Source organism: Glycomyces halotolerans, from assembly GCF_054779575.1.
In genome coordinates this window covers 109,051-164,943 of the sequence record NZ_BAAGXZ010000005.1, presented here as the reverse complement: position 1 = coordinate 164,943, position 55,893 = coordinate 109,051, and the positions used below count along the sequence as shown (strand labels likewise).

Here is a 55,893-nt window from a genome sequence, read left to right as displayed (position 1 = left end):
CAGAACGGGCACGTCACAGCTGCACCAACACCGAAACCAGGGTGTGTTGTTCCCCACTCCTCCGGGGAATGGGGACGAGTTTGGCGTTCACGCTCGCAAGGATACGTGTCCTAGCTGACAGATACCTGTGTGCCAGGGCACAATTCTCCGAAGATCGCCCCGGATCGCGGGACCCTGTGCAGGCCCGGGAGCCGATAAGATCAACACGCCCGGACACCCCAAATGCAAGAAGGCTCCCGCCGTGCACGCCGCCGACGCCCCCGCGATGCCCCCGGCTCAACGCCCGCCGACTCACGGCTGGCGCGAGGTCCGCTGGAATCGGTGGTGCTGGCTCTGGTCCGCCGTGCCCTCCGGTCTGCTGGGACTGCTCGCCGCTGTCGAACAGGACATCAACGACACGAGCGAACTGACATGGGCGGTGCTGGGCCTGAGGCTCGCGATCGCGGCGGTCCTCGGCGCCGTACCGGGATTGCTCGTCTACGCCAGTCCGTACTTCGAATACCACACCAGCGCCGGCCTCATCGAGGCTCGGAGCCGGTGGGGACGCAAGCACACCTACCCGCGGCCCGGCTACGAACTGCTCGAGTTCTCGGCCGTTCACGGCGAGATCCATGAAGTCGGCACCGGCGGACGGCGGCACAAGCTGTGGATCTCGGGGAAACAAGCGCGGCGTGAGGACTGGCGGCAGTTCGTCGAATGCATCCACCCCGACGCGGGCCCGCCGGTGGCCGTCCGCTCCTCGGCGGTCCGCTCGGCCTCGGAATGACCAGGGCCCCGCCGGTGTCCCGGCGGGGCCCTGGTTCGTTCGTTTCCGTGTCAGGCGGTGACGAGGCCGGCCCTCTGGAATTCCTTGACGGTGGTGTAACCGGTCTTGGCCATGGCCCGGCGCAGACCGCCGAAGAGGTTCTGGCTGCCGTCCGAGCTGGTCGACGGCCCGTACAGGATCGCCTCCAGGTCGGGGACCTCGATGTCGCCGGAGTCGCCCGGGCGGAAGCGGCCGCGCGGCAGCTTCGGGTGCGAGGCCGCCGAGTGCCACCACGCGCCGGCCGCCGGTGACTCGGCCGCGTCGGCCAGGATCGAGCCGAGCATGACCGCGTCCGCCCCGCACGCGATGGCCTTGGCGATCGCACCCGAGCCGGTGACCTCCCCGTCGGCGATCAGGTGCACGTAGCGTCCGCCGGTCTCGTCGAGGTAGTCGCGCCTGGCGGCGGCGGCCTCCACCACGGCCGAGGCCATCGGCACGTCGATGCCGAGCACCGAGTCGGTGGTCGACCAGTCGTCGGAGCCGACCCCGACGATGACACCGGCCGCGCCGGTGCGCATCAAGTGCATCGCGGTCTTGTAGTTCGTGGCGCCGCCGACCACCACGGGCACGTCCAGGTCGGCGATGAACTGCTTCAGGTTGAGGACGTCGCCGTTGCTGGAGACGTGCTCAGCCGAGACGATCGTGCCCTGGATGACCAGCAGGTCCACCCCGGCCTCCACGGCCAGGGGCGCCAGCTCGGAGGTGTGCTGCGGGCTCACCCGCACCGCCGTGGTCACCCCGCCGGCCCGGATCTCGGCGATCCGCTCGGCGATCAGTTCGGGCTTGACCGGCTCGGCGTAGATCTCCTGGAGCCGCTCGATCGCGGTCTCCGCCGGCGTGTCGGCCAGTTCCTTGAGCAGCGACGTCGGGTCGACGTAGCGGCACCACAGCCCTTCGGCGTTGAGCACCCCGAGGCCGCCGAGGCGGCCCATCTCGATCACCGAGGCCGGGCTCATCGTCGCGTCCGACGGGTGGGCCATCGCCGGGATCTCGAACCGGTAGGCGTCCAACTGCCACTCGGTGGAGACATCGTCGATGTCCCGGGTTCGCCGGCTCGGCACGAGCGCCACTTCGGACAGACGCCAGCCTCGCGCCACGATCTTGCCGGGGCCGATCTCGACCAGTTCCCGCACAGGTCCTCCTCCTACCGAGTTCCCACTACCGAGTGTGGTAGTTGGGCGCTTCCACAGTCATCTGGATGTCGTGCGGGTGGCTTTCCTTCAGACCCGCAGCGGTGATCCGGACCAGACGCCCGCGCTCATGCATCGCATCGATCGTACCGGCTCCGGTGTAGCCCATCGCGATGCGCAAGCCACCGACGAGCTGGTAGACCACCTGTGCGAGAGTGCCGCGGTACGGCACCTGACCCTCGACGCCCTCAGGCACGAGCTTGTCGTTGGTGTCGACCTCGTCCTGGAAGTAGCGGTCCTTCGAGAAGGACTTCGCCTGCCCGCGGGTCTGCATCGCGCCCAGCGAACCCATGCCGCGGTAGGACTTGAACTGCTTGCCGTTCATGTAGATCAGCTCGCCGGGGCTCTCGGCGCAGCCGGCGAACAGCTGACCCATCATCACCGTCGAGGCGCCCGAGACGATCGCCTTGGCGATGTCGCCGGAGTACTGGATGCCGCCGTCGGCGATGACCGGGACGCCCCGCTCGCGCGCGACGCGCACGGTGTCCATGATCGCCGAGACCTGCGGCGCGCCCACGCCCGCGACGACGCGGGTCGTGCAGATCGCGCCGGGCCCGACCCCGACCTTGACGCCGTCGACACCGGCGTCGATGAGCGCGGCCGCGGCCTCGGCGGTGACGATGTTGCCGCCGACGACGTCGACCCGGTCGCCGAAGTCCTTGGCGATGGTCGCGATCATGTCGACCACCCCGCGCGAATGCCCGTGCGAGGAGTCGACGACCAGCAGGTCGACCCCGGCCTCCACCAGCTGCCCGGCGCGGGCGTACTGCTCCTCGCCGACGCCGATCGCCGCGCCCACGCGCAGCCGCCCCGAGTCGTCCTTGGTGGAGTCGGGGAACTCCTCGCGCTTGGCGAAGTCCTTGACGGTGATCAGGCCCCGCAGGCGCCCGGTCTCGTCGACGATCGGCAGCTTCTCGATCTTGTTGCGCTTGAGCAGTTCCAAAGCCTCGTCACTGGAGACGCCCTCGGGGGCCGTCACCAGGTTCCGGGAGGTCATCACCTGCGAGACCGGCACCGACAGGTCGGACTCGAAGCGCATGTCGCGGTTGGTGACGATCCCGACCAGCTGGCCGCCCTCGTCGACCACCGGCAGGCCCGAGATGCGGTAGCGCCCGCAGAGCTTGTCGACCTGCTCGAGCGTGTCCGACGGCGAGCACGTGACCGGGTCGGCGACCATGCCCGACTCGCTGCGCTTGACGAGGTCGACCTGCTGGGCCTGGTTCTCGGCCGACATGTTGCGGTGCAGGATCCCCAGGCCGCCGAGGCGCGCCATCGCGATGGCCATGCGGGCCTCGGTGACGGTGTCCATCGCCCCGGTCAGCAGCGGCACCGACACCCGGATGTTGCGCGAGACGTACGAGGACGTGTCCACCTCGGCCGGAACCACGTCGGATTCGCCCGGCAGCAGCAGCACGTCGTCATAGGTCAGGCCGAGCGGAATCGCGCCCGCCGCGCCCATCGGCACCGTCGTGCCTCCGACACGGCTCCCGGACGCGCCTTCGGCCCCTGAAATCCCAAAATCCCCTGAGAACGCCATGGAGCAATGGTAGTGCCGCCGCCGGCACGGGCCCGAGCCGCACACGGCGCTCAGCGGTGTGATTCGCCGCAGATCCACTCGCGCGCCGCTACCGGGTGGTGCCGCGACTGGCGAGCGATACCCTGGAGGCGTGCATGAGGAGCCTCGCGACCCGTTCGCCGACGATCCCGAACACACGGACGCGTCCATGCTGTTCGAGCCCGAGCTCGACGACGCGGACCGCGCCGACCTGCTGGAGGACCTCCACGAACTCGAGATGTTCGAGAAGGTCCTGCAGCCGCTCGGCTACCGCGGCGTCGTCGTCGACTGCGCCGACTGCGACGAACCGCACTACTTCACCTGGGGCCTGCTGATGTCGAACCTGCGCGGCCTGCTCAAGGACAACAGCGCCCAAGTCCACGAACCGGCCTACGACCCCGACCCGGCCCAGTACGTCACCTGGGACTACGCCCGCGGATTCTCCGACTGCTGGATCCGCCACCACGGCGGCGGCAACTAGGGCGCGGCGCTGGAACGTGAGTCCGGCTGCCGGAACCGCCCCGAAGACGCTACGGTGGGCCGGTGACCGATCCGTTCGTCCCTTGGATCCCCGTACGCGAACCGGACTTCCGTCTGACCGGTCCGCTGGCCGGCCTGCGCCTGGCCGTCAAGGACCTGTTCGACGTCGCCGGCGAGCCGACCGGCGCGGGCAACCCGCGCTGGCTCGACACCCACGAGACCCCGGAGGCCGACGCCGCCGCCGTGGACCGCCTGCGCCGCGGCGGCGCCAGTCTGGTCGGCAAGACCATCACCGACGAGCTCGCGTGGAGCCTCAACGGCTCCAACACCCACTACGGCACCCCCGACAACCCCGCCGCGCCCGGACGCCTCCCCGGAGGCTCCTCGTCCGGCACGGCCTCGGCCGTGGCGCTCGGAGCGGCCGACATCGGGCTCGGCACCGACACCGGCGGCTCGATCCGCCTCCCGGCCTCCTACTGCGGCCTGCACGGACTGCGGCCCAGCCACGGCCGCGTCCCCATGGACGGCGCCGTACCGCTCTCGCCGTCGTTCGACACCGCCGGCGTCCTCACCCGCGACGCGGCCACGCTCCGCAAAGCCGCCGAGGCGCTCCTCGGCGAAGCGAACGACCCCCTCCCCGAGCCGATCACGAAACTCCTCGTCCCCCAGGAGATCTGGGACCAGGCGCAACCCGAAGTCCGCGAGACGCTCCTGAGGTGGATCGAACGGACCGGACTCGAGACCGACCGAACGCCGCTGTTCGACGACCCGGCCGAACTCGACCGGGCCCGCCAGACCTACTCCACCCTCATGGGCTACGAAGCCTGGCAGACCCACGGCGCCTGGATCGAGGCGAACGAGCCCGAATTCGGGCCGGGCGTGGCCGCACGCTTCGCGGCGGCCGCCGAGATCACCGCCGAGGACGCCGACTCGGCGGCCGAACGGCGCGAGCGCATCGCATCGCACCTGACCGGACGGCTCGGCGACGGCTCCGCGCTGGCGATCCCGGCCGCGCCGGGCCCGGCTCCCGAACCCGACGCCAGGATCGACCGCGAAGCCATCGTGCGTCTGACGTGTCTGGCCGGCCTCACCCGCGCTCCTGCCATGGCCCTGCCTGCGGGCGATGTCGCGGGACTGCCGGTCGGTCTGCAGCTCGTCGCCGCCCCCGGGCGCGACGAGGCCCTCTTGTCGCTAGCAGACCAGGCCTGAACGGAACGCCTCGGCGACGGCGTGCGCGCGGTCGCGGGCCCCGAGCTTGCGGAACATCCTCCTCGCGTGGGTCTTGACGGTGTCCTCGGACACGAACAGGTCGCGCCCGATCTCGGCGTTCGACTTGCCCTCGCTCATCCCCCGCAGCACCTGCAGCTCCCGCTCGGTGAGCTTCATGCCCTGCAGCTGCGAACGCTGGCGCGGCAGCGCCTCGCCGCCGGTGCGCACCAGCGTCGGCGAGGCGAACATGATCGCCTGCGCCAGCGCGACCAGCAGGTCGTCGGAGCTGTTGGACGGGGTGCGGATGACGCCTCGGGCGCCGGCGGCGACGACCATGGCCGCCGTGCGGGGGTCGGCCGCGCCCGACAGGAGGACGCCGGTCCTGGGCGAGCGGGTGCGGACGAGCTTGGTGAACTTGACGGGGTCCGGCGCGGCGAGTCCGACATCGACCAGCACCACGTCCACCTGGCGCCGCCCCAGCTCGACGAAGAGCTCCGCTGAGCCCTCCACCGCCTTGACCGCCTGCGCCAGACCCATCCGGGTCGCGCAGGCTGCGATCTTCTGACCCGCTTGAGGGGTCTTAACACAGACCAGTACGGTTCTCACTTTGTTCTACCTTTCAGTGCGGCAGGCCGACGGTGTGTCTCTCGGATGGAGAACGCAGGGGCCGGGCCGCCATGACGCGACTGACGCGAGATTTTTCGAATGAATTTCCGCGGTATCCGAGACGAGGTGCGAGCACATGCGCTTCGGGCTCGGGTGCGCGCCGGTCGCACCGCCCGATGAAAGACTGGAGGGCATGGCACAGAGAAGAGGCGGACGGTACCGCAGGCCCGATTCCCGCGCGATTGATGATCATCGTTCATATCCACCTCGCCATGACCTGTCTAACGAACTAACGGCCCTCGAGGGTGCGAGTTACGGCCGATATAAATCGTTGCGGGGCGAATGGCGGACAACGGAGTCGACGCTCACGATCGTCAAAGTCCAATCAGACCCGTTCGCGCCGCCCAGCCGCATCGAGCTCGCATTCGACCCCGAACAGGCCGACCTGCTCGAGCCCTGGACGTCCACGCCCGGCCGCCGAGCGGCCATGGCCGCGCTCCTCGCCAAGCGCTTCCGCAAGGCCTGCCGCACCCGCGACCTCCGCATCGACGCCGGCGGCCAGGAGATCCTGCGCCGCTCCTCATGCGAAGTCGACCCGGACGGATCGGTGGTGTTCCGACTCGGCGCCCAGCTGCCGGGACGCGGACGGCGCATCGACGGGCGAGCCGCGGCCCGGCTGCTCTGCGAAGCGCTCCCCGACGCGGCCGACTCCGCGCTGGCGGTCGGCGACGACGAGGCCGAACGCTGGGTGCGCCACGCCGACGACGCGGCGGCGCTGCGCGAGGCGGTGGCCGAGCGGGGCCTGGTCGCGTTCGTGGCCGACGGTTCGATGCTCGCGCGCCGCTCCGGGGTCGACGACCGGCCCCTCGAAGGCGGCGTGAGGTTCACCGCCCCCGAATCGATGGCGGTGACCATCGAGCTGCCCCACGCCGGAACGGTGCGCGGCATGGGCGTCGGACCGGGGGTGACCTTGATCGTCGGCGGCGGCTTCCACGGCAAGTCGACGCTGCTGCGCGCCCTGGAGGCCGCGGTGTGGGACCACGTGCCCGGCGACGGGCGCGAGTTCGTCGTCGCCGACCCCTCGGCGGTGAAGATCCGCGCCGAGGACGGTCGCGCGGTCACCGGCGTCGACGTCCGCGCCTTCGTCGACCACCTGCCCTCCGGTGAGGACACCGCGCATTTCACGACCGCGAACGCCTCGGGCTCGACCTCCCAGGCCGCCTCGATCGTGGAGGCGATCGAGGCGGGCTCGCGCCTGCTGCTCATCGACGAGGACACCGCGGCCACGAACCTCATGATCCGCGACGCGCGCATGCAGGAACTGGTCGCCAAGGACCGGGAGCCGCTGACACCGCTGGTCGACCTGATCCGCTCGATGGCCGACGACCACGGCGTGAGCACCGTGCTGGTCATGGGCGGCTCGGGCGACTACATGGACGTGGCCGACCGCGTGGTCATGATGGACGCCTACCGGCCCGAGGACGTCACCGAGCGCGCCGAGGCGCTGGCGTCCCGGCCGACCGGGCGCGTGGCCGAGGCCGACGCCTTCGGCCGGCCGCGCCCGCGCGTGGTCGACCCGAGGTCGGTCTCCTCCGAGGCCAAGGGCAAGCAGAAGATCAAGGCCGGCGGCACCGACGCGCTCCGATTCGGCGAGTCGGACGTGGACGTGCGAGCGGTCGAGCAGATCACCGACGCGTCGATGACCACCGGCATCGGCCTGGCCCTGGAGGCGGCCGTGCGTCGAGGATGGATCGACGGGACGGCCACAGTGTCCGAAGCACTCGACCGGCTCGAGACGGCCCTGGACGACGGCGGCGTCGCGGCGCTGCTGAAGATCAGAAATGCGGACCTGGCCATTCCGCGGCGCTTCGAAGTGGCCGCCGCGCTCAATCGCATGCGAGCGTTGCGGGTGCGCCAATCCGACGCGGAATGACGAATACGGAACATGCCCGCACCATATCGGTGCGGGCATGAAAAGTGCCTTCGCGGCTCCGATCCCCAAAGGCCGCGAAGGCACTTGAACTCTATCGGGTTCCCGACAGTCACGCGAGTAAGTGTCGGGATGTTGACACTTCGAAGTCCGGGGACGACAGAGGGCCGCCGACGGCATCGGCGGCCCTCATATCGCTCGTTCCAGCTCGAGCCCCGGTCAGAAGCCCGGACCGTGCTGGTGGGAGTGACCGTGGCCGTGACTGTGGCCGTGGCCGTGCTCCTCTTCGTCCTCGGGCTTGTCGACGATCGTCACCTCGGTCGTCAGCAGCATGCCGACGATCGAACCGGCGTTCAGCAGCGCGTTGCGCGTGACCTTCACCGGGTCGATGATGCCGGCCTTCACGAGGTCCTCGTACTCGCCGGTGACCGCGTTCCAGCCCTCGCGGGAGCTGGACTTGGCGGCGACGGCGTCGACGATGACGTCCCCGCGGGCGCCGGAGTTGACCGCGATGCGGTACAGCGGCTCGGTGAGGGCCGCCTCGACGATCCGGATGCCCACGCGGGCCTCGGCGTCCTCGAGTTCGACCTTCTCCAGCGCCGAGAGCGCGTGGACCAGGGCCGCGCCGCCGCCGGCGACGATGCCCTCCTCGACCGCGGCGCGGGTCGCCGACACGGCGTCCTCGATGCGGTGCTTGCGCTCCTTGAGCTCCACCTCGGTGGCGGCGCCGACCTGGATGACCGCCACACCGCCCGAGAGCTTAGCGAGACGCTCCTCGAGCTTCTCGCGGTCCCAGGAGGAGTCGGTCTGCTCGATCTGGGCCTTGATCTGCTTGACGCGGGCCTCGACGTCGTCCTTGGCGCCGGCGCCGTCCACGATCGTGGTCGAGTCCTTGTCGATCGTGACGCGGCGGGCCGAGCCCAGGTGCGACAGGTCCGCGGACTTGATGTCCAGGCCGATCTCCGAGGAGATCACCTCGGCGCCGGTGAGCGACGCGATGTCGCCCAGGATGGCCTTGCGGCGGTCGCCGAAGGCCGGGGCCTTGACCGCGCAGACCTTCAGGGTCCCGCGCAGGGCGTTGACCGACAGCGTGGCCAGAGCCTGGCCGTCGACGTCCTCGGCGATGATCAAGAGCGGCTTGGAGGACTCGATGACCTTCTCCAGCACCGGCAGCAGGTCCTCCACCGAGGAGATCTTGCCGTTGGTGATGAGGATGTACGGGTCCTCGAAGACCGTCTGGCGGGCCTCCTGGTCGGTGATGAAGTTCGGCGAGATGTAGCCCTTGTCGAACTGCATGCCCTCGGTGACCTCGAGAAGGGTCTCCAGACTGGAGCCGTCCTCGATGGAGATGACGCCCTCGGCGCCGACCACGTCCATGGCCTTCGCGATGAGCTCGCCGATCTCCGGGTCCTGCGCCGAGATCGACGCGACCTGCGCGATGTTCTCGTGGTCGGAGATGTCGATGGCCTGGTTCAGCAGCTCGTCCGAGACCGCCTGCGTGGCCGCCTCGATGCCCCTGCGGATCGCGACCGGGTTGGCCCCGGCGGCGATCGCCTTGATGCCGGCCCGGCTCATCTTCTGAGCCAGGACCGTGGCGGTGGTGGTGCCGTCGCCGGCGACGTCGTTGGTCTTGGTGGCGACCTCCTTGACCAGCTGCGCGCCCAGATTGGCGTACGGGTCCTTGAGCTCGATCTCCTTGGCGATGGTGACGCCGTCGTTGGTGATGATCGGCGCTCCGAAGGAGCGGTCGAGGACCACGTTGCGGCCCTTCGGGCCGAGCGTGACCTTGACGGTGTCGGCGAGTTCGTCGATGCCGCGCAGCAGCTCGCCGCGGGCCTCCTCGGCGAAGTTGAGAATCTTCGGCATGGTTAACCTTCCTTGTCGAGCGGAGAACACGAAAGGGCCCCCCACGGCGACGCTTGTGGACCGCGGACCGGCCCGGTCGAGAGGGGCCCTGGCGTCGCTACTGCTCGACGACGGCGAGGACGTCGCGGGACGAGAGAACGAGGTACTCTTCGCCGGCGTACTTGACCTCGGTGCCGCCGTACTTCGAGTAGATGACCACGTCACCGACATTGACGTCGACGGGGATGCGGTTGCCCTTGTCGTCGAAGTTGCCGGGACCGACGGCCAGGACGGTGCCCTCCTGCGGCTTCTCCTTGGCGGTGTCCGGGATGACGATGCCGGAGGCGGTGGTGGTCTCGGCCTCGTTGGCCTGGACTACGATGCGGTCGCCGAGCGGCCTGATAGCAGCCTTGCTCACTTGGTCTTCTCCTCATAGCTCGTTGCGGTGAACCGCCACGACAGCGCGGGTCTCGTCGTCGCGGGTGCCGAGGCACCGGCCCGTGGCTCCTGGCACTCTCAAGGCGAGAGTGCCAGGTTGATTCTAAACCTTAGCAGTCTCGATCTGCGAGTGCTAAGACAGAGGTTAGTTCGCGCTGGTGAGGACGTCCACGCGGGGTCCGCGCCCATGGCGAACCTCGCACACCCCCGGCCGCAGGGCCCGTAAGGGATCATTGCCTTCGTGGATACCAGCCAGCTCGCGGCGCTGCAAGCCGACCCGGACCTGCAACGACGCGCCGCCCAGGCGCGAGACGACCACGGACCCCGCGCGGCGTTGGCACTGCGCCGCACCGGCGCCGACCCGAGCCTGGCCGCCGCCGCGCTCACATTGGCCGAACTGCGGGCCCGAGCCGAGGCGAAGTTCGGCGACCGGGCCGAGCGGCTCTACCTCACCAGAGCGGGGCTCGAGCAGGCCACCAGGTGGCCCGTGGCCGCCCGCCGTGCCGCCAGGTTCGCCGCGCGCACCGGCGAGGTCGCCGACCTGTGCTGCGGCCTGGGCGCCGACGCTCTCGCGTTCGCCGAAGCGGGGCTGCGCGTCGAGGCCGTCGACCGCGACGAGACGACCGCGGCGCTGGCGCGCGCCAACGCCGAAGCGTTCGGCGCGGACGTGACGGTCCGAGTCGACGACGCGCTGCGCTCACCGCTGCGGGAGGCGGTGTTCGCCGACCCGGCGCGACGCTCACGCGGCAGGCGGGCCTTCGATCCGGCCGACTACTCGCCGCCGCTGGAGGCGCTGCTGGAGCGCCTCGCGGGCGTCCGCTTCGCGGCCGTCAAACTCGGGCCGGGCATCGACCACGCGTGGCTGGACGGCAGGGACGCCGAAGCGGAGTGGGTGTCGGTGGACCGGGACGTGGTGGAGGCGTGCCTGTGGCTGGGCGAGGCCGCCGAGGCCCCGCGCCGGGCGAGCGTGAGGGTCGGCGGGGCCTGGCACGAGCTGACCGGCACCGGCCGGCGGCGCGCCGAGAGCGGGCCGCTGGGGACGTACCTCTACGAACCGGACGGCGCGGTGATCAGGGCGGGCCTGGTGGCCGAGCTGGCGGAGCGGCTGGAGGCCCACACGGGCCACGAGGACATCGCCTACCTCTACAGCGACCGGCTCGCCGCCACGCCGCTGGCGAGGGTCTGGAAGATCGAGGAGGTCTGGCCCCTGAACGCCAAGAAGCTGCGAGCGCTCTTGGCCGAGCGCGGCATCGGCCGTCTGACGATCAAACAGAGAGGCACCGGCATCGACCCGGCCGAGCTCCGCAAACGACTGAAACTCAAGGGGCCGAACGAGGCGACGCTGGTCGCGACCCGCCTCCAGGGCGGCCACGCCGCCCTCCTCTGCTCCGAAGTCGAGGCGGTGTGAGTCTTCGTTCCGGGCCGCCCTTCCAGGCTCCCTTCGCAGTTCGGATAATTCCACGGGCCGAAAGCAAGGCTCGTTCGGAACGCTCAGTGTCGCCTTTCCGACACCGTCACGGGAGGCGGGCGGTGAGGTCCACTTCGATGAGCTGATCGGGGTAGCCGAGCGCGGCCACGCCCACGACGGTGCTCGCGGCCTTGAACGCCGGGGCCAGCTCGGTCGCTTCGGCGAGGCGGTGCCAGGCCCGGCCGACGGTCCTGCTGTCGGCGCCGACCACGTAGACCACCGAGCGGACCACGTCTTCGGGCCGCGCGCCGACCGAGGCCAGCGCGGCGACGCAGTTGGCCGCGACCTGGTCGATCTGCCGGTCCAGGTCGCCTATCCCCACCACGCGTTCGTCGGCGTCGAGCGGGCACTGCCCGGCGAGGAAGGCGAGCCGCCCCGGCTCGACCACCGTCACGTGCTCGTATCCGGCGGTGGGGTGCAATGCGCGTTCGCTCATGGGCGGAGGCTATAGGAGGCCCGGCTGCCGGGCCAGCGGATATCCCGGCCTCACTCGGGCCAGGCGGCGATCAGGTCCTCCGGACCGAAGCGGGCGTCCAGGCCGTCGCAGTCGAAGCCGCTTCGGGACGCCGCGATCAGCGGGACCGGCTGGCCGGTCACCGCGGCGCGTTGGTTCTGCAGGGCCGTCAGGTCGCGGCGGTCGAACCGGTCGTGGTCGAGCCACTTGATCGAGCCGAGGAAGAGCAGTTCTTTCGCCACCGGGGCGTGGTCGGCGCCGACGATGTCGATCTCGACGGCGTTGCTGCGGGTCCAGTAGCCGCCGACGTGCCTGGCCGCCGGGACCTGCTCGACCGGCAGCAGCCGGGCCAGCGATTCGCGGACCAGCGGCTCCATCGCCCTGCCGCGCCAGCTCGTCCATGACTTGCGGATCCGCTCAAGCGTGAGATCGCCGCGGCCGCGCTCGATCTCGTCCATGTGCGGCTCAACCAGGGCCAGCCAGAAACGCAAGTACGGGTCGGCGATGGAGTATCGGCGATCCTTCGAGGGTTTCAGGGAGATCGGAAGATTCGACTCCACGATCCCCTTCTCGATCAGGACCTTCAAAGCTCGATCCAAAGTCGGGTGTCGTACTCCACCGGCCGCACGAGCGATATTGCTGAAACTGCGTTCTCCGCTGCCGATCGCCCGCATCACTTCGCCTGCCATCGCGGTCGTCGGAAATTCGGCGGCGAGGACCCGCTCGGCCGACACCAGCAGCGCGGAGATCGGATCGGACAGTGATCGTCCGAGAAAGTCCCACAGCCCGGTACGAGGTTCCCATTCGGCGCAGATCAGCGGCACTCCACCCGTGACGAGCGCGACGTCGAAGGCCTCCGCGGGCTCGAGCTCGAGCATCCGCCCGACCTCAGCGGGATTGAGCGGTCCCAACACCATCTCGGTGCCGCGCTGAAAGAACGGGCGCTCGTAACTGTTGAGCGCCTTCATCATCGACAAGTCGGAGCCGATGAGGAGCAGCAGTACCGGTTTCCGGCACAGATGGCGGTCCCAGTCGCGCTGCAGGACGCCTTCGAAATCCGGCACCCGTTCCATCAGATAGGGAACTTCGTCGAGTACGACCACGCTCGGAACATCGTCCGGGAGGCTGTCTGCGAGCAGCCGGAAAGCGTAGCCCCAATCGGAGGGAGAGTGGTCTAGATACTCCTGACGGTCGGGAAGGTCCGACCAGGCCACGGCGTCCGTGAAGGCCGCCAGCTCCCGCTCGGAGGAGCGCTTTCCGGCCGCGAAGTACACCGAAGGCACCCCCGCCTGATGAGCGAACTGCTCTACCAGGCTCGACTTCCCCAGCCGTCGTCGTCCGCGCAGCATGATGCATCGGCCTGGCTTCCAACCGCCCATCCCGGCCCGAACCGATGCAAGAGCTTTGCTCAGAGTGTCGAGCTCACGCTTCCGGCCGATGAACTTCCGCATCCGTGCACCTCTCGACAGTAACAAGCATGTTACTATCAATATTGATAGTAACAACAGTGATACTAACATTCTTGATAGTACTTTCAGCGATACTGCCGAGAGGCGAAGCTACCGGGGGTGGCTCAGCTTGTAGCGCAGGTTCGCGTCCTTCTCCGCGACCATGCGTTCGAGGTCGACCTGGTAGTTCGACATCCGCTCCCGCAGCGCCGGATCGGACGCGGCGAGGATCCTCACCGCTAGCAGGCCGGCGTTGCGGGCGCCGCCGATCGAGACCGTGGCCACCGGGACCCCGGCGGGCATCTGCACGATCGAGAGCAGCGAGTCCATGCCGTCGAGGTGCTTGAGCGGCACCGGCACACCGATGACCGGCAGCGGCGTCCCTGCGGCGACCATGCCCGGCAGGTGGGCGGCGCCTCCGGCGCCGGCGATGATGACCTGCAGGCCTCGGGAGGCCGCCGAGTCGGCGTACGAGAGCATCGCGTGCGCCGTCCGGTGCGCCGAGACGACGCGGACTTCGAAGGGGACGTCGAACTCCTCGAGCGCCTCGGCGGCCGCTTCCATAGTGGGCCAGTCGGAATCCGATCCCATGATCACGCCGACGCGGGCGCGTGCGCTGTCTGCCATGCCCTGAGCCTACTTGCCTTCGGTCAGCCACCGGGCGGCTCGCACCGCGCGTTCGCGGAGCCGGCCGACGTCGTCGCCGCAGACGGTCACGTGCCCGATCTTGCGGCCGGGGCGCACGACCTTGCCGTACAGGTGGACGTGCGCGCCCGGGTCGTCGGCCAGCAGGTGCTGGAGCCGCTCGTCCAGGCGCGGGCCGCCGGGTCGGCCGCCGAGGACGTTGGCCATGACCGTCACCGGCGCGCACGGCTCGGTCGAGCCCAGCGGGTAGTCGAGGACCGCCCGCAGGTGCTGCTCGAACTGGCTGGTCCGGGCCCCTTCGATGGTCCAGTGCCCGGAGTTGTGGGCCCGCATCGCCAGTTCGTTGACGAACAGGCCGCGGGAGGTCTGGAACAGTTCGACCGCGAGCATCCCGCACACGTCGAGTTCGGCCGCGACGGTGCGGGCGATGTCGGCGGCCTCGCGGGCGGTCGCCTCGTCCAGGTGCGGGGCGGGGGCGACGACCTCGGTGCAGATCCCGCCGCGCTGCACGGTCTCGACCACCGGGTAGACGGCAATCTCGCCGCGCGGGGAGCGGGCGACCTGCACGGCCAGTTCCCGCTGGAGCGGCATCCGCTCCTCGGCGATCAAGCGGATCCCCGAGGCGAGGAGGGCCTGGGCGTCACCGGGCGTCTCGACCATCCACACGCCTCTGCCGTCGTAGCCGCCGGTCGCGGCCTTGAGCACGCACGGCAGCCCGAAGGCCTCCACGTCGGAGATGGAGTCGACCTTCGCCCAGCGGGGCATCGGGAGGCCGAGCTCGCCGAGGCGGGTCCGCATGGCCTCCTTGTCCTGGGCGTACACCAGCGCCTCGGGTCGCGGCTGCATGACCACCCCGTCGGCGGCCAGCGCCTCGAGCGCCTTCTGGGGGACGTGCTCGTGGTCGAAGGTGACCACGGTGGCGCCGGCGGCGAACTCGCGCAGGTCCCCGATGTCGCGGTAGTCGCCGATCTGGACTCGGGCGGCGACGGCGGCGGCGCTCTCGGCGGGGTCGGCGGCGAGCACTTTGAGGCTCTGCCCGAGCGCGATGGCGGCCTGGTGGGTCATGCGGGCGAGTTGACCGGCGCCGATGACGGCTACGGTCGGGAGTTGGGTCGCGGCGTCCACGGGCAGAGCGTATCCTCTCGCTCGCCCACGCCCGGAGCGAACGGCGGCCGGCGTGATGTGGATCGGATAGATTCGGTGGCGTGATCGAGTACTACTCCCCCGCAGAGATCGAGCGGATGCGCCCGGCCGGGCGGTTCGTGGCCCGGACCCTGGCCGAGCTGGCCGCGGTCGCCGACGTCGGCGTGAACCTCTTGGAGCTGGACGAGCTGGCCTCGCGCCGCATCAAGGAGGCCGGAGGGACCTCCTGCTATGTCGACTACCATCCCTCGTTCGGCGCCAGCCCGTTCGGGAAGGTGCTGTGCACGTCGGTCAACGACGCGGTGCTGCACGGCCTGCCGCACGACTACCGGCTGCGGGACGGGGACCTGCTGAGTCTTGACTTCGCGGTGGAGGTCGACGGCTGGGTGGCCGACTCGGCGGTGAGCGTCGTGGTCGGCACGCCGCGCGAGGAGGACCTGCGGCTCATCGACACCGCCGCGCGGGCGTTGGAGGCCGGCATCGGGGCGGCGACGACGGACAACAAGATCGGCGACATCTCGGCGGCGATCGCGGGCGTCGCCCGGGCCGACGGGCTGTCGGTCAACACCGAGTTCGGCGGGCACGGGGTGGGCCGGACGATGCACGCCGACCCGCAGGTGCCCAACGACGGCCGGGCCGGGCGGGGCCTGCGGCTGCGCCCGGGCCTGGTGATCGCGATCGAGCCGTGGTTCCTGCACACCACCGACCGGATCCGCTACGACGCCGACGGGTGGACGCTGCGCAGCGCCGACGGCTCGCGGGGCGCGCACATGGAGCACACCGTGGCGATCACCGAGGACGGGCCGATCGTGCTGACCGACCGGTCGGGCCTGGAGTAGGTCGCCGCTAGGGCGCGTTTGACAACCGCGCTAGTGGTTGGTTCCGGCGCGTCTGAGTCGTTCCATGCGGTCGATCATGCGTTCGCCGGCGATCTCTTCGGCGGTGACGGCGTACCCGTAGTGGTCGCGCCAGTCGCCGTCGATGTAGAGGTAGCGCTTGTGGAGGCCTTCGCGGCGCAGGCCGAGTTTCTCGGCGATCCGGTTGGAGGGGCCGTTCTCGGGGCGGATGTTGACTTCGATGCGGTGGAGGCGCCCGACGGTGAGGGCGTGGTCGATGACCAGCGCCAGCGCGGTGGCGGTGATGCCCTTGCCGGCGTGGCCCTGGTCGATCCAGTAGCCGGCGTAGGCCGAGCCGAAGGCGCGGCGGACGATGTTGCCGACGGTGAGTCCGCCGACCAGTTCGCCGCGGTGGCACACGGCCAGCGGCCAGCTGGTGCCGTCTTTGACCGAGCGTCTGAGGCCGCGGAGCATGGCGCGGAAGGCCGCCGGGGAGTGGGCTTCGTGCCAGGTGGTGCCGGTGCCGGGTTCCCAGGGGGCGAGCCAGGCCTCGTTGGAGCGGCGCAGGTCGCTCCAGCGCCGGGCGTCGCCGCGGCGGAAGGGTCTGACGCTCACATCGCCGTGGGCGAGGTTCACCGGCCAGCCGGGGTTGGAAAGGGTCATCTAATGCGGTCCAAAAGCTGTGCGTCCGGGCAGAGGGTTCATCGGTTTCGATCCAGCAGCAGCACGTCGACCGTCGACCCGGCGGGCACCCGGGTGGCGTTCTCGCCGATGGTCATCAGGCCGGTGGCCTCGGCGATGCCGGTGAGCGTGTATGAGGTCGATCCCAGGGGTGCGACGGTGTAGCCGCCGCCGCGTCGCTCGGCGACTCGGACGGGGCGGAACTCGCGCAGCCCGTTCGGTGAGGATACGGGCTCGGTGAGGTTGGCTCGCACGCTGGGCCGGAATACCGGTTCGGCGCCGGCGAGGCGCTGGACGAGCGGGCGGGCGACGACCTCGAAGGCGATCATGGCCGAGACCGGGTCGCCGGGCAGGCACACGATGGGGACCTCTTCGGGGCCGATGGTGCCGAAGCCCATCGTCTCGCACAGGTAGACCGCGACCGGCTGGAAGGAGACCGCGCCGTCGCGCGAGAGGGTGCGGCGGACCATGTCGCCGGGCCCGGTGCCGGTGCCGCCGGTGGTGATGACGAGGTCGGCGCGGAGGATCTGGTCGTCGAGGACGGTGCGGAGCGCGTCGGGCTCGTCGTCGCAGATGCCGACGCGGTAGGCGTGGGCGCCGGCTTCGGAGGCGGCGGCGGTGACCAGGTGGGAGTTGACGTCGACGAGCTGGCCGGGCTGGGAGGGGCGGCCGGTGTCGACCAGTTCGTCGCCGGTGGCGATGACGACCACGCGCGGGGTGGGGCGGACGACGACGTCGGCGACGCCGGCGGCGGCGAGCAGGCCGATGAGCTGGGGGGTGATGCGGCGGCCCTCGTGGGCGAGGATCTCTCCGGAGGCGCGTTCGGAGCCGAGGCGGCGCAGGCCGTGGCCGCGGCGGGGCACTTGGCGGACTTCGACGGTGGCCATGCCTTCGTCGGTCCAGGCCAGGGGCACGACGATGTCGGCGCCGACCGGCAGGGGCGCGCCGGCGGCGACGGAGAAGCAGGTGCCTTTGACGAGGCGGACGGGCCGCCATGAGGAGGCGGCGAGGTCGCCGAGGACTTTGAGGCCGACGCCTCTTTCGGGGCTGGCGCCGGCCAGGTCGTCGGCGGCGGCGGCGTAGCCGTCGATGGCCGCGTAGTCGAACGCGGGCAGCGGGCCGGCACTGGTGACGTCCTCGGCGAGGACCGACCCGGTCGAGCGGGTCATGTCGACGTCGGTGGGCGGCAGGGGGCGGACCAGGGCCAGCGCTTTCGACAGGAAATCCGCCAGTGGCGTCGCCTCGCCGCTCCCCTTCACCGATCAGCCCCCCGTTTGTCGAGTCCCCACCGTGTCCGTCCGCTGCCGAGCAGCGCCGCTGCTAGTCCAGTGTCGCACTGAATTCGCGCAGCCAGGCGTTGAAGCCGGGCAAGTCGTCGCGTTCGCTGGCGAGTTCCACCAGCGTCTGGAGGTACTCGACCGGCTGCCCGGTGTCGTAGCGGCGGCCCCGGAAGACCACGCCGTGGACGGGGGTTCCCTTGCCGCGCATGGTGTCCATGGCGTCGGTGAGTTGGATCTCACCGCCGCGGCCGGGCGGGGTGGCGTGGAGGACCGGGAAGATCGATCCGGGCAGGACGTAGCGTCCGATGAGAATGAGGTTCGAGGGGGCCTGGTCGACGTCGGGTTTCTCGACCATGCCGGTGACCTCGACGACGTCGTCGGTGTCGGTCGTCTCGATCGAGGCGACCCCGTAGCGGGAGACCTCCTCGCGGGGGACCTCCATGAGGGCCAGGACGATGCCGCCGGTCCGGGCCTGCAGGTCGATCATGCGCGGCAGGAGCTTGTCGTCGAGGTGGCAGAACTCGTCGCCGAGCAGGACGGCGAACGGCTCGTCGCCGACGTGGGCGGCGGCGCGGCCGACCGCGTGGCCCAGGCCGAGGGCGCCGCCTTGGCGGACGGTGTGGATCTCGGCGATGCGCTCGGGGGCCTTGACCGCCTCCAGGGCGGCGTCCTTGCCCTTCTCTTCGAGCGCGGCCTCGAGGTCGAGGCGGGCGTCGAAGTAGTCGACCATGGAGTCCTTGCCGCGGGCGGTGACGAGCAGGACGTCGTCGGCGCCGGCGGCGGCGGCCTCCTCGACGATGTACTCGAGCACCGGCTTGTCGACGATCGGCAGCAGCTCCTTCGGGACGGCCTTGGTGACCGGGAGGAAGCGGGTGGCGTTGCCGGCTGCGGGAATGACGGCCTTGGTGGCCCGACGCGAGGTATCAGACATAGGGCGAGAGTATCGCGGCGACGCTGCGTCAGGTGTTCGCCACCCGCATTCGCGCGCGGCCGTTCCCACCTGCGCCGCTTCACAAGAGCCCGAGTTGTTCTCACTTGTCTCGGGCTCCACTCAGGTGGCCACCCGCCAGGTGTCCCTCCCGGCGGCTTTGGCCGCGTACAGCGCCTCGTCGGCGGCGGCCACGACCTCCGCGGCCCCGTCGGCGTGCTGGCCGAGCACCGCGATGCCCACCGAGACGGTGATGCGCAGCTCCAGGCCCCCTGCGCCGGCGTTGACCTTGAACGGCCGGCTGGCCACGGCCCGGCTGAGCCGCTCGGCCACCACCGACGCGCCGGCGGCGTCGGTCTCGGGCAGCAGCACCATGAACTCCTCGCCGCCCTGCCTGAACGCGAGGTCGACCTCGCGGATCTGCGCGGTGATGCGCCGGGCCAGCTCGGCGAGGACCTGGTCGCCGACCGGGTGGCCGTAGGTGTCGTTGACGTCCTTGAACCGGTCGAGATCGATCGCCAGCAGCGCCGAGGAGCGCTGGTAGCGGCGCACCCGCTCGGCCTCGCGCCGCAGCGAGGTCTGCATGAACCGGTAGTTCCACAGCCCCGTGAGCGGATCGGTCAGACTCAACCGCTGGGCCTGGCGGTGCAGCAGCACGTTCTCCACGGCCACCGCGACCTGCCCGGCGAAGGTCTTGAGGGTCTCGACGTCGCCGTCCTCGAAGTCGAGGGCCGCGATCCGGTTGTAGAGCACGAGCACCCCGAGCACACCCCGGCCCGGGGCCCGGGACGGACCGGCGGCCTCGTCGTCGCCGACCGCCTTCCTGGCGCCCGGATGCTCCGGTTCGGCGATCCGGCGGCTGCTGAAGGGCACCGCGACGATCGTCCGCGCGTCCGGTTCGGTCGAGGCGCGCTCCCAGTCGCCGAGCCGCCCGTCCACGATCCGGCCGTGCGCCGGGGCGCCGCTGGCGGCGATCGCGCCGATGACCCCTTCACCGATGCGGACGGTGGCCGGCTCGTCGATGCCGAGGACCCCTTCGGCGGCGCGCTGGACGAGCCGGTCGGTGTCGGCGACGTCGGCGAGCATCACCAGGCCCGCCTCGGCGTTCGTGGTCACCATCGCGGTGTCGAGGATGACCTCGAGGATCCGGTCGAGGTCGAGGGTCGCGGTGAGGGTCTCGCCGAGCCAGCCGAGCTGGCCGCGCATCTGGTCGCGGGAGGTCGTCAATGCCTGCACGTAGGCCTGCGTCTGGGCGGTCATGCGGTTGAAGTTCCGCGCCAGCTGCGCGAACTCGTCGCGCCCGTGGGTCTGGACGCGGACGTCCAGGTCCCCTTCGCTGATGCGCTGGGCCGCGGCCGACAGCTCGGCCAGCGGCCGGGTGGTCGAGCGCGACAGCCAGGCGGCCAGGCCCACCGCGCAGACGGCCGAGACGGCGACCATGGCCGCCAGCGTCCAGTACATCGGGGTGATGTCGCCGGAGACGGTGCCGATGCGCAGCGGCAGGAACGAGTCGGTGTAGGCCCACGTGCCCGCCTCGCCGGCGCCGACGACCAGGCGCCGACCGCGGCCGTCCTGAAGAATGAGATCGGCGTCGGCCGCATGCGCGATCGAGCTCAGGAAGTCCTCGTCGACCAGGCGGAACGCCGAGAAGACGGCGGTGGTGCCGTCGGAGTTCTGGACCTGCGCCTGCGCCCCGAGCGCCACGATCGGCTCGGCCTTGGGCCCCACCGCGGTGGAGCCGCAGTCGATCCAGGCGCCGGAGGGCGCCTCGGCGCCGACGCTGCTGGTGGTCGACTCGGCCCGCTCGATGCTCGAGAAGACCACGCCGTCGACCACCGAGCGTTCGACCAGCAGTTCGGCCATCTCGGCGGCGTTGCCGCCGCCGCTGCGGTAGTTGAGGGCCACCGCCGCCGCGGAGGCCTGGATGCGCTCGCAGACGGTTCCGAGTGTGGAGTCGACCATGGTGACCGCCGAGTCGGCCAGGTTCGCGCTGCGGGTGTCCGCCAGATGGGACATGATGGCAGCGACGAAGAAGGCCCCCACCAGTACCGGCCCCAGCACGACGACGAGGAACGCCGTGGTGAGCCGTGAGCGCAGCGACACCGAAGCCCCCTCAAGTTCACTCCCTAGAAGACTACCTAGAGCGACCGTGCAGCCACGACATGGCGTGAGGTTCGGGCCAGAACCACCCGAAAGTATGAGCTGCGCTAACTTTTCGGGGGAACGCGCCCCGATGAACGTCCGATCACCCAGAGGAGCGATGTGATCACCGCCAAGCCCGAGACCCGCAGACGCCTGCTCACCGGCAGAAAGACCATGCCCGAAGCCGAACGCCACACCGCCGACCACGCCATGTGGACCGCACTGCGGGACTTCCTCGCCCAGGCCGTGCCCCGGCGAGCCCCCATCGCCGCCTACCGCCCCTTCGGCGCCGAACCCGGCGCGAGCCTCCAGCCCGAACTGCCCGAACGCCTCGCCGAAGACTACGAAGTCCTCCTCCCGGTGACCCTGGCCGACAACGACCTCGACTGGACCGTCGTCGGCACCGACCTGCCCGGACCGATCCCCGCGCCCGACTCCGGGGCCGCACTGGCCCTCACCGGGCCCAGGGGCACCGAAGCCGTCGCCGCCACCCGCGGGACCGGCGCGATCGCCGGCGCCGCGGCGGTGATCGTGCCGGCGCTGGCCGTCTCCGCGGCGGGGGTGCGGCTCGGCCGCGGCGGCGGCTCCTACGACCGCGCCCTCGCCCGCGTGAGCGAGGGCGTCCCGGTGGTCGCGCTGCTGCGCGACGGCGAGTTCGGCCTCGAGGTCCCCGCCGAACCCCACGACCGTCCCGTGACCGCCGTCATCACGCCTTCGGGCGGCTTCGAGGCGGTCGGGGCCGCGTCACCGCCCATCGGGATGGGATTAGCACTCCGGGGCGCTGAGTGCTAATGTCGATGGCGCTCGAGTGCGATGCCCGGCGGCGCCGCCGCCGCGCTCGGCGCGTAGCCGGCGAGCCGCCGATCGGCTCTGTTCACTGCTGGAGGAGACCGTGCCGACATACGAATACCGCTGCAAAGAGTGCGGCTTCGAGTTCGACAAGCACCAGTCGTTCACCGAGCCGCGCCTGACCGACTGCCCCAGCTGCGCGACGGCCGGCAGCCTGCGCAAGGTCTTCGGCAACGTCGGCGTCACCTTCAAGGGCAGCGGCTTCTACCGCACCGACTCCCGCTCCGGCGACTCGAGCACCCTCGGATCCAACGGCTCCCAGAACGGCGCCAAGAAGACCGAGGGCAAGACCGAGACCAAGTCCGAGTCGAAGACCGAGTCCAAGCCCGCCGCGGCCACCGAGTCCAAGGCGGCCTAAGCGAGCACCACGACGGTCGTCAGGACCAGCTGCGCGAGCGCGAGCGGCACCAGGCCCTTCCAGCACAGCGCCTGGATCTGGTCGACCCGCAGCCGAGGCCAGGCCACGCGCAGCCAGATGACCACCGTCGCCAGAGCGCCGGTCTTCAGCAGCGTCCACAGCCAGCCCAGCGACTCCGGCCCGGGCCCGCGCCAGCCGCCCAGGAACAGCACCGAGGTCAGCGCCGCGATGACGACGATGCCGGCGTACTCGGCCAGCAGCAGCAGCGCGAACCGCAGCCCGGTGTACTCGGTGAGGTAACCGAACACCAGCTCCGAGTCGGCCACCGGCGCGTCGAACGGCGGGCGGCGGATCTCGGCGAGCCCGGCGGTGAAGAACACGACCGCCGCCGGCGCCTGCCACAGCAGCCACCACGGGCTCCAGGCCACCACGATCCCCGGCAGGCTCAGCGTCCCGGCCGCGACGGCCACCGACGCCGCGGCCAGCACCAGCGGCAGCTCGTAGGCCATCAGCTGCGCGGCCCCGCGCAGCGCCCCGACGAGCGTGTACTTGTTCGCCGACGCCCACCCGGCCATGAGGACGGCCAGCACGCCCACGCCGACCAGCGCCAGCACCACGAACAGGCCCATCTCGAGCGCCGAGCCGACCAGGTCGCCGGGCCCGAGCGGAATGAACAGCAGCACCAGCAGGTACGGCACCAGCGCCACGGCCGGGGCCAGCTTGAAGACCGGCTTGTCGGCCGCGTCGGGGACGATGTCCTCCTTCTGCGCGAACTTGACCCCGTCGGCGATCAGCTGCGCCCAGCCGTGGAAGCGGCCGGCGTGCATCGGGCCCAGCCGGCCCTGCATGTGGGCCATGAGCTTGTGCTCGGCCTGCCCGACCAGCAGCGGCAGCAGCAGGAACGCGGCCATGACGCCGACGAGTTTGAGCCCGATCTCAAGCATCGGTCGGCTCCTCGGGCCGGCCCCAGCCGTCGGGGACGCCCGGCGGCTTCTTCGGGGCCCGCTTGCGGGCGCCGGGGCGGCCGCCGCCGGGTTCCTTCTCGCCGGGCCAGGGTTTGACGACGCGGGAGGCGAGGACGAAGTCCTTGCGCAGCGGGTGGCCCTCGAACTCCGGGGGCAGCAGCAGCGGCTTCAAGTCGGGGTGGCCGGCGAAGTCCACGCCGAACATCTCGTGGGTCTCGCGTTCGTGCCAGTTCGCGCCCGGGTAGAGGTCGGTGACGGTGTCGACCGGCCCGTCGGCGGCGCAGCGCAGCAGCACCCCGCGCCGCGCCGCGATCGACCACAGGTGCGCGGCCACGAGCATGGGGGCCTGGGCGTCCTCGACCTCGCTCCGGTCGACCGCCGAGAGCCAGTCGAAGAAGTCGCATCCGAGTCGGTCGCGGCAGGTGCGCACCGCCTCGTGCCACCGCTCGGCGGGGACGTCGGCGACCGCGCGGGCGCCGACGGCCTCGACCGCGACGCCGAGAGCGGCGCCGACGCGGTCGGTCCAGGACTCACCCATCGCCGCTCCAACCGGACACTGCAGGACATATCCTATAGGATATGGGATCACGCATCGGGCGGCCTCCTCAGCGGCGCTCGCAGGCTCGCGGCCTCGCGCCGGGCCGCGGCCGCTCCGCGCGAGCCGCCGCGGGTCAGCGGTTCGTCGCCGATCTGCTCCTGGAGCTTGCCGATCCCGTACAGGAGCGCCTCGGGGCGCGGCGGGCAGCCGGGCACGTACACGTCCACCGGGATGATCTGGTCGACGCCCTTGGTCACGCAGTAGGAGTCCCAGTAGGGCCCGCCGGAGTTCGAGCAGGCCCCGAACGAGATGACGTACTTCGGCTCGGGCATCTGGTCGTAGAGCCGCTTGATCGCCGGGGCCATCTTGTCGGTGACCGTCCCGGACACGACCATGAGGTCGGCCTGGCGCGGCGAGTGCGCGAACGGGATGACGCCGAGCCGGATGAAGTCGTGGCGGCTCATCGAGGCGGCGATGAACTCGATCGCGCAGCAGGCCAGTCCGAAGTTGAACACCCACAGCGAGTACCGCCGGCCCCAGTTGAGCAGGAACCGGATCGGCTCGCCGAGCACGCCCGCGCCCGCCTCGCCCGAGCGCGACGGGAACGGCAGCTTCACTGCCACTTGAGGACCCCTTTCCTCCAGGCGTAGGCCAGTCCCAGCGCCAGCACACCGACGAAGAGCCCCATCTCGGCGGCCGCGGCGGCGCCGAAGCCGGCGAAGACCGCCGCCCACGGGAACAGGAACACCGCTTCGACGGCGAACAGCACGAACAGGAACGCGTAGACGTAGTAGCGGATCTGCACCTGCGCCCAGTCGCCGCCGACCGGGTCGACGCCGCACTCGTAGGTCGAGCCCTTCGCCGCCGACGGCGAGCGGGGCCGCAGCAGCCGGTTCGCCGCCAGCGCGAAGGCCACGAACGCGAACCCGGCCAGCAGGAGCACCCCGAAGACCGCGTAGTCGCCGAGCAGGGAGGAGTTCATGGTCACACCATAGTGCGGGGGCCGGTCCGAGGGAAGCGGCGCGGCGGCCCGGTTCGGTCCGGCGACCGGATTTTTCCCGCCCCGCCGCAACCGGCGGGCGGCGCCGGGCGTGTAAGTGTGCGAAGAGGATCAACAGCGGGTCCGCAGCTTCGGATCCGCGCCCGACGCCGAGAGAGCCCCGCACATGACCGTCGCCAGCGCGCCGACGCAGCGCCGAGACCGGACCGTACCGGTCCGGCGTCCGTGCGCGTTCCGCTCGGCACCGGCGGTGACGAGTCCCGAACCCACCCCGCCTCCCCTCGCCGTGTGTTCGAACGCGACAATGAAGGCCGCCGGGTCCGCCCGCCCGGACCCGATCGGTGCCCTTGTCCCCCCTACCTGTGCTGGAGCGGATGTGCGAACGGAGGCGGAGTTCACCGACCTCTACGAGAATCACTTCTCGGAGCTCACTGCCCAGGTGTGCGCGTACCTCGGCGACGCGACCGAGGCCCAGGACCTCGTCCAGGAGGCGTTCCTGCGGGCCTGGCAGCGCTGGGACAAGGTCGGCGGCTACGAGGAGCCGGTCGCGTGGGTCCGCCGCGTGGCCTGGAACCTGGCGACCAGCCGCCACCGCCGCAACCAGGTGGTGCGCAAATTCCTGCAGAAGTCGGCGCCGCCCGAGCCCGCGCCCGCCGCCGGCCCCGACCACGTGGCCCTGGTGGCCGCGCTGCAGCAGGTGCCGGCCAAGCGCCGCAAGGCCCTGGTGCTCCACTACATGGCCGACATGTCGATCAGTTCGATCGCCGAGGCCACCGGGGCGCGGGAGGGCACGGTCAAGTCGTGGCTCCACCGGGGCCGCAAGGAACTCGCCGCGCTGCTGGTCGACGAGACCGCCGCGCCGCACGCCGGCCCCGACACGATGCCGATCAAGATCCGCCGCCCGAAGCCGACCGGCACCGCGAAGGTCCCCGCGCCCGAGCAGCGAGCATCCGTGAAGGAGGACCGCCGATGAACGCCGATCGACACGGTGACGACGCCGCCGAACCGGGCGACGACGCGGTCGCTGCCGCCTTCGCCGCCTACCGGGCCGACGCCCCGTCCGCCTTCCCGCCGCCGTCCGTGGACGACCTGATCATGTCCGGCCCGGCCGCGCTGCGCCGCCGCCGCATCGTCTCCCTGGCCGCGGTGGTCGGGGCGTGCACGGCGGTGACCGCCGGCGGTTTCGCGGTCGCGCAGACGCTCGGCTCGCCCGAACCGGCCGAGCAGGCGCCGCCGACGGCGCTGCAGGGCCCCGCGTCCGAGTCCTCGCCGCAGGACACGCAGCTGGGCGCGACGCAGGCGCCCCCGACCGGCGGCGCGGGCGAGGACGAGGCCACCGCCACGGCCGGGGCCGACGAGGCCTCCTCGACGATCGCCGTCGGCGACTGGGACGGGGTGTGCGCGGGCGGGTCCTTCGAGGTCGACACCGAGACCTGGGAGCTGACCGACGGCTCGGAGTGGACGGTCGGCCAGGCCCTGGTCGGCGACGTGACCGGCGACGAGGCGCCCGAGACGGTGCTGTCGCTGACGTGCCGGGAGCGGACCGCGGTCGCGGCCTTCAGCGGCGACCAGAGCGATCTCGCGCATATGGCGTGGGTGTGGCAGCCAGACGAGTCACAAGCGCTCTCCGAGATCGCCGGGCTGGAGGCCGGGGTGATTACACTCCAGGGGCTCGACGACGCCTCCGCGACATGGACGGCGCGCTATGAGTGGGACGGCGGGGCCTTCGTCGCGATCGACCAGGAGCCTTCGACCGGACCGAGTCCGTCCGAGACTCCGGCGACCCCCGAACCGGACGAGACTCATACCACACAGGCGACGCCGACCGGCGAGGCCGGCGACTGAGGCGAGTGCGCCCGCACCGGGGCCCAACGGGTCCGGAGAAAGCGCGCTTTCCCACTGTTCGAGAACAGCCGGACACCAGCGTGTCAGCTGCGTCGCGCACTGGACGCTTGGTTGGCAAGGGGACGCTCGGGCCGCGTAGCATCGCAAGTGAAGAAGACAGTGGCGGAGCCGAGGTCCGGCATCCCGCAACACACGCCGCCCGCCCGCGCGTGCTCGTTCAACCCGCATGAGGAGAACTTGGTGAATACCGTCCGGCAACTCGACCGGGTCGTCATCCGCTTCGCAGGGGACTCCGGTGACGGGATGCAACTCACCGGCGACCGATTCACAGCGGAGACCGCCAAGCTCGGCAACGACCTCTCGACCCTCCCGAACTTCCCGGCCGAGATCCGCGCCCCCGCCGGCACCCTCCCGGGCGTCTCCAGCTTCCAGATCCACTTCGCCGACTCCGACATCCTCACCCCGGGCGACGAGCCCGAGGTGCTGGTCGCGATGAACCCGGCCGCGCTCAAGGCGAACCTGCGCGACCTCAAGTCCGGCGGCGTGGTCATCGTCAACACCGACGAGTTCACCAAGCGCAACCTCACCAAGGTCGGCTACGGCGTCAGCCCGCTCGAGGACGGCTCGCTGGAGGACTACCAGCTCATCGAGGTGCCGCTCACCAGCCTGACGATCGCCGCGCTCGAGGACTACGAGGTCGGCAAGAAGGACGCGGCCCGCAGCAAGAACATGTTCGCCCTGGGCCTGCTGTCCTGGATGTACTCGCGCACCACCGAGGTGACCGAGCAGTTCCTGCGCAAGAAGTTCGCCGCCAAGCCGCAGATCGCCGAGGCCAACATCGCGGCGCTCAAGGCCGGCTGGAACTACGGCGAGACCGCCGAGTCGTTCGCGGTCCAGTACGAGATCCCGCCGGCGACCCTGCCGGCCGGCACCTACCGCAACATCACCGGCAACGCGGCCCTGGCCTGGGGCGTGCTCGCCTCCGGCGTCGCCTCGGGCCTGCCGGTGTTCCTGGGCGCCTACCCGATCACCCCGGCCAGCGACATCCTGCACGAGCTGTCCAAGCACAAGCGCTTCGGCGTGACCACGATGCAGGCCGAGGACGAGATCGCCGCCGCGGGCGCGGCCCTGGGGGCCGCCTGGGGCGGGGCGCTGGGCATCACGACCTCCTCGGGCCCGGGCATCGCGCTCAAGTCCGAGACGATCTCGCTGGGCGTCTCCTTGGAGCTGCCCCTGATCGTCATCGACGTGCAGCGGGCCGGGCCCAGCACCGGCATGCCGACCAAGACCGAGCAGGCCGACTTGATGATGGCCATGTTCGGCCGCCACGGCGAGGCGCCGATCGCCGTCCTCGCCCCGCAGTCCCCTTCGGACTGCTTCGACGCGATGCTCGAGGCCACGCGCATGGCCGTGCGGTACCGCACCCCGGTGATGCTGCTGAGCGACGGCTACATCGCCAACGGCGCCGAGCCGTGGAGGCTGCCGGAGCCGAGCGAGCTGCCCGACCTGGCCGTCGAGTTCGCGACCGAGCCGAACGACGTCGACGCCGACGGCAACGAGCGGTTCCTGCCGTTCAAGCGCGACCCCGAGACCCTGGCGCGGCCGTGGGCCGTGCCGGGCACGCCGGGGCTGCAGCACCGCATCGGCGGCATCGAGAAGGCCGACGGCACCGGCGACATCTCCTACGACCCGGCCAACCACGACCACATGGTCCGCACCCGCGCCGCCAAGATCGCGGGGATCGAGGTCCCGGACCTGGAGGTGGAGGACCCCTCCGGCGAGGCGGGCGTGCTCGTCCTCGGCTGGGGCTCGACGTGGGGCCCGATCGGCGCGGCCGTCCGCGGCCTGCGCGACCGCGGCATCCAGATCGCCCGCGCGCACCTGCGCTACCTCAACCCGATGCCCGCCAACGTCGGCGAGGTCTTGGCCCGGTACGACAAGGTCGTGGTCCCGGAGATGAACCTCGGCCAGCTGTCGCTGCTGCTGCGCGGCAACTACCCCGACGTGGACGTGGTCGGCTACAACAAGGTGCGCGGCCTGCCGTTCACCTCCACCGAACTCCAGGACGCCCTCGAGGAGGTCATCAAGAATGGCTGACGTCAAGCTCGACGCCCCGAAGCTGAAGGCCAAGGACTTCAAGTCCGATCAGGAGGTGCGCTGGTGCCCCGGCTGCGGGGACTACGCGATCCTGGCCGCCGTCCAGTCGTTCCTGCCCGAGCTGGGCCTGGAGCGGGAGAAGATCGCGTTCGTCTCCGGCATCGGCTGCTCCTCGCGGTTCCCGTACTACCTGAACACCTATGGGATGCATTCGATCCACGGCCGCGCGCCGTCGATCGCCACGGGGCTGGCCACCAGCCGGCCGGACCTGTCGGTGTGGGTCGTCACCGGCGACGGCGACGCGCTGTCGATCGGCGGCAACCACCTGATCCACGCGCTGCGGCGCAACGTGAACCTGAAGATCCTGCTGTTCAACAACCGGATCTACGGGCTCACCAAGGGCCAGTACTCGCCGACCTCCGAGCAGGGCAAGCTCACCAAGTCCAGCCCGGTCGGGTCGGTCGACGCGCCGTTCAACCCGCTCTCGCTCGCGCTGGGCTCGGAGGCGACGTTCGTGGCCCGCACGCTCGACTCCGACCGCGCCCACCTGCAGCAGGTGCTGCGCGCGGCGGCCGAGCACGAGGGCAGCGCGTTCGTGGAGATCTACCAGAACTGCCCGATCTTCAACGACGACGCCTTCGAGGTGCTCAAGTCCCCCGACACGCGGGACATGTCGCTGATCCGCTTGGAGGACGGCGAGCCGATCCGCTTCGGCGCCGAGGGCCGCGAACAGGTCGTGGTCCAGTCCGGTTACGGCCTGGAGGTGCGCGACGCGTCCGAGACCGACCCGGCCGAGGTGGTCGTGCACCGCTCCGACGTCGACGACCCGGCCTACGCGTTCGCGCTCTCGCGCCTGTCGGGCACGGCGCTGGACCACACGCCGATCGGCGTGTTCCGCAGCGTGCGGAAGCCGACCTACGACGACCAGGTGCGCGCGCAGGTCGAGCAGGCCTCCTCGGGCGTCGACCGCAGGGAGGCCCTGACGGGCCTGCTGCACTCCGGCGACACCTGGACGGTCCTCTAAGCCCCACCGCATCGAGAACGGCCGGCCGGTCCCCGCGAGAGACCGGCCGGCCGTTCTCGACTGCGCCGCACAACCACCGAGAAGGAAGTCGCGAACGGACCGACCCGCGACACGAGCTTTCTTCACGGCTTTGGCACGATGGGGTCGTGAAGATCATCGTGAAAATCGCCGTCACCGGTGCGGCCTTCTGGATCGCCTCGTGGCTGCTCGCAGGAGTCCACATCGGCACCGCCCAGGACGGGCTGCTCGACCGGATCATCACGCTCGGGGTCATCGCGGTGATCTTCGGCGTGGTCAACGCCGTCCTCAAACCGATCATCAAGACCCTCGGCTGCGGCTTCTACGTCCTCACCCTCGGACTGTTCTCACTGGTCGTCAACGCCGCGCTGTTCATGCTCGTCGCCTGGATCGCCGGACAGTTCGACCTGGTGTTCGGCGTCGACCACTTCGGATGGGCGATCCTCGGCTCGGTCGTGGTCACCGTCGCCGGCTGGGTCATCAACCTGGTCCTGCCCGACCGGGTCGCTCGCTAACCGAGCAGCGGCTGCAGCTCGACCGCGGCGCGGCGCATCCGCTCGGTCAGCACCGGCCAGAACCGGCCGATGTCCGACAGCGGCATCGCCGCGGCCAGCACCACCCGCTCCGAGGGCTTCTCGTGGTCGCGCACGACCACCGCCGCGCAGCCGACCTCGTCCTGGAACTGGCCCATCTCGGCGTACACCCCCGACTCGCCGTAGACCATGAGGTCCCGCTCGAGCGCGTCGGGCTCGGTGAGCGTCCTGCCGGTGAACCGGCGCATCCCCGCCGCCCGCAGGTACAGCGACCGCTCACGGTGGCCCAGCGTCGCCAGCAGCGCCTTCCCCAGCGCCGTCGCGTGCGCCCCGTCGTCGAACCCGACGATGAGGTCCTCCACGTGCGGGCTCCGCGGCCCCTCGGTCACCGACGTGACCGCCGGGCGGCCCTCCACGAACCTGGCCACGAACGTGCTGTACCCGGTCTCGGTCGACATGCGGCGCATGAACTCCCCGGCCGTGCGCGGACCCGCCATCGCCTGCGTCAACTCCGAATAGCGGTCCGAGACCTCCAGCCCCAACGTGTACCGGCCGTCCTCGCTCCGGCGCAGATAACGCTCGTACACCAGCGTCCGCAGCAGGTTGTAGGCCGTGGCCCGGTTGAGCCCGCACTCGAACGCGATCCGCTGCGCCGACGCGCCGCCGCGATGACGGCCCACGACCTCCATGATCCGCAGCGCCCGCTGAACGCTCTGGATCATCTTGGTCGGCTCGTCCTCCTCGCCCGGCTGGATACCGCCGTGCTTGCGCCGCTCTCCTCTGGTCCGCCGCTGCTCCACCATGCCGCCGCTCCGTTCGCCGCTCCGTGTACCGAGTGCTCCGAGCCGGGACGCGAGGCCCCCCGGCACCGCGCGAACCGCAAATCTAACTATATAAACAACAGCCGCTTGCGTCGGCCGCCGACAACGGGCAGTATCTACGTGTCAGCACCGTTCGAGTCCGGTCAGCCGGGCGTCGAACACCTTCCGCGGAGCGGTGTCGAGTCCCCACCAACTTCAAGCCGCCTCCGCGGGCGAACACACCAAATATTCGAAGTGCGGCGGTTCCTCCCACCAGAACCGCTGCACTTCGTTTTTTCCCACCGCCACCGCCGCGACCTCACTTTCCGACCGTCCAGTAGGGTCAGGCCAACACTCGCACGGCCGGCGCTCCACGTCAAGACACACCACCCGAAAGCGCGACGAATCCACCCGCCGCCGACCGGAGTACGGTTGCCGACGTGTCGACACGAGCCGCCCCGACAACCTCCTCGACCGCGGCCACCGCCCTGAGCGTCAACGTCGCCGCGGTCATGCCGGTGTTCCTCTTCGGCGGCCTCGCCGTCCAGGTCGCCGCCGAACTCGACATGAGCGCCGGCACCATCGGACTGGTCGCCGGACTCTACTTCGCCGTCGCCGGCCTCACCGCCGTGCCCGCGGGCCACCTCGTCGAACGCTACGGCGCCCCCGCCACCGCCCGCCTCGCCGTCGGCCTCGCCGCAGGGTCGATGCTCGCCACCGCGGCCCTCGCCCACCACACCGCGACCCTCATCGCCCTCATCGTCCTCAGCGCACCCGCCAACGGCCTCGGACAACTCGCCTCCAACACCGTCCTGTCCAACTGGGCCCCACACCACCGCAAAGGCCTCCTCTTCGGCGCCAAACAGGCGTCAGTGCCGCTGTGCACCATGCTCGCCGGACTGAGCGTCCCCGCCATCGCCCTCACCGCCGGCTGGCGATGGGCCTTCGTCACCGGCGCCGCCGTCGCCCTCCTGTCCCTCATCCCCCTCGCCGGCCTCGGCCGCCCCGCACGCCCCGCCCCCACCGGAAACGGACGACGCCTCGACCGCCGCCTCGTCGTCTTCGCCTCCGCCACCTGCCTCGCCGCCGCCGCGGCCACCCCGCTCGGCTCCTTCCTGACCACCTACGCGGTCGCCATCGGCGCCTCCGAATCGTTCGCCGGCCTCAACCTCACCGTCGGCGGACTGGCCGGCGTCATCGCCCGCACCGCCGTCGGCGCGCTCGCCGACCGGCGCGGCGGCGGCGAACTGGGCCTGATCGTGATCATGCTCGCCGGCGGCACCGCCGGACTCGCGACCCTCCTGGCCGGCCAGGTGTGGCTCCTGCCGCTCGGCACCGCCGCCGGATTCGCGCTCGGCTGGGCCTGGCCGGGCCTGATGAACTTCGCCGTCACCAAGCGCTACCCCGACACGCCCGCCGCGGCCACATCGATCACCCAGACCGGCGTCTACCTCGGCGGCGCGGTCGGCCCCATCGCCTTCGGCCTCATCGTCGACCACGCCGGCTGGACCGCCGGATGGACCGTCTCGGTCGCCGCCATGGCCGCCGCCGCGGTGTTCATCGTCGCCGGCGGCCGCCTCATCCCCGAGCCGGACGACTAGGGCGTGTGCGACTCTCAGTTCCCGCCTTGTGCCGTTTCGCCGACCACACGATAAGGTGAGCCTGTGGTGACCACCGGAAGTGCCCAGAACGCGCTGAGTTTTACCGACGAGGCGTTCGCCGAGCGGATTCGGGAATCCCTCGACGCCGTCGAGGAGCGACTGCTCAAAGCCGTCGACACCGACCAGCCCCTGCTGCGCCAGTCCGGCTCCCACCTCATCAACGCCGGCGGGAAACGGTTCCGCCCCATGCTCACCCTCGCCTGCGCCCACCTCGGCGACCCCACGCGACCGGGCATCATCGAATCGGCCGTCGCGCTCGAACTGACGCACCTGGCGACCCTCTACCACGACGACGTCATGGACGAGGCGGCCGTGCGCCGCGGCGCCCCCAGCGCGAACGCCCGCTGGGACAACTCCGTCGCCATCCTCACCGGCGACTACCTGTTCAGCCAGGCCGCCCAGATCATGGCCGAACTCGGCCCCGAAGCCGTACGCGCCCAAGCGCTCACCTTCGCCCGCCTCGTCCGCGGCCAGATCAACGAGACCATGCCCCGGCCCGACGGCATCGACGCGGTCGAATGGCACCTGTCGATCCTCTCGGAGAAGACCGGCTCCCTCATCGCCACCTGCGCGAAATTCGGCGCCTGGTTCGCCGGCACCGACCCCGAGACCATCGCCACCGCCGAAGAATTCGGCGAAGTCATCGGCGTCGCCTTCCAGATCGCCGACGACATCATCGACATCGCCTCCGACAGCTCCGGCAAGACCCCCGGCACCGACCTCCTCGAAGGCGTCCCCACACTCCCGGTCCTCTACGCCCTGGCCGGCACCGACCCCGCCGACGCGCGACTGCGCGAACTCGTCTCCGGGCCCGTGCCCGAGGAGCGGCTGCCGGAGGCGCTGGCGATGCTGCGCGGATCCGGGGCCCTGGAGGAGGCCAAGTCGACCCTCCACTCCTACCAGCGGCGGGCCCGGCGCCTGGCCGCGTCCCTTCCCGAGGGTCCGGCGCGGCAGGCGCTGGTCGACATCTGCGACTACATGGTCCAGCGCGACGCCTGACCGCGCATGGACTTCGACGTGGACTACCCCGAGGTCGGGGCCACACGGGGCGGTCCGATGCCGGCCGGCTACCGCCACCTGCACCGCGAGACCGAGCTGCGGGCCCCGCTCGCCGAAGCGGCCGAGATCCTCATGAGCTGGGGCCTGCACGAGCGCTGCGGGCTGCGCCCCGAATCGGCCTCGCCGCGCGCCGTGCCGGGGGCCGAGGTGGTCCTGCACCTGGCATGGCTGCGCATCCCGTGCCAGGTCGTGTGGGCCCACGACGGTCCGGAGCGAGCCGGGTTCGCCTACGGGTCGATGCCCGGCCACCCCGAGAACGGCGAGGCCGCGTTCGTGCTCGACCGGATCGACGCCGACCGGACCCGATTCACCGTCCGGTCCTTCTCCAGGCCCGGCAGGTGGATCACCCGGCTGGGCGGACCGGTCTCCAGGGCCGCGCAGCGGCGCTTCACCGACCGCTTCACGGACCGGATGCGCACGGCCTGCGCCGAGCCCTAGAGCGGGACGCCGTCCTCCAGATGGGCGATACAGCGATCCATGTAGGACATGAGGTCGCCGTGGCCGCCGGCGTCGGCCCACGCGGTGATCGCCGTCGTCCACGAGGCGACCACCGAGGCGGCGAAATTGCGGACCTCGAGGTCCTCGGGACTCCGATCGTAGCGCTCGGCCACCAGGTCGGCGAGCATCCGCTGCGTGGCCGAGGCCTGCTGGAACTGGCGGGCCAGCAGCGACGGCACCGAGACGATCATCGCCACGCGGCCCCGGATCCGCTCCAGGTCCTCGGGCGCGAAGTCGGCGAACAGCTCCGCGAGGGTCGCGCGCATCGCCGCCAGCGGCGGCACGTCCGGACTCTGGCGCTGGAAGACCGCCACGATCATCGGGTCGTACTCGTCCTGCACCACCACGTCCTCCTTGGTCGGGAAGTAGCGGTAGAACGTCGACGGGGACACCCCTGCGGCCTCGGCGATCTGCTCGACGGTCGTCGCCTCGTAGCCCTGGTCGGCGAACAGCCGCAGGGCCTCCTCCTGCATCCGGTGGAGGGTCTCGATCTTCTTGCGCTCACGCAGTCCGGGACGGCTCATGCAGCGATTGTGCCCCGTCCCCGCCGTCGGCCGTCGACTCGGGGAACCTGAGGGCGGCCGCGATCTTCACCGCCCCGGCCAGGACGGCGCAGCCGAGGAACACGACCGTCATCGCGTCGGTGAAGGCCGCTTCGGCGGCCGCGGCGAGCTCGGGCATGTCGAGGGCCTTCGCAGCGGCGGCGGCCCCGGCCACGGAGTCCTCGGCGGCGATCCGGGCCTCGTCCGGCAGCTGAGGCGGATCCAACCGCGCCAGATAGACCGTCGAGGCGACCGACCCGAGCACCGCGACACCGATCGCTCCGCCGGTCTGACGCATGGTCTGCATGAGCGCCGACCCGACCGCGGCCCGGTCCGGCGGCAGCGACGCCAGCACCGCGTCGGTGGCCGGCACCATCGACATGCCGAGCCCGGCGCCGAGCACCGACAGCCAGGCGGCGGCGAGCCCGTAACCGGTGTCCGGGCCGGTCGCCATCGCCACCAGGCACCCGGCCGCGAGCAGACCGAGGCCGCAGGTGACGGTCACGCGGTAGCCGACGCGGGCGGCGAGCCGCTCACTGGCCAGGCCCCCGACCATGAGACCGCCGATCATCGGCAGCAGCCGCAGCCCGGTGCCGAACGCGCTGTGCCCTTCGACGGCCTGAAGATACTGCGGGACCAGGAACAGCGACCCCATCAGCACCATCGAGGCGGCGGTGGCGACGATCGAGCCCCACAGGAACGCCGGACGCCTGAACAGCCCCATGTCGACCATCGGCCGCTCCGCCCGCGTCTGCGTGACCACGAAATACGCCAGCAGCGCCGCTCCCCCGAGCGCGGGGAACAGCGTCCGGGCGTCGGTCCAGCCCGCGACCGGCGCCTCGATGACGCCGTAGACCAGCGCGGCGAGACCGGCCACGGCCGCGGCCGCCTGGAGCGGTCGGACCGGCGGGGCGTGCCGGTCGGTGGACTCCGGCAGCAGCACCGCGACCGCGACCAGGCCGACGAGGATGAGCGGAATGTTGATCAGGAAGACCGAACCCCACCAGTACCGCTCGAGGAGCAGGCCGCCCACGAGCGGCCCGAGCGGCAGACCGATGGCCATCCCCGCGGTCAGCACGGCGACCGCACGGGTGCGCTCGGCTCCGGCGAACATGCTCGGCACGACGGCCATCGAGACGGGGATGACGACGGCGGCGCCGACGCCCATGAGGGCGCGGGCGGCGATGAGGACGGCGACGCCGCCCGCGAGCGTGGCCATGACGCAGGCGACCAGGAACACGCCCAGGCCGGCCAGGAGGACTTTCCTGCGGCCGATCCGGTCGCCGAGCAGGCCCGCGGGCAGCAGGAGCGCGGCCAGCACGACGATGAAGGCGTCGACGATCCACTGCAGCTCGGCGGTGGAGGCGTCGAGGTCGACCGCGAGGGTCGGCAACGCGACGTTGAGGATCGTGACGTCGAGCCCGACGACGAGGATCCCCAGCAGGAGGGAGAGCAGGGCCCACCAGCGGCGGCGGGCGGTGACGGCGTTCATGGCACCTCATTTTTTGGAAGTAACTGTCATTTGACAGTAGCTGTCATAAACGAGGCTGTCAACACCGTCGCCACCGGACTGCCCGCGACGCCGCAACGGCCGATTCGCTATCGTGCAAGCCGACCCCGGCCCCTCGCCTCGGCGGCGGGCCGCGCCCGGACCCGGGCGCAGCGACGGCCGCAGCACTCGCCGAGGAGCAGAACACCGTGCAAGCCAGCCCTTCCCGGCCCCCCGCCAAACCGAACACCGTTCGAGCGGCCCAGGCCCTCATCTGGGTGCAGTTCACGACCATCGCCGCCCTCTACCTGCTGGGCCTGAACTTCCTCACCACGGCGATCACGACCTCCTCGAACGACGAGACCATGTTCGACGTGGTGGGCGGCGGCGGCGCCGAACGGTGGATCCTGGCCCTCACGGCACTGGGCGTGACGCTCTCCCTGCCGGTGATCGCGATCGGGCTCGGGCGCCGGGACCCGGCCGCCGTGGTGGCCGCCTGGTACGCGCTGGCGTTCATTCCGCTGGGCATGTACATCTGGATCGTGGCGCGCGCCTACGTGGCGACCTTCCCGGACGGCCCGGAGTTCTTCATCAGCGCGGGGACGATGCTCGCCGTGTGCGCCGCGATGCCGACGGGGATCCTGCTGTGCCTGTCGAGCCGCGCGGCCAGAACCTGGTTCGCGCCGCCGAGGGTGGCGATCCCCGAACAGGCACGAGCCGAGGACCGCGAACCCGCCGGCGCCAACACTGTATTACAAGTTGTAATACGATGACGCCATGTCGACTTTGAATGTGCGCACCGATGGAGCGATGGAAGAGGCCATCCGCGCGTTGACCGAATCCTCCGGCCGCTCACGCACCGAAGCGGTGCGGTACGCCTTGTTGCGTACCTATCGCGAGGAACTGATCAAGCAGGCGAGGGCCGACGCCGAACGGCTCGCAGAAGACCCTGACGACCGGGCCGAGATGCTGGCGATTCAGCGGTACATGGGCGTCGGCGAGTGATCTTCCGCGGAGCCGTCTACGAGGTCAAGCCCGCTCGAGGAGCCTCCGGCCGCGAGCTGCGCGGTGCCCGATACGGCGTGGTGATTCAATCCGACCAGTTCGCCTGCAGCACTGTGACTGTGGCCATGACGTCAACGGTAGCCGGCGAAGCGGTGTATCGGCCCGAGGTCGAGTTCCTCGGCACGAAGTCGAGGATCCTCACCGATCAGATCTACTCGTTCGACCAGGGCAGGCTAGGTGAATGCAAAGGCGGGCTGGACCCCGATGAGCAGGAGGCGCTCGATCAAGCGCTGCTGTTGAAACTCGCGCTGTTCTGAGATCGACCGAACTCGAGGGGCGCCGGGCTTGCCCGGCGCCCCTCGAGTGCTCGCTTCGGCTCAAGTGCCGAGGAAGGTGCTCGCTTCGCTCACGACCTCCAGCAGGAAGCCCGGCGCCACGCCGAGCAGTACCGTGGCGACCACTCCGGCGGCGACCACGGTCCCGGCCATCGGGCTCGGGAGGTTGACCGTGGGGGCGTCGGGGGCCGGTTCGTTGAGCCAGAGCAGGACCACGACCCGCAGATACGGGAAGGCCAGGATCGCCGAGGAGACCACTCCGACGACGACCAGGCCGACCTCGCCGGCTTGGAGACCGGCGCTGAAGAGGCTGAACTTGGCGGTGAAGCCGCTGGTGAACGGGATGCCGGCGAGGGCCAGCATCAGGATCGTGAAGATCACCGCCATTCCCGGCGAGTTCTTGCCGAGCCCGGCCCAGCGGGACAGGTCGGTGGCCTCGTCGTCGCCGTCCCGGACCAGGCTGACGACCGCGAACGCGGCGATCACCGTGAAGCCGTAGGCGACCAGGTAGAACATCGTCTGACCGACGGCCTCGCCGAGGGCGATCACGCCGATGAGGAGGTAGCCGGCGTTGGCGATGGAGCTGTAGGCCAGCAGGCGCTTGATGTTCCGCTGGGTGACCGCGAAGATCGCGCCGCCGAGCATCGTCGCGACGGCGATGATCATGAGGATCATGTGCCAGTCCCATGCGGAGGACTCCAGGGCGACGTTGAAGACCCGCAGGAGGCCGCCGAAGGCGGCGGCCTTCACGCAGGCGGCCATCAATGCGGTGACCGGCGTGGGGGCGCCGGTGTAGACGTCGGGGGTCCACATGTGGAACGGGACCGCGGCGGCCTTGAACAGCAGGGCGACCGCGATCATGCCGACGCCGATGTAGAGCAGGATCCGCGGCTCGTTCGAGCTGACGCCGGCCTGGTTGATGCCGGCCAGGTCGATCGTGCCGGCGAAGCCGTAGAGCATCGCCATGCCGTAGACGAAGAACGCCGACGCGAACGCGCCCAGCAGGAAGTACTTGAGGGCCGCTTCCTGCGAGATGAGGCGACGGCGTTTGGCCATGCCGCACAGCAGGTAGAGCGGGAGGCTCAGCATCTCCAGGGCCACGAACATGGTGAGCAGGTCGCCGGCGACGACGAACATCATCATGCCGCCGACGGCGAACAGGGTCAGCGGGAAGACCTCGGTCGCTCCGGGTTCGCGGCGCTGGGCGATGTCGGCCGGCGAGTCGGCGACCACGGCGGCTTCGGCGACGAAGTCGCCGCCGGCGGTGGTGCGCTGCTCGGCCAGCAGCAGGACGGCGACCAGCGCCAGGAGCACGATCGCGCCTTGGAGGAACAGTCCGGGCCCGTCGAGGGCGACCGCGCCGATCGCGGTGTCGCCGAGGGAGAAGGCCGTCTGGTTCTTCCCGGCGTTCAGGACCACGGCGATGAACGCGCCGGCGAGCGCGAGGACGGTGAGGCCCACTTGGATCGGCAGGCGCCTGGACTTGGGGACCGTGGCCTCGAGCAGCAGGCCCGCGAAGGCCGCTGCGAAGACGACGATCATGGGCGCCAAGCCTGCCCAGTCAATTTCGATCTCACTCATTGGTATCTCCGGCGGCAGGTACTTCGGCGGGCTCGTCTTGGACGAACTCGAGGGTGTGGTCCACTGACGGTTCGATCGCGTCGATCAGGGGCTGCGGGTAGAAGCCGAAGCCGATGATCGCGATGACCAGCGGCGCGACCAGGGCCTTCTCGCGGACGGTGAGGTCGCGTTTCATCGCCGGCAGCTGGTCGAGGGCCGGGTTGCGGTCGCCTTGCATCGTCCGCTGGTACATCCACAGCACGTATGCGGCGGCGAGGATGATGCCGAGGGTGGCGACGACGGCGACCGGTTCGTTGGCGGAGAAGGTGCCGAGCAGGACCAGGAACTCGGAGATGAACGGGGCCGTGCCCGGCAGCGACAGGGAGGCGAGTCCGGCGAAGAGGAACACGCCCGCGAGCAGCGGCAGGGTCTTGGCCGCTCCGCCGTAGTCGGCGATGGCGCCCGATCCGCGGCGCAGCGCGAGCATGCCGACGACGATGAACAGCAGCCCGGTGGCCAGGCCGTGGTTGAACATGTAGAGGATCGCGCCGGTGGCCGAGGCGGAGGTGAAGGCGAAGATGCCGACGCCGATGAAGCCGAAGTGGGCGATCGAGGTGTAGGCGACCAGGCGTTTGAGGTCGGTCTGGCCGATGGCGACCAGGGCGGCGTAGATGATGCCGACCACGCTCATGGCGATGATCCACGGCGCGAACGTGCGGGTCGCGTCGGGGAACAGCGGCAGGCAGTAGCGCAGGATCGCGAAGGTGCCGATCTTGTCCATGACGCCGACCAGGAGCGCGGCGATCGCGGCGGGCGCGGCGCCGCCGGCGTCCGGCAGCCAGGTGTGGAACGGGAAGAACGGGGCCTTGATCGCGAAGGCGACGAAGAAGCCGAGGAACAGCCAGTTCTGGAGGGTCCCCGAGGCCATCGGTTCGGTTTCGACGAGGGTCTGCCAGTCGAACACGCCGCCGTTCGCGACCCACAGGCCGATGACGGCGACGAGCATGAACAGGCCGCCGAGCAGCGAGTAGAGGAAGAACTTGACCGCCGCGTACTGCCGCCGGGGCCCGGACCCGTAGGAGCCGATGAGGAAGTACATCGGGACCAGCATCGCTTCGAAGAAGAAGTAGAACAGCAGCACGTTGGAGGCGAGGAAGGTCGCCAGCATCGCCGCTTCGAGCGCGAGGATGAGCGCGAAGAACGTCGGCACCGACCGTTGGACGGCGTCGAGGTCCCTCCAGGCGGCGAGCATCGCGATGGGGGTGAGTCCGGCGGTGAGCGCGACCATGAGCAGCGCGATGCCGTCCACGCCCCAGGAGAGGTTGAGGTCCCAGGCCGCGATCCAGGTGTAGGACTCGGTGAGCTGGAGCCATTCGGCGCCCGAGCCGTAGTCGAAGCTGAGCGCGACGATCGCGGTGATGACCGCGACCGCCCCGGAGAAGCCCAGGGCCGTCCATTTGGCGATGGCGGCCTGTTCGCGCCGGACGGAGGCGACGATGACCGCTCCGATCAGGGGCACGACGACCAGGGCCGACAGCAGGGGGAACTCGTTCATTGGATGACCACCACCATGAGCGCGGCCACCACGATGACGGCGCCGGACAATATGGACAGGGCATAGGAGCGGACGAAGCCGGTCTGGAGTCGCAGCAGGCGGCTCGAGGTGCCGCCGACTGCGGCCGAGAGGCCGTTGACGACGCCGTCGACGCCGCGGGAGTCGACGGCGACCGACGCGTTGGCGGCGAACCGTCCGGGGGCTTCGAACAGGCCCCGGTTGACCGCTTCGCCGCCGAGGTCGGCTCGGGCGACGCGGACCGGCCAGGCCGCGGCGCGCGGGGCCGGGTCGGTGCCGCCTCGGAACAGGATCCAGGCGAGCGCGGCGCCGGCGATCACGACCGCGGTGGTCGCGATCGTCACCTGCATGTGGCTGAGGTGGCCGTGGGGTTCTTCGTGCGCGCCGAAGACCGGGGTGAGCCATTCGGTCACCGGGGAGGCCATGAGGCCGCCGGCGGCCAGTGAGCCGAGGCCGAGCAGCACGAGCGGGCCGGTCATGATCGCCGGGGACTCGTGCGGGTGGACGTCGTCGGTCCACCGCTTGGGGCCGTGGAAGGTGAGGACGAACAGGCGCGTCATGTAGAACGCGGTGAGCGCGGCGCCGAGGAGGGCGGCGCCTCCGGCGACCCAGCCCTCCCAGCCTTCGCGGGCGAACGCGGCGGCGATGATCGGGTCTTTGGAGAAGTACCCGCTGAAGGGGAACAGTCCGATGATGGCGACCCATCCGGCGGCGAAGGTCGCGTACGTCCACGGCATGACCCGCCACAGGCCGCCGAATCGGCGGATGTCGGTCTGGTCGTTCATGGCGTGCATGACCGAGCCGGAGCCGAGGAAGAGCCCGGCTTTGAAGAAGCCGTGGGCGAGCAGGTGGATGATGCCGAGCGCGTAGGCGCCGCCGCCGAGGCCGACGGCGAGGAACATGTAGCCGATCTGGGAGACCGTGGACCAGGCGAGGACGCGTTTGATGTCGTCTTTGGCGCAGCCGACGATCGCGCCGAACAGGAGCGTGAGCGCGCCGACGGCGACCACTGCGGTCTGGACGGTCTCGTTGAGGTTGAAGATCGGGTTGGAGCGGGCGATGAGGTAGACGCCGGCGGTGACCATGGTGGCGGCGTGGATGAGCGCCGACACGGGCGTGGGGCCCTCCATCGCGTCCGGCAGCCAGGTCTGGAACGGCCATTGGCCGGATTTGCCGCAGGCGGCGGCCAGCAGGAGCAGGCCGATCGCGAGGCTCGCTCCGGAGGAGAGTTCCGCGGCGCCGTTGAAGACGTCGGCGAAGTCGAGGCTGCCGATCGCGCCGATCATGACGAACATGGCCAGCAGGAAGCCGACGTCGGCGACGCGGTTGGTCAGGAACGCCTTCTTGCCGGCGGTGGCGGCCGACGGCTTCATCTGCCAGAACGCGATGAGCAGGTAGGAGGCGAGGCCGACTCCCTCCCAGCCGATGAAGGTCATGAAGTAGTTGCCGCCGAGGACGAGGATGAGCATCGCGGCGACGAACAGGTTGAAGTAGCCGAAGAACTTCCTGCGTCCGGGGTCGTCGGCCATGTAGCCGACGGCGTAGACGTGGATGAGGAAGCCGACGCCGGTGATCAGGAGCGTGAAGACCGCGCTGAGCGGGTCGAGCAGGAGGCTCGCTGCGATCTCGGTGTCGCCGACGGCGATGATGGTGAACAGGTCGACCGCGGCGCTCTTGTCGTCCCGGCCCGCCATGGTGGCGAACATGGCCAGCGCGAGCGCGAAGGCGGCGCCGACGGTGCCGGCGCCGACCCAGTGACCCCATCGGTCGGATCGTCGGCCGGTGAGCAGCAGCAGGGCCGCGCCGGCGGCGGGCAGGGCGATGAGCAGCCACGTCAAGGAGAGCAGTCCGGTGGCGGGCGCGTACGTTATCTCGTCCACTGAGTCCTCACTAGGCCTTCAGGAGATTGGCGTCGTCGACCGAGGCCGAGCGTCGGGAGCGGAAGATCGCCATGATGATCGCGAGTCCGACGACGACTTCGGCGGCGGCTACGGCCATGACGAAGAACGCCATGACCTGGCCGTCGATGGTGCCGGTGGTGCGGGCGAAGGTGACCAGGGTCAGGTTGCCGGCGTTGAGCATGAGCTCGACGCACATGAACACGACGATGGCGTTGCGCCGTACCAGGACCCCGATGGCGCCGATGCTGAACAGCGCGGCGGCGAGGATGAGGTAGTACTCCGGGCTCATCGTTCCTACCCTTCGGTGTGCTTGGGGGCGGATTCGGCGGCCGACAGCTGCCGCGGCGGCACGTGCTCGGAGAGGCTCTCGGCGGCGGTGGTGCCGTCCGGCAGGAGCGCGGGGGTCGCGGTCGAGTCGGAGGTGGCGAACACGCCGGGCCCGGGTTTGGGGCCGGGGTAGTTGCCGGGGGCGAACCGTTCGCGGCTGGCCTCTTTCTGGCCGCGGGCTTCGCCTTTGCGGGCGACGTGGGCGAGCATGAGCGCGCCGACGGCGGCGACGGTGAGGACGCCGGAGACCACTTCGAAGGGGAACACGTAGGTGGTGAAGAGGCTTTCGGCGATCGCGGCGACGTTGGAGTCGCCGGCCGCGCCGGTGGCGGTCGGCGGTGAGCCGGCGATGGTGAGGCCGGTGACGGCGTGGGCCATGCCGGCGGCCAGGAGGCCGGCGAGGCCGATGCCGAGCGCGATGGCGAAGAACCGCTGGCCGCGGAGGGTCTCGAACATGGAGTCGCGCGCGTCTCGTCCGAAGAGCATGAGCACGAACAGGAACAGCATCATGATCGCGCCGGTGTAGACCATGATCTGCACGAAGCCGAGGAACGGGGCCGACTGCAAGATGTAGAAGACGGCCAGGCAGATCATGGTGAGGGCGAGCATGAGGGCGGCGTGGACGGCCGATCGTGCCATCACGAGGCCGATGGCGCCGGCGAGGGCGAGCGGCGCGAGGATCCAGAAGGCGACCGCTTCGCCGGTGGAGGCGGCTTGGGCGAGGTCGGTGATCACTGGTCCCTCCTCTGCAGCATCTCGGTGAGGGAGAATTCGGCGCCGGCGCTGTCGCCGGGCGTGGTCGGTCCGGACTCGTAGTAGTCCTTCTCGGACTCGCCCATGCGCATGGGGTGCGGCGGCTGCTCCATGCCCTCTTTGAGGGGGGCGAGGAGTTCTTCCTTGGTGAAGATGAGGTCGCGCCGGTCGTCGCGGGCGAGTTCGTACTCGTTGCTCATGGTGAGCGAGCGGGTGGGGCACGCTTCGATGCACAGTCCGCAGAAGATGCAGCGGGCGTAGTTGATCTGGTAGGTCTTGGCGTACCGCTCGCCGGGCGAGTACCGCTCGGTCTCGGTGTTCTCGGCGCCTTCGACGTAGATGGCGTCGGCGGGGCACGCCCAGGCGCACAGTTCGCAGCCGATGCACTTCTCGAGGCCGTCGGGGTGGCGGTTGAGGACGTGCCGGCCGTGGTAGCGCGGCTGGACCTTCGGCGGTTCCTCGGGGTACTTGACCGTCACCTTGGGTTTGAACATGTGGCGGAAGGTGACGCCGAAGCCTTTGGCCGTGGACATCTAGTCCTCCTTACCGGTCGGCGACGCTGGCGAGCCGTCGCCCGGCTCGGTCGCGGTGGTGGCGGGTTCGTGGTCGTGCCGTTCGAGTTCGGTGAGTCCGCGCGGGCTGGGCGGGACGGCGAGGTCGATCGGCGGTACGGGGTAGCCGCCGAGCCCGGTGTCGGGTTCGGTCGGCGGTTCGTAGGGTTTCCTGCTCGGCCAGAAGAAGATCAGGGCCATGACCACGATCGCGGCGCCCGCGGCGTAGGCGATGCGGGTGGGCAGTTCGTTGTCGGCGTCGAGGCCGATGTTCATGGCGGCCAGGACCAGCAGCCAGACGAGGCTGATCGGGACGAGGACCTTCCAGCCGAGGTTCATGAACTGGTCGTAGCGGAACCGCGGGAGGGTGCCGCGGAGCCAGACGTAGAAGAACAGGAACGCCAGGACCTTGCCGAAGAACCAGACCAGCGGGAGCCAGCCTTCGTTGGCCTCGGGCCACCAGGAGTTGGGGAAGGGCGCGGCCCATCCGCCGAGGAACAGGGTCACGCACAGGGCGGACATGGTGACCATGTTGACGTATTCGGCGAGGAAGAAGGAGGCGTATTTGAGGCTGGAGTATTCGGTCGCGAAGCCGGCGACGAGTTCGGATTCGGCTTCGGGCAGGTCGAACGGGGCCCGGTTGGTCTCGCCGACCATGGCGATGACGAAGACGATGAAGCTGGGGGCGAGGATGAGGAAGTACCAGCCCGGGAGGGTCGCCTCGAAGCCGCCGATGCTCATCGGGATGCCGCCGCGTTGGGCGTCGACGATGCCGCCGGTGGAGAGCAGCCGGGATTGGAAGAACACGGCCAAGACGGCCAGGCCGAGGGCGATCTCGTAGGAGATGACCTGCGCGGCGGCGCGGAGCGCGCCGAGCAGGGCGTACGAGGAGCCCGAGGACCAGCCGGCGAGGACGATGCCGTACACGCCGAGGGCGGAGCAGGCGAGGATGAGCAGGACGCTGACTTCGAAGTCGGTGAGCTGCAGGAGCGTCTCGCGGCCGAACAGGGTGACCTCGGGTCCGAAGGGGATGACCGCGAAGGCGGTGAACGCGCAGGTCACCGCGATGACGGGCGCGGCGATGAACACCACCTTGTCGGCGGTGCGCGGCATGATGTCCTCTTTGAACGCGAGTTTGAGGCCGTCGGCGAGGGACTGCAGGAGCCCGAAGGGCCCGTTGCGGTTGGGGCCGGGCCGCACCTGCATGATCGCGACCGCGCGGCGTTCGAACCAGATGGTGAACAGCACCAGCAGGACCAGCACGACGAACAGGCCGACGCCCTTGATCGCCATGAGCCAGAACGGATCGTTCATCGTTTGACCGCCTCCATGTCGGCGTCGGCGCCGCCGGCTGCGGGCCGCGGCGCGGTCGGGTAGGCGCGGATGGCGACGACGTCGCCGGCGTGCGCGCCCAGGTGGCGGAAGATGCCGCGGCCGGGCGCGTTGGTCGGCAGCCACACCACGCCTTCGGGCATGTCGGTGGTGGCCAGCGGGAGGGTGATCCCGCCGATGGAGGTCGACACGGTGACGCCGCCGCCTTCGGTCGCGCCGATGGATTTGGCGGTGGCGGCCGACAGCCGCACGACCGGGTCGGGCGCGCAGCCGGCGAGGTGCGGGTTGTTCTCCTGGAGGGATCCGCCGTCGAGCAGCTGCCGCCAGGTCGCCAGGACCGCTTTCCCTTCACCGGCGGCGGCGGGCCGGTCGGCCTGCCAGTCGGGGGCGGGCTGCCGGGTGATCGGGTCGGGCAGCCCGGCGAGTTCGCCGCGGACTTCGCGGGTGTCGGCGAGGCCGAGCTGGTGCCCCATGGCGCGGGCGAGGACGTCGAGGACCCGGTGGTCGCTCATCAGCTCCGAGTCCAGTACCGCGTCGAACGTCCGCAGTCGGCCCTCCCAGTCGAAGTAGGCGCCGGCCTTGTCGCTGACCGGCGCGACCGGGAGGACGACGTCGGCGACGCGGGTGACCGCCGAGTGCCGCAGTTCGAGGGAGACGACGAATCGGGCCGCGTAGAGCGCGGCTTCGACGGCGGGCGCGTCGGCGAAGTCGTACGGGTCGACGCCGCCGATGAGGAGGGCGTCGAGTTCGCCGTCGGCGGCGGCCTGCAGTATCTGCCAGGCGTGGCGGCCGTCGCCGCCGGGGAGGGCGTCGACGCCCCAGTACTCGGCGAGCTGGGCGCGGTCGTCGGCGTAGTTCGCCGATCCGCCGCCGGGCAGGAGCCCGGGCAGGCATCCGGTCTCGACCGCGCCGCGGTCGCCGGCGCGCCTGGGGATCCAGGCGAGGCGCGCGCCGGTGGCCTTCGCCAGTCGCACGGCGGCGCTGAAGGCCCCTTCGACGGTCGCGAGGCGCTCGCCGAGGAGGATGACCGCGCCCTCTTCGCTCATCGCGTCGTGGACGACGCCGCCGGACCGCCAGGAGTCGAGGAGTTCGGCCTCTTCGCCGGGCAGGCCCTCGATGAGGTTCGCGTCGAGTTTCGCGGTGCCGCGGGTGGCGAACGGGGCGAGGACGTGGACGCGCTGGCCGGAGGCTTGGACGGCTTTGCGCAGGCGCAGGAACGCGATGGGGCATTCCTCTTCGACTTCGAGTCCGGCGATGAGGACCGCGGGCGCTTTCTCGAGGTCTTCGTAGGTGACCGCGCCGGAGGAGGGGTAGACGCCGGCGACGGCGTGGGCGAGGAATTCGGACTCCTCGGTCGAGTGCGGCCGGGAGCGGAAGTCGATGTCGTTGGTGCCGAGGGCGACGCGGGCGAACTTGGAGTAGGCGTAGGCGTCTTCGACGGTGAGTCGCCCGCCGGGGAGGACGCCGACGCCGCCGGTGGCCTCGGTCAGGCCCTTCGCGGCGCGGCGCAGCGCCTCGGGCCAGGTCGCTTCGCGCAGGCTCCCGTCGGCTTCGCGGATCATCGGTTTGGTGATCCGGTCAGCGGAGTCGATGTAGGACATCGCCCAGCGGCCCTTGTCGCAGTTCCATTCCTCGTTGACGGCCGGGTCGTTGCCGGCGAGGCGGCGCAGGACCTTGCCGCGCCGGTGGTCGGAGCGCTGGGAGCAGCCGGCCGAGCAGTGCTCGCAGACGCTGGGGCTGGAGACGAGGTCGAACGGGCGGGAGCGGAACCGGTACTGGGTGCCGGTGAGGGCCCCGACCGGGCAGATCTGGACGGTGTTGCCGGAGAAGTAGGACTCGAACGGCTCGTCTTCGTAGACGCCGACCTGTTCGAGCGCGGACCGCTCCATCAGTTCGATGAACGGGTCGCCGGCGATCTGGTCGGAGAAGCGGGTGCAGCGGGCGCACAGGACGCAGCGTTCCCGGTCGAGCATGACCTGAGAGGAGATCGGCAGCGCCTTCTTGTAGGTGCGCTTCTCGGCGGCCTCCATGCGCGTCTCCGTGCGGCCGGTGCTCATCGCCTGGTTCTGCAGGGGGCATTCGCCGCCCTTGTCGCACACGGGGCAGTCGAGGGGGTGGTTGATCAGGAGGAACTCCATGATCCCCTCTTGGGCATCGCGGGCGACTTCGCTGGAGTGCTGGGTCTTGACGACCATGCCCTCCATCGCGGTGATGGTGCACGAGGCGGCGGGTTTGGGCATGCCGCGGCCGTTGCCCATGTCGGGGACCTCGACCAGGCACTGCCTGCAGGCCCCGGCCGGCTCGAGCAGCGGGTGGTCGCAGAACCGGGGGATCTCGATGCCGAGTTGCTCGGCGGCGCGGATGACCAGTGTGCCCTTGGGGACGGTGATCTCGAGGCCGTCGATGGTGAACGTGACCTGCTCAGTCATCTCAGTGCGCTCCGATCTTCTCGGCGTCGAACAGGGGTGCCTTGGTGCCCTCGATGTAGTCGAGGTAGTCCTGCCTGAAGTACTTCAGGCTGGAGGTGACGCAGGAGGTGGCGCCGTCGCCGAGACCGCAGAAGGACCGGCCCAGCAGGTTCCTGCAGGCGTCTTCGAGGACCTTGAGGTCGGACATCTCCCCTCGCCCGGAGAGGATCCGCTCGTAGACGCGGACCATCCAGTAGTTGCCTTCCCGGCAGGGGGTGCACTTGCCGCACGATTCGTGGGCGTAGAACTTGATCCACCGCCAGCACGCCAGGACCGGGCAGTCCTGGTCGGAGAAGACCATGAGCGCGGTGGTGCCGAGGATCGATCCGGCCTTGGCGACGCTGTCGAAGTCGAGCGGCACGTCGGCGTGCTCGGCGGTGAGCATCGGCGTCGACGACCCGCCGGGGGTGAAGAATTTGAGTTCGTGGCCGTCGGCCATGCCGCCGGCGAGCTCGATCAGCTCCCGCAGGGTGGTGCCGAGGCCGCACTCGTACTGGCCGGGGCGGTTGACCCGGCCCGAGAGCGAGTAGATCATCGTCCCGGCGGCGTTCTCGCCGCCGAGCGACTTCCACCACTCGGCGCCGCCGAGGACGATGTGCGGGACCGCGGCGATCGTGCCGACGTTGTTGATGCACGTCGGCTTCTGGTAGAGCCCGTGGGTCGCCGGGAACGGGGGCCGCAGCCGAGGCTGGCCCCGCATGCCTTCGAGGGAGTCGAGCAGGGCCGTCTCCTCGCCGCAGATGTAGGCCCCGGCGCCGGAGTGGATGACCACTTCGAGGTCGAAGCCGGAGCCGAGGATGTCCTTGCCGAGGTAGCCGGCCGCTTCGGCTTCGCGGACGGCCTGGCGCAGGCGGCGGGCGGCGTGGACGGCTTCGCCGCGCACGTACACGTACGCGCGGCTGGCCTTGATGGCGTAGGAGGAGATGACGACGCCCTCGATGACCGAGTGCGGGTCGTTCATCATCAGCGGCAGGTCCTTGCAGGTGCCCGGCTCGCCCTCGTCGGCGTTGACCACCAGGTAGTGCTCGTTGCCGTCGTCGGGCACGAACTGCCATTTCATGCCGACGGGGAAGCCGGCGCCGCCGCGGCCGCGGTGCCCCGACTCCTTCATGAAGGCGATGAGGTCGGCCGGGCTGTACCGCAGGGCCTTGCGCAGCGCCTTGTAGCCGTCGAGCTGCTCGTAGACGTCGAGCTTCCACGCCCCCGGCGACAGCCAGCGCTTGGTGACCACGGGCGTGAGCTTGCTGAGGACGTCTTCGCGGGGTTGTCTGGGACCAGGCACGGTTACTCGACTCACTTCGCTTCCTCTTTGTCCTTCGGAGGCGCGGGCGCCAGCGAGGTGTCGGGGTCGAACTGGGGCGCGGTGATGCCGGCCTGGGCCGCGAGCTTGGCGCCGGCGAGGGTGGCCTCGCCTTGGGCGTTGCCTTCGAGGGCGGCTTCGCGTTCGTCGTCGAACCCGGCCAGCTGGACCGAGATCTCGCGGAGCGTGCACAGGGGCGCGCCGCGGCTGGGGATGGGCCGTTTGCCTTCTTTGAGCTGTCGGACCAGGTCGATCGCGCCGGTCTCGTCCATCTCGTCGAAGAACTCGTAGTTGACGGTGACGACGGGGGCGTAGTCGCAGGCGGCCAGGCATTCGGCGTGTTCGAGGGTGACCTTGCCGTCGGCGGTGGTCTGGTCGTGGCCGACGTCGAGTTCGTCTTCGAGTGCCTCGAAGATCCGCTGGCCGCCTTTGGCGTGGCAGAGGGTGTTGGTGCAGGCGCTGACGAGCCAGTCGCCGGCCGGTTCGCGCTTGTACATGGTGTAGAAGGTCGAGACGGCCTGCACTTGGGCTTTGGTGATGCCCAGGACGTCGGCGCAGAAGGCGATGCCGTCCTCGGAGATGTAGCCGTCGTGCGACTGCACGAGGTGCAGCAGCGGCAGCAGGGCCGAGCGGGAGCGGCCTTCGGGGTAGCGGGCGACGATGGCCTCGGCCTGGTCGCGGATCTGCTCGGGGTAACTCATCGGTCGCAACCTCCCATGACGGGGTCGAGCGAGGCGCCGCCCGCGATGACGTCGGCCAGCAGGCCGCCCTCGGCGAGGGCCGGGAGCGCCTGGAGGTTGACGAAGGACGGGTCCCGCATGTGGACGCGGAACGGCCGGGTGCCGCCGTCGGAGACGGCGTGGATGCCCAGTTCGCCGCGTGGGGCCTCGATGGCCGTGTAGACCTGCCCGGCCGGGACTCGGAAGCCTTCGGTGACGAGCTTGAAGTGGTGGATGAGCGCTTCCATCGACTGGCTCATGATGTGCCGGATGTGGTTGAGGCTGTTGCCCATGCCGTCGGCGCCGAGGGCGAGCTGGGCGGGCCAGGCGATCTTCTTGTCCTCGACCATGACCGGTCCGGGCTCGAGTTTGTCGAGGCCCTGGGCGATGATGCGCAGGCTCTGGCGGACCTCTTCGAGGCGGACGAGGTAGCGGGCCCAGGCGTCGGCGCCGTTGTGGGTGGGCACGTCGAAGTCGTATTCCTCGTAGCCGCAGTAGGGCATGGTCTTGCGCAGGTCCCAGCCGAGGCCGGCGGAGCGCAGGACCGGTCCGGTGACGCCGAGGGCGAGGCAGCCGGAGACGTCGAGGTAGGCGACGCCTTGGGTGCGTTCCTGCCAGATCGCGTTGCCGGTGAGCAGGCCCTCGTAGTCGTCGAGTCCTTTCGGCATGTATTCGACGAAGTCGCGGATCATTTCGATCGCGTCGTCGGGGAGGTCTTGGGCGACGCCGCCGGGGCGGACGTAGGCCATGTTCATGCGCAGTCCGGAGATGGCCTCGAAGATGTCGAGGACTTTCTCGCGGTCGCGGAAGCCGTAGATCATCATCGACAGGGCGCCGAGCTCCATGCCGGTGGTCGCGAGGGCGACCAGGTGGGAGGCGATGCGGTTGAGCTCCATCATGATGACGCGGATGACGTCGGCGCGGCGGGGCACGGTGATGCCGAGGAGTTTCTCGACCGCGAGGCAGTAGCCGGTCTCGTTGAAGATCGGGGCGAGGTAGTCGGCGCGGGTGACGAAGGTGCAGCCCTGGGTCCAGGTGCGGTATTCGAGGTTCTTCTCGATGCCGGTGTGGAGGTAGCCGATGACGGGCCTGACCGAGCGGACGGTCTCGCCTTCCATCTCGCAGACCAGGCGGAGCACGCCGTGCGTGGACGGGTGCTGGGGGCCGAGGTTGACGATGAGGCGTTCGTCGTTGACCGGGTCGAAGGCGGCGACGAGTTCGTCCCAGTCGCCGCCGGTGACGGTGTAGACGCGGCCTTCGGTGGTCTCGCGTTCGGGGGCGAAGGCGTCGAAGGCTTCCTCGGCGGTGTGGTCGGTGGCGGTCACTTGTAGGCCCTCCTCTCGTCGGGCGGCGGGATGTGCGCGCCCTTGTATTCGACCGGGATGCCGCCCAGCGGGTAGTCCTTGCGCTGGGGGTGGCCCTCCCAGTCGTCGGGCATGAGGATGCGGGTCAGGTGCGGGTGGCCTTCGAAGACGACGCCGAACATGTCGTAGACCTCCCGTTCCTGCCAGTCGGCGGTCGGGTACACCGCGGTGACGCTGGTGACGACGGGGCTGTCGGCGGACACGGCGGTCTCGAGGCGGACGCGGCGCCGGTAGGTCATGGAGGTGAGGTGGTAGACGACGTGGAGGCGGCTGGCCTGCGCGGGGTAGTCGACTCCGGAGACGGAGTTGCACAGTTCGAACCGGAGGCTCTCGTCGTCGCGCATGTGGGCGCAGACGTCGGCGGTGCGGTCGGGGGCGATGTGGATGGTCAGCTCGCCCCGGTCGACGACGACGCCGCGGGTGATGTCGTCGCCGAGTCCGTCGTGGAGGGCGGCGACGACCTCGTCGAAGTAGCCGCCGAGCGGTTCGGGGGTGGAGACGACCGGGGCGGCGGTCGGGTCGCGGCGGACCAGGCCGCCGAATCCGGAGGTGTCGCCGGTGTCGCTGACGCCGAACAGTCCCTTGGCCTCCTGGCCGACGGGCTGGACTTCGCCGCGTGCGGGTTCGACTTCGCCGTCGCTCATCGCTTGGCCACCGCCTTCCTGATGCGCAGCTGCTCGGCCTCGCCGGCCTCGGCCGCTTCGATCCACTCGCGCTTGCGCTGCTTGTCGAAGCGGTAGGAGGAGGGCATCTCGCCGGGTTTGAGGAGCGGCTCGGGCCGGTCCTTGAGGGCCTGGCGGCGCTGTTCGCCGAGCGGTTCGTGCTGGACTTTCTCGTGGAGTTTGAGGATCGAGTCGAGGAGCATCTCGGGGCGGGGCGGGCAGCCGGGCAGGTACATGTCGACCGGTACGACGTGGTCGACGCCCTGGACGATGGCGTAGTTGTTGAACATGCCGCCGCTGGTGGCGCACACGCCCATCGACAGGACCCATTTCGGTTCGGCCATCTGGTCGTAGATCTGGCGCAGGACGGGGGCCATCTTCTGGCTGACGCGTCCGGCGACGATCATGAGGTCGGCCTGGCGAGGGCTGGCGCGGAAGACCTCCATGCCGAACCGGCCGGTGTCGTAGCGGGCCGCGCCGGTGGACATCATCTCGATGGCGCAGCAGGCCAGGCCGAACGTGGCCGGCCACATCGAGGCCTTCCTGGTCCAGTTCACCAGGGCCTCGACGGAGGTCAGGATGATCCCCTGGGGGAGTTTCTCTTCGATTCCCATCGCTAATCCCAGTCCAATCCGCCGCGGCGCCACTCGTAGGCGTAGGCCACGAACAGCGCTCCGATGAACATGACGACGGCCCAGAATCCGAAGATGCCGAGCACGTCGTGGTGGACCGCCCACGGCACCAGGAAGATGATCTCGATGTCGAAGACGATGAACAGCATCGCCGTCAGGTAGAACTTCACCGGGAACTTGGTCGCGCCGGCGCTGGTGGGGGCGGGTTCGATGCCGCATTCGTAGGGGTCGGACTTCGCGCGGTTGCGCCTCATGGGGCCTGCGATGCGCGAGGCGACGACCGAGACGATCGCGAATCCGAGTCCGATCGCGAACATGATGACGACCGGTACGTAGACTTCCATCGTCAGGACCTCCTTCCGGTTGCGGGCGTGGCGTACCGCAGTCCGTTGACGACTCGGTCGGCGAGGTCGCCGCCGGGCGTGTCGGTGAGGTTCGCCAGCAGTTTCAGCACGATGCGCATGAGCGCGGGGCTCTTGAGCCCGTATCGGGTGCACAGTCTCATGACGTCGGGGCGTCCGATGAGGTGGACGAACACCTCGCCCATGCGGTAGTAGGAGCCGAGGTGGGCGGCCATGCGTTCGGGGTAGCGGCGCAGTTCGGCCTCGCGGGCCGGGCTGCTGGGTCGGCGCAGCGCCGCGGCGGCGGTGCGGGCCGCGATCTCGGCCGATTCGATGGCGTAGGCGATGCCTTCGCCGTTGAAGGGGTTGACCATGCCGCCGGAGTCGCCCACGAGCATCAGGCCGCGGCTGTAGTGCGGGACGCGGTTGAATCCCATGGGGAGCGCGGCGCCGCGGACGGGGCCGTCGGCGGCGGATTCGTCGCGCAGGCCCCACGCTTCGGGGGTGGCCGCGAGCCAGTCGCGCAGCAGGGCTCGGTAGTTGGTCTTGCCGTAGCCGGCCGAGGAGTTGAGGACGCCGAGTCCGACGTTGACGCGGCCGTCGCCGAGGCCGAAGATCCAGCCGTAGCCGGGCTGGAGGACGTCGGGCTGGTCGGCGGTGCGCAGGGCCAGCCACGATTCGAGGTAGTCGTCGTCGTGCTTGAGCGGCGACTTGTAGTACTGGCGGACGGCCACGCCCATGGGGCGGGACGGGTCGCGTTTGATGCCCAGTGACAGCGCCAGTCGCCCCGAGACGCCGTCGGCGGCGATGACGAGGGGGGCGCGGTAGCTGACGGTGGCGCCCTCGCGGGTGGCGGTGACGCCGCGGACTCTGCCGGCGAGGTCGAATTCGGGGGCGGTGACCTGGACGCCGGTCTCGAGGGCGGCGCCGGCTGCGACGGCGCGCTCGGCCAGGAGCTGGTCGAAGTCGGCCCTGGTGCGGGTGAGCCCGTAGTCCGGGAAGCGCTGGAGGGTGGGCCAGTCGAGTTCGAGGACGGTCTCGTCGGCGACCACGCGCAGTCCGCGGTTGCGGGTCCAGCCGGCTTCGGGGGAGGTGTCGACGCCCATCTTGAGCAGTCCGGCCACGGCTCGGGGGGTGAGGCCGTCGCCGCAGACCTTCTCGCGGGGGAAGGCGGTCTTCTCCAGCAGCAGCACGTCCAGGCCGCGGCTGGCGAGGTGGTAGGCCGCGGCTGAACCACCGGGTCCCGCGCCGACGACGATGACGTCGGCGTCGGGCGTCGGATGCGTGGTCACAGGCGTCCTCTCAGGCGTCGAGGCAGTGATCATACTTACGAGCCACGTGCTTGTGAAGCTCTTCACAAGCGCTTCGGGAGCAGTCTAGAACTCCGATATCCCCCGCCTGTCACTTAGGCCTGCCTAACTTAGCGTTACAGGAGGTCACACCTAGTACTGCTGTATGCCTATGTCACCGGTGGCGCCGATTTGCCGGCGATGGGCGTCACCGCCTCGGGGCGGTGATGAAAGCGACATTGGTCAGACCACGCCACACGAGCATGAACGAAGCACTCTCGCATCGCCGTGGGAGCGCTACAGGACGGTGGCGAGGACCACATTGGTTCAAATTTGAACTTTCTCGAGAGCCGGGTTAGTGTCGAGGCGACATAGTTCAAATCTGAACCAACCCGTAGTCCGCGGCGGCTCGGGCCGCCGTCCCGATACAGGTAACTGAGGTACTGACATGGCAATCAACGCTGTCGAACCGGTCAAGGTCGCGGTCGTCTACTACTCGGCCACCGGCAATGTCACCAAGCTCGCCCGGCAGATCGCCGAGGCCGCCGAGAAGGCCGGCGCCGAGGTGCGGCTGCGCCGCGCCGCCGAGCTGGCCCCGCGCGAGGCGATCGACGCCAACCCGGCCTGGGCGGCCAACGTCGAGGACACCGCCGACATCGAGGTGGCCACGGGCGACGACATCGTGTGGGCCGACGCGGTCCTGATGGGCTCGCCGACCCGCTACGGCAACATCGCCTCGCAGCTCAAGCAGTTCATCGACACCCTCGGCCCGCTGTGGTTCCAGGGGCTGCTGGCCGACAAGGTCTACTCGGGCTTCACCGCCACCTCCGGCAAGCACGGCGGCAACGAGTCGACGCTGCTGGCGCTCTACAACTCGTTCCACCACTTCGGCGGCATCGTCGTGGCCCCCGGCTACGCGAACGAGGCCCTGTTCGCCAACGCCTCCCCGTACGGGGTGGCGCACTTCGGCGACGGGCCGATCGACGAGGTCACCCTCACCGCCGCGACCGCGCAGACCGAGCGCGTGGTGGCCACGGCCGAGGCCCTGAAGGCCGGCCGCGCCGCCACGGTCGCCTGAGCGCGCTCCGTACGAACTCCGGCCCGGCAGATCCTATAGGATATAGGAAATATCCTATAGGATCTGCCGGGCCGGTTCGTTTCAGGCCGGTTCGTTTCAGGTCGGTTCGCCTCAGGACTTGAGGCGCTCGACCAGGCGCTTGGCGATCGCGCCGAGTTGGGCGACCTCGGTGTCGTCGAGTTCGTCGAAGACCACCTCGCGAACCAGCCGCACGTGCCCGGGTGCGGCCTCGGCGAGGCGGTCGCGGCCGCCGGCGGTGAGCTTGGCGAGGGTGCTGCGCCCGTCGGTGGGGCAGGCGAAGCGCTCGATGAGACCGGCCTCCTCGAGCCGCCGGGCCACGTGGG

Annotated in this window: 56 protein-coding genes and 1 pseudogene (2 of these 57 cut by a window edge); 20 read left to right on the top strand and 37 right to left on the bottom strand. The window is 70.3% G+C overall.

Features of this window, described 5'->3' with window-relative positions:
* Positions 1–17: pseudogene (locus ACYVL2_RS06955) on the bottom strand (adenylate/guanylate cyclase domain-containing protein) (its annotated part extends 1,543 nt beyond the left edge of the window); the annotation flags it as partial.
* 224 nt (positions 18–241) lie between these two features.
* Here ACYVL2_RS06955 and ACYVL2_RS06950 point away from each other — a divergent pair.
* Positions 242–766 carry a hypothetical protein gene (locus tag ACYVL2_RS06950; protein ID WP_460541593.1) on the top strand — a complete coding sequence of 175 codons (525 nt, stop codon included), beginning with the start codon at positions 242–244 and terminating at the stop codon, positions 764–766.
* A 50-nt stretch (positions 767–816) separates the two neighbouring features.
* On the opposite strand, the gene ACYVL2_RS06945 is transcribed toward ACYVL2_RS06950, so the two are convergent.
* The gene (locus ACYVL2_RS06945) at positions 817–1,938 is read right to left on the bottom strand and encodes a GuaB3 family IMP dehydrogenase-related protein (protein ID WP_460541591.1); all 1,122 of its coding nucleotides are present in this window, start codon (positions 1,936–1,938) and stop codon (positions 817–819) included.
* Between the two features lie 25 nt (positions 1,939–1,963).
* On the bottom strand, positions 1,964–3,454 hold the full coding sequence (gene guaB / locus ACYVL2_RS06940; protein ID WP_460541656.1) for an IMP dehydrogenase: 1,491 nt from the start codon (positions 3,452–3,454) through the stop codon (positions 1,964–1,966).
* 208 nt (positions 3,455–3,662) lie between these two features.
* Here guaB and ACYVL2_RS06935 point away from each other — a divergent pair, with 208 nt between their 5' ends.
* Entirely contained in the window at positions 3,663–4,031 is a 369-nt protein-coding gene (locus tag ACYVL2_RS06935; RefSeq protein WP_460541589.1) for a DUF5319 family protein, read from the top strand.
* A gap of 62 nt (positions 4,032–4,093) precedes the next feature.
* Positions 4,094–5,239, top strand: coding sequence for an amidase (locus tag ACYVL2_RS06930; RefSeq protein WP_460541587.1), 1,146 nt, complete (start codon positions 4,094–4,096; stop codon positions 5,237–5,239).
* Here the strand turns inward: ACYVL2_RS06930 and ACYVL2_RS06925 are convergent.
* The gene (locus ACYVL2_RS06925) at positions 5,222–5,845 is read right to left on the bottom strand and encodes a LuxR C-terminal-related transcriptional regulator (RefSeq protein ID WP_460541585.1); all 624 of its coding nucleotides are present in this window, start codon (positions 5,843–5,845) and stop codon (positions 5,222–5,224) included. The genes ACYVL2_RS06930 and ACYVL2_RS06925 overlap by 18 nt on opposite strands.
* 193 nt (positions 5,846–6,038) lie before the next feature.
* On the opposite strand from ACYVL2_RS06925, the gene ACYVL2_RS06920 reads away from it, so the two are divergent.
* Positions 6,039–7,778, top strand: a complete 1,740-nt coding sequence (locus ACYVL2_RS06920) for a P-loop domain-containing protein (protein ID WP_460541583.1) — start codon at positions 6,039–6,041, stop codon at positions 7,776–7,778.
* A 216-nt stretch (positions 7,779–7,994) separates the two neighbouring features.
* Here the strand turns inward: ACYVL2_RS06920 and groL are convergent, their stop codons facing one another.
* Together groL and groES are read right to left on the bottom strand one after the other, a co-directional pair.
* Entirely contained in the window at positions 7,995–9,641 is a 1,647-nt protein-coding gene (gene groL / locus ACYVL2_RS06915; RefSeq protein WP_460541581.1) for a chaperonin GroEL, read from the bottom strand.
* Positions 9,642–9,738: 97 nt separating this feature from the next.
* Positions 9,739–10,038: a co-chaperone GroES gene (groES, locus tag ACYVL2_RS06910; RefSeq protein ID WP_460541579.1), complete on the bottom strand. Its 300-nt coding sequence runs from the start codon at positions 10,036–10,038 to the stop codon at positions 9,739–9,741.
* Between the two features lie 261 nt (positions 10,039–10,299).
* On the opposite strand from groES, the gene ACYVL2_RS06905 reads away from it, so the two are divergent.
* Positions 10,300–11,466: a class I SAM-dependent methyltransferase gene (locus ACYVL2_RS06905; RefSeq protein WP_460541577.1), complete on the top strand. Its 1,167-nt coding sequence runs from the start codon at positions 10,300–10,302 to the stop codon at positions 11,464–11,466.
* A gap of 106 nt (positions 11,467–11,572) precedes the next feature.
* On the opposite strand, the gene ACYVL2_RS06900 is transcribed toward ACYVL2_RS06905, so the two are convergent.
* The 4 genes from ACYVL2_RS06900 to ACYVL2_RS06885 form a co-directional block, all read right to left on the bottom strand.
* On the bottom strand, positions 11,573–11,962 hold the full coding sequence (locus ACYVL2_RS06900) for a RidA family protein (protein WP_460541575.1): 390 nt from the start codon (positions 11,960–11,962) through the stop codon (positions 11,573–11,575).
* 50 nt (positions 11,963–12,012) lie between these two features.
* Entirely contained in the window at positions 12,013–13,431 is a 1,419-nt protein-coding gene (locus ACYVL2_RS06895) for an ATP-binding protein (protein ID WP_460541573.1), read from the bottom strand.
* A gap of 108 nt (positions 13,432–13,539) precedes the next feature.
* Entirely contained in the window at positions 13,540–14,055 is a 516-nt protein-coding gene (gene purE / locus ACYVL2_RS06890; RefSeq protein WP_460541571.1) for a 5-(carboxyamino)imidazole ribonucleotide mutase, read from the bottom strand.
* Positions 14,056–14,064: 9 nt separating this feature from the next.
* Positions 14,065–15,198: a 5-(carboxyamino)imidazole ribonucleotide synthase gene (locus ACYVL2_RS06885; protein WP_460541569.1), complete on the bottom strand. Its 1,134-nt coding sequence runs from the start codon at positions 15,196–15,198 to the stop codon at positions 14,065–14,067.
* 80 nt (positions 15,199–15,278) lie between these two features.
* Between ACYVL2_RS06885 and map the strand changes: the two genes are divergently transcribed.
* Positions 15,279–16,055: a type I methionyl aminopeptidase gene (map, locus tag ACYVL2_RS06880; RefSeq protein ID WP_460541567.1), complete on the top strand. Its 777-nt coding sequence runs from the start codon at positions 15,279–15,281 to the stop codon at positions 16,053–16,055.
* A gap of 30 nt (positions 16,056–16,085) precedes the next feature.
* On the opposite strand, the gene ACYVL2_RS06875 is transcribed toward map, so the two are convergent.
* From ACYVL2_RS06875 to ACYVL2_RS06860, 4 genes are all read right to left on the bottom strand, one after another.
* The gene (locus tag ACYVL2_RS06875; RefSeq protein ID WP_460541565.1) at positions 16,086–16,715 is read right to left on the bottom strand and encodes a GNAT family N-acetyltransferase; all 630 of its coding nucleotides are present in this window, start codon (positions 16,713–16,715) and stop codon (positions 16,086–16,088) included.
* 38 nt (positions 16,716–16,753) lie between these two features.
* Positions 16,754–17,992, bottom strand: coding sequence for a molybdopterin molybdotransferase MoeA (locus ACYVL2_RS06870; protein WP_460541563.1), 1,239 nt, complete (start codon positions 17,990–17,992; stop codon positions 16,754–16,756).
* Between the two features lie 61 nt (positions 17,993–18,053).
* Positions 18,054–18,944, bottom strand: a complete 891-nt coding sequence (locus tag ACYVL2_RS06865; protein ID WP_460541561.1) for a UTP--glucose-1-phosphate uridylyltransferase — start codon at positions 18,942–18,944, stop codon at positions 18,054–18,056.
* Positions 18,945–19,064: 120 nt separating this feature from the next.
* Positions 19,065–21,044 carry a diguanylate cyclase gene (locus tag ACYVL2_RS06860; RefSeq protein WP_460541559.1) on the bottom strand — a complete coding sequence of 660 codons (1,980 nt, stop codon included), beginning with the start codon at positions 21,042–21,044 and terminating at the stop codon, positions 19,065–19,067.
* Between the two features lie 159 nt (positions 21,045–21,203).
* Here ACYVL2_RS06860 and ACYVL2_RS06855 point away from each other — a divergent pair, with 159 nt between their 5' ends.
* Together ACYVL2_RS06855 and ACYVL2_RS06850 are read left to right on the top strand one after the other, a co-directional pair.
* Positions 21,204–21,875: a 5-formyltetrahydrofolate cyclo-ligase gene (locus ACYVL2_RS06855; protein ID WP_460541557.1), complete on the top strand. Its 672-nt coding sequence runs from the start codon at positions 21,204–21,206 to the stop codon at positions 21,873–21,875.
* Between the two features lie 100 nt (positions 21,876–21,975).
* On the top strand, positions 21,976–22,290 hold the full coding sequence (locus ACYVL2_RS06850; RefSeq protein ID WP_460541555.1) for an FmdB family zinc ribbon protein: 315 nt from the start codon (positions 21,976–21,978) through the stop codon (positions 22,288–22,290).
* Here ACYVL2_RS06850 and ACYVL2_RS06845 read toward each other — a convergent pair.
* The 4 genes from ACYVL2_RS06845 to ACYVL2_RS06830 are packed head-to-tail and all read right to left on the bottom strand — an operon-like array spanning position 22,287 to position 24,775.
* Positions 22,287–23,234 carry a complex I subunit 1/NuoH family protein gene (locus ACYVL2_RS06845; RefSeq protein WP_460541553.1) on the bottom strand — a complete coding sequence of 316 codons (948 nt, stop codon included), beginning with the start codon at positions 23,232–23,234 and terminating at the stop codon, positions 22,287–22,289. The genes ACYVL2_RS06850 and ACYVL2_RS06845 overlap by 4 nt on opposite strands.
* Positions 23,227–23,793: an NADH-quinone oxidoreductase subunit C gene (locus ACYVL2_RS06840; RefSeq protein WP_460541551.1), complete on the bottom strand. Its 567-nt coding sequence runs from the start codon at positions 23,791–23,793 to the stop codon at positions 23,227–23,229. Before ACYVL2_RS06840 ends, ACYVL2_RS06845 begins: the two co-directional genes overlap by 8 nt.
* Positions 23,794–23,840: 47 nt before the next feature.
* Entirely contained in the window at positions 23,841–24,365 is a 525-nt protein-coding gene (locus ACYVL2_RS06835) for an NADH-quinone oxidoreductase subunit B (RefSeq protein ID WP_460541654.1), read from the bottom strand.
* Between the two features lie 41 nt (positions 24,366–24,406).
* Complete coding sequence (locus ACYVL2_RS06830) at positions 24,407–24,775, bottom strand: NADH-quinone oxidoreductase subunit A (RefSeq protein WP_460541549.1); 369 nt, start codon at positions 24,773–24,775, stop codon at positions 24,407–24,409.
* A gap of 394 nt (positions 24,776–25,169) precedes the next feature.
* On the opposite strand from ACYVL2_RS06830, the gene ACYVL2_RS06825 reads away from it, so the two are divergent.
* The 5 genes from ACYVL2_RS06825 to ACYVL2_RS06805 all read left to right on the top strand — a co-directional run bounded on the left by ACYVL2_RS06825 (position 25,170) and on the right by ACYVL2_RS06805 (position 30,292).
* The gene (locus ACYVL2_RS06825; RefSeq protein WP_460541547.1) at positions 25,170–25,766 is read left to right on the top strand and encodes an RNA polymerase sigma factor; all 597 of its coding nucleotides are present in this window, start codon (positions 25,170–25,172) and stop codon (positions 25,764–25,766) included.
* Positions 25,763–26,638: a hypothetical protein gene (locus ACYVL2_RS06820; RefSeq protein ID WP_460541545.1), complete on the top strand. Its 876-nt coding sequence runs from the start codon at positions 25,763–25,765 to the stop codon at positions 26,636–26,638. Before ACYVL2_RS06825 ends, ACYVL2_RS06820 begins: the two co-directional genes overlap by 4 nt.
* A 240-nt stretch (positions 26,639–26,878) precedes the next feature.
* Positions 26,879–28,735, top strand: a complete 1,857-nt coding sequence (locus ACYVL2_RS06815) for a 2-oxoacid:acceptor oxidoreductase subunit alpha (protein WP_460541543.1) — start codon at positions 26,879–26,881, stop codon at positions 28,733–28,735.
* A complete protein-coding gene (locus ACYVL2_RS06810; RefSeq protein WP_460541541.1) occupies positions 28,728–29,759 on the top strand; it encodes a 2-oxoacid:ferredoxin oxidoreductase subunit beta in 1,032 nt (343 codons plus the stop codon). The genes ACYVL2_RS06815 and ACYVL2_RS06810 overlap by 8 nt, the downstream gene beginning before the upstream one ends.
* Positions 29,760–29,905: 146 nt before the next feature.
* A complete protein-coding gene (locus ACYVL2_RS06805) occupies positions 29,906–30,292 on the top strand; it encodes a phage holin family protein (protein WP_460541539.1) in 387 nt (128 codons plus the stop codon).
* Here the strand turns inward: ACYVL2_RS06805 and ACYVL2_RS06800 are convergent.
* Complete coding sequence (locus ACYVL2_RS06800; RefSeq protein WP_460541537.1) at positions 30,289–31,113, bottom strand: IclR family transcriptional regulator; 825 nt, start codon at positions 31,111–31,113, stop codon at positions 30,289–30,291. The genes ACYVL2_RS06805 and ACYVL2_RS06800 overlap by 4 nt on opposite strands.
* Before the next feature lie 437 nt (positions 31,114–31,550).
* On the opposite strand from ACYVL2_RS06800, the gene ACYVL2_RS06795 reads away from it, so the two are divergent.
* From ACYVL2_RS06795 to ACYVL2_RS06785, 3 genes are all read left to right on the top strand, one after another.
* Positions 31,551–32,711 (top strand): MFS transporter, encoded by a 1,161-nt coding sequence (locus tag ACYVL2_RS06795; protein WP_460541535.1) that lies wholly within the window; start codon positions 31,551–31,553, stop codon positions 32,709–32,711.
* Between the two features lie 63 nt (positions 32,712–32,774).
* A complete protein-coding gene (locus ACYVL2_RS06790; protein ID WP_460541533.1) occupies positions 32,775–33,770 on the top strand; it encodes a polyprenyl synthetase family protein in 996 nt (331 codons plus the stop codon).
* A gap of 6 nt (positions 33,771–33,776) precedes the next feature.
* Positions 33,777–34,268: a DUF1990 family protein gene (locus tag ACYVL2_RS06785; RefSeq protein ID WP_460541531.1), complete on the top strand. Its 492-nt coding sequence runs from the start codon at positions 33,777–33,779 to the stop codon at positions 34,266–34,268.
* Here ACYVL2_RS06785 and ACYVL2_RS06780 read toward each other — a convergent pair.
* Both ACYVL2_RS06780 and ACYVL2_RS06775 read right to left on the bottom strand, forming a co-directional pair.
* Positions 34,265–34,852: a TetR/AcrR family transcriptional regulator gene (locus ACYVL2_RS06780; RefSeq protein ID WP_460541530.1), complete on the bottom strand. Its 588-nt coding sequence runs from the start codon at positions 34,850–34,852 to the stop codon at positions 34,265–34,267. The genes ACYVL2_RS06785 and ACYVL2_RS06780 overlap by 4 nt on opposite strands.
* Positions 34,830–36,362, bottom strand: coding sequence for an efflux MFS transporter permease (locus ACYVL2_RS06775; RefSeq protein WP_460541528.1), 1,533 nt, complete (start codon positions 36,360–36,362; stop codon positions 34,830–34,832). The genes ACYVL2_RS06780 and ACYVL2_RS06775 overlap by 23 nt, the downstream gene beginning before the upstream one ends.
* Before the next feature lie 206 nt (positions 36,363–36,568).
* Between ACYVL2_RS06775 and ACYVL2_RS06770 the strand changes: the two genes are divergently transcribed.
* Genes ACYVL2_RS06770 through ACYVL2_RS06760 form a run of 3 tightly spaced genes read left to right on the top strand, consistent with a single transcriptional unit; the run spans position 36,569 to position 37,681 of the window.
* Positions 36,569–37,132, top strand: coding sequence for a hypothetical protein (locus ACYVL2_RS06770; protein ID WP_460541526.1), 564 nt, complete (start codon positions 36,569–36,571; stop codon positions 37,130–37,132).
* A gap of 4 nt (positions 37,133–37,136) precedes the next feature.
* On the top strand, positions 37,137–37,364 hold the full coding sequence (locus ACYVL2_RS06765) for a hypothetical protein (RefSeq protein WP_460541524.1): 228 nt from the start codon (positions 37,137–37,139) through the stop codon (positions 37,362–37,364).
* The gene (locus tag ACYVL2_RS06760; protein ID WP_460541522.1) at positions 37,361–37,681 is read left to right on the top strand and encodes a type II toxin-antitoxin system PemK/MazF family toxin; all 321 of its coding nucleotides are present in this window, start codon (positions 37,361–37,363) and stop codon (positions 37,679–37,681) included. The genes ACYVL2_RS06765 and ACYVL2_RS06760 overlap by 4 nt, the downstream gene beginning before the upstream one ends.
* Positions 37,682–37,741: 60 nt before the next feature.
* On the opposite strand, the gene nuoN is transcribed toward ACYVL2_RS06760, so the two are convergent.
* The 15 genes from nuoN to ACYVL2_RS06685 are packed head-to-tail and all read right to left on the bottom strand — an operon-like array spanning position 37,742 to position 54,507.
* The gene (nuoN, locus tag ACYVL2_RS06755; protein ID WP_460541520.1) at positions 37,742–39,280 is read right to left on the bottom strand and encodes an NADH-quinone oxidoreductase subunit N; all 1,539 of its coding nucleotides are present in this window, start codon (positions 39,278–39,280) and stop codon (positions 37,742–37,744) included.
* On the bottom strand, positions 39,273–40,814 hold the full coding sequence (locus ACYVL2_RS06750) for a complex I subunit 4 family protein (protein WP_460541518.1): 1,542 nt from the start codon (positions 40,812–40,814) through the stop codon (positions 39,273–39,275). The genes nuoN and ACYVL2_RS06750 overlap by 8 nt, the downstream gene beginning before the upstream one ends.
* Positions 40,811–42,712 (bottom strand): NADH-quinone oxidoreductase subunit L, encoded by a 1,902-nt coding sequence (nuoL, locus tag ACYVL2_RS06745; protein WP_460541516.1) that lies wholly within the window; start codon positions 42,710–42,712, stop codon positions 40,811–40,813. Before nuoL ends, ACYVL2_RS06750 begins: the two co-directional genes overlap by 4 nt.
* 10 nt (positions 42,713–42,722) lie before the next feature.
* A complete protein-coding gene (gene nuoK / locus ACYVL2_RS06740) occupies positions 42,723–43,022 on the bottom strand; it encodes an NADH-quinone/ubiquinone oxidoreductase subunit 4L family protein (RefSeq protein ID WP_460541514.1) in 300 nt (99 codons plus the stop codon).
* Between the two features lie 5 nt (positions 43,023–43,027).
* The gene (locus ACYVL2_RS06735; protein WP_460541512.1) at positions 43,028–43,795 is read right to left on the bottom strand and encodes an NADH-quinone oxidoreductase subunit J; all 768 of its coding nucleotides are present in this window, start codon (positions 43,793–43,795) and stop codon (positions 43,028–43,030) included.
* On the bottom strand, positions 43,792–44,346 hold the full coding sequence (nuoI, locus tag ACYVL2_RS06730) for a NuoI/complex I 23 kDa subunit family protein (RefSeq protein ID WP_460541510.1): 555 nt from the start codon (positions 44,344–44,346) through the stop codon (positions 43,792–43,794). Before nuoI ends, ACYVL2_RS06735 begins: the two co-directional genes overlap by 4 nt.
* On the bottom strand, positions 44,347–45,678 hold the full coding sequence (gene nuoH / locus ACYVL2_RS06725) for a complex I subunit 1/NuoH family protein (protein WP_460541508.1): 1,332 nt from the start codon (positions 45,676–45,678) through the stop codon (positions 44,347–44,349).
* A complete protein-coding gene (locus ACYVL2_RS06720) occupies positions 45,675–48,125 on the bottom strand; it encodes an NADH-quinone oxidoreductase subunit G (protein WP_460541506.1) in 2,451 nt (816 codons plus the stop codon). Before ACYVL2_RS06720 ends, nuoH begins: the two co-directional genes overlap by 4 nt.
* A gap of 1 nt (position 48,126) precedes the next feature.
* On the bottom strand, positions 48,127–49,461 hold the full coding sequence (gene nuoF, locus ACYVL2_RS06715; protein WP_460541504.1) for an NADH-quinone oxidoreductase subunit NuoF: 1,335 nt from the start codon (positions 49,459–49,461) through the stop codon (positions 48,127–48,129).
* Positions 49,458–50,165 carry an NADH-quinone oxidoreductase subunit NuoE gene (nuoE, locus tag ACYVL2_RS06710; protein WP_460541502.1) on the bottom strand — a complete coding sequence of 236 codons (708 nt, stop codon included), beginning with the start codon at positions 50,163–50,165 and terminating at the stop codon, positions 49,458–49,460. The genes nuoF and nuoE overlap by 4 nt, the downstream gene beginning before the upstream one ends.
* Positions 50,162–51,508, bottom strand: coding sequence for an NADH-quinone oxidoreductase subunit D (locus ACYVL2_RS06705; RefSeq protein ID WP_460541500.1), 1,347 nt, complete (start codon positions 51,506–51,508; stop codon positions 50,162–50,164). The genes nuoE and ACYVL2_RS06705 overlap by 4 nt, the downstream gene beginning before the upstream one ends.
* A complete protein-coding gene (locus tag ACYVL2_RS06700) occupies positions 51,505–52,191 on the bottom strand; it encodes a complex I 30 kDa subunit family protein (RefSeq protein ID WP_460541498.1) in 687 nt (228 codons plus the stop codon). Before ACYVL2_RS06700 ends, ACYVL2_RS06705 begins: the two co-directional genes overlap by 4 nt.
* Positions 52,188–52,823 (bottom strand): NuoB/complex I 20 kDa subunit family protein, encoded by a 636-nt coding sequence (locus ACYVL2_RS06695; RefSeq protein WP_460541496.1) that lies wholly within the window; start codon positions 52,821–52,823, stop codon positions 52,188–52,190. The genes ACYVL2_RS06700 and ACYVL2_RS06695 overlap by 4 nt, the downstream gene beginning before the upstream one ends.
* 2 nt (positions 52,824–52,825) lie before the next feature.
* Positions 52,826–53,185, bottom strand: a complete 360-nt coding sequence (locus tag ACYVL2_RS06690; protein WP_460541494.1) for an NADH-quinone oxidoreductase subunit A — start codon at positions 53,183–53,185, stop codon at positions 52,826–52,828.
* 2 nt (positions 53,186–53,187) lie between these two features.
* Positions 53,188–54,507: a geranylgeranyl reductase family protein gene (locus ACYVL2_RS06685; RefSeq protein ID WP_460541493.1), complete on the bottom strand. Its 1,320-nt coding sequence runs from the start codon at positions 54,505–54,507 to the stop codon at positions 53,188–53,190.
* 412 nt (positions 54,508–54,919) lie between these two features.
* On the opposite strand from ACYVL2_RS06685, the gene wrbA reads away from it, so the two are divergent.
* Positions 54,920–55,549 (top strand): flavodoxin family protein, encoded by a 630-nt coding sequence (gene wrbA, locus ACYVL2_RS06680; RefSeq protein WP_460541491.1) that lies wholly within the window; start codon positions 54,920–54,922, stop codon positions 55,547–55,549.
* Between the two features lie 111 nt (positions 55,550–55,660).
* On the opposite strand, the gene ACYVL2_RS06675 is transcribed toward wrbA, so the two are convergent.
* Positions 55,661–55,893 carry the 3' portion of a MarR family winged helix-turn-helix transcriptional regulator gene (locus tag ACYVL2_RS06675; RefSeq protein WP_460541489.1) on the bottom strand. It continues 226 nt past the right edge of the window, so 233 of the gene's 459 nt are visible here — the last part of the coding sequence; the start codon falls outside the window, past its right edge; its stop codon occupies positions 55,661–55,663.

Excerpts from the sequence above, each read along its gene's own strand:
- ACYVL2_RS06785 (WP_460541531.1), top strand. The coding sequence starts at position 33,777 with ATGGACTTCGACGTGGACTACCCCGAGGTCGGGGCCACACGGGGCGGT.
- ACYVL2_RS06780 (WP_460541530.1), bottom strand. The coding sequence starts at position 34,852 with ATGAGCCGTCCCGGACTGCGTGAGCGCAAGAAGATCGAGACCCTCCAC.
- nuoE (WP_460541502.1), bottom strand. The coding sequence starts at position 50,165 with ATGAGTTACCCCGAGCAGATCCGCGACCAGGCCGAGGCCATCGTCGCC.
- ACYVL2_RS06695 (WP_460541496.1), bottom strand. The coding sequence starts at position 52,823 with ATGGGAATCGAAGAGAAACTCCCCCAGGGGATCATCCTGACCTCCGTC.
- ACYVL2_RS06775 (WP_460541528.1), bottom strand. The coding sequence starts at position 36,362 with ATGAACGCCGTCACCGCCCGCCGCCGCTGGTGGGCCCTGCTCTCCCTC.
- nuoN (WP_460541520.1), bottom strand. The coding sequence starts at position 39,280 with ATGAGTGAGATCGAAATTGACTGGGCAGGCTTGGCGCCCATGATCGTC.
- nuoH (WP_460541508.1), bottom strand. The coding sequence starts at position 45,678 with ATGAACGATCCGTTCTGGCTCATGGCGATCAAGGGCGTCGGCCTGTTC.
- ACYVL2_RS06800 (WP_460541537.1), bottom strand. The coding sequence starts at position 31,113 with ATGGTGGAGCAGCGGCGGACCAGAGGAGAGCGGCGCAAGCACGGCGGT.
- ACYVL2_RS06720 (WP_460541506.1), bottom strand. The coding sequence starts at position 48,125 with ATGACTGAGCAGGTCACGTTCACCATCGACGGCCTCGAGATCACCGTC.
- nuoI (WP_460541510.1), bottom strand. The coding sequence starts at position 44,346 with ATGTCCACGGCCAAAGGCTTCGGCGTCACCTTCCGCCACATGTTCAAA.
- ACYVL2_RS06700 (WP_460541498.1), bottom strand. The coding sequence starts at position 52,191 with ATGAGCGACGGCGAAGTCGAACCCGCACGCGGCGAAGTCCAGCCCGTC.
- ACYVL2_RS06830 (WP_460541549.1), bottom strand. The coding sequence starts at position 24,775 with ATGAACTCCTCCCTGCTCGGCGACTACGCGGTCTTCGGGGTGCTCCTG.
- ACYVL2_RS06820 (WP_460541545.1), top strand. The coding sequence starts at position 25,763 with ATGAACGCCGATCGACACGGTGACGACGCCGCCGAACCGGGCGACGAC.
- ACYVL2_RS06875 (WP_460541565.1), bottom strand. The coding sequence starts at position 16,715 with ATGACCCTTTCCAACCCCGGCTGGCCGGTGAACCTCGCCCACGGCGAT.
- ACYVL2_RS06810 (WP_460541541.1), top strand. The coding sequence starts at position 28,728 with ATGGCTGACGTCAAGCTCGACGCCCCGAAGCTGAAGGCCAAGGACTTC.
- ACYVL2_RS06895 (WP_460541573.1), bottom strand. The coding sequence starts at position 13,431 with ATGCGGAAGTTCATCGGCCGGAAGCGTGAGCTCGACACTCTGAGCAAA.
- nuoK (WP_460541514.1), bottom strand. The coding sequence starts at position 43,022 with ATGAGCCCGGAGTACTACCTCATCCTCGCCGCCGCGCTGTTCAGCATC.
- ACYVL2_RS06845 (WP_460541553.1), bottom strand. The coding sequence starts at position 23,234 with ATGCTTGAGATCGGGCTCAAACTCGTCGGCGTCATGGCCGCGTTCCTG.
- ACYVL2_RS06685 (WP_460541493.1), bottom strand. The coding sequence starts at position 54,507 with ATGATCACTGCCTCGACGCCTGAGAGGACGCCTGTGACCACGCATCCG.
- wrbA (WP_460541491.1), top strand. The coding sequence starts at position 54,920 with ATGGCAATCAACGCTGTCGAACCGGTCAAGGTCGCGGTCGTCTACTAC.
- ACYVL2_RS06840 (WP_460541551.1), bottom strand. The coding sequence starts at position 23,793 with ATGGGTGAGTCCTGGACCGACCGCGTCGGCGCCGCTCTCGGCGTCGCG.
- ACYVL2_RS06765 (WP_460541524.1), top strand. The coding sequence starts at position 37,137 with ATGTCGACTTTGAATGTGCGCACCGATGGAGCGATGGAAGAGGCCATC.
- ACYVL2_RS06750 (WP_460541518.1), bottom strand. The coding sequence starts at position 40,814 with ATGAACGAGTTCCCCCTGCTGTCGGCCCTGGTCGTCGTGCCCCTGATC.
- ACYVL2_RS06920 (WP_460541583.1), top strand. The coding sequence starts at position 6,039 with ATGGCACAGAGAAGAGGCGGACGGTACCGCAGGCCCGATTCCCGCGCG.
- ACYVL2_RS06900 (WP_460541575.1), bottom strand. The coding sequence starts at position 11,962 with ATGAGCGAACGCGCATTGCACCCCACCGCCGGATACGAGCACGTGACG.
- groL (WP_460541581.1), bottom strand. The coding sequence starts at position 9,641 with ATGCCGAAGATTCTCAACTTCGCCGAGGAGGCCCGCGGCGAGCTGCTG.
- ACYVL2_RS06865 (WP_460541561.1), bottom strand. The coding sequence starts at position 18,944 with ATGTCTGATACCTCGCGTCGGGCCACCAAGGCCGTCATTCCCGCAGCC.
- purE (WP_460541571.1), bottom strand. The coding sequence starts at position 14,055 with ATGGCAGACAGCGCACGCGCCCGCGTCGGCGTGATCATGGGATCGGAT.
- guaB (WP_460541656.1), bottom strand. The coding sequence starts at position 3,454 with ATGGGCGCGGCGGGCGCGATTCCGCTCGGCCTGACCTATGACGACGTG.
- ACYVL2_RS06690 (WP_460541494.1), bottom strand. The coding sequence starts at position 53,185 with ATGGAAGTCTACGTACCGGTCGTCATCATGTTCGCGATCGGACTCGGA.